This is a genomic window from Clostridium sp. CS001 (assembly GCF_020443565.1).
In the GTDB taxonomy this organism is placed as follows: domain Bacteria; phylum Bacillota; class Clostridia; order Clostridiales; family Clostridiaceae; genus Clostridium_AD.
Genome location: NZ_JAIZZN010000011.1, coordinates 1 through 57,671 on the forward strand (window position 1 = coordinate 1; position 57,671 = coordinate 57,671).

The 57,671-nt window shown below is 30.7% G+C and carries 49 protein-coding genes and 1 riboswitch (1 of these 50 running past the window's edge); of the genes, 9 read left to right on the forward strand and 40 right to left on the reverse strand.

Annotated features, from left to right (window positions below):
* Window positions 1–192: 192 nt before the first annotated feature.
* The 11 genes from LGK97_RS09275 to LGK97_RS09325 form a co-directional block, all read right to left on the reverse strand.
* On the reverse strand, window positions 193–540 hold the full coding sequence (locus LGK97_RS09275; RefSeq protein ID WP_264175004.1) for a type II toxin-antitoxin system PemK/MazF family toxin: 348 nt from the start codon (window positions 538–540) through the stop codon (window positions 193–195).
* Window positions 500–820 carry a CopG family ribbon-helix-helix protein gene (locus LGK97_RS09280; RefSeq protein ID WP_226259484.1) on the reverse strand — a complete coding sequence of 107 codons (321 nt, stop codon included), beginning with the start codon at window positions 818–820 and terminating at the stop codon, window positions 500–502. Before LGK97_RS09280 ends, LGK97_RS09275 begins: the two co-directional genes overlap by 41 nt.
* 196 nt (window positions 821–1,016) lie before the next feature.
* Window positions 1,017–2,177: an alanine racemase gene (gene alr / locus LGK97_RS09285; RefSeq protein ID WP_226259485.1), complete on the reverse strand. Its 1,161-nt coding sequence runs from the start codon at window positions 2,175–2,177 to the stop codon at window positions 1,017–1,019.
* A 54-nt stretch (window positions 2,178–2,231) separates the two neighbouring features.
* Window positions 2,232–2,846 (reverse strand): germination lipoprotein GerS-related protein, encoded by a 615-nt coding sequence (locus tag LGK97_RS09290; protein WP_226259486.1) that lies wholly within the window; start codon window positions 2,844–2,846, stop codon window positions 2,232–2,234.
* 121 nt (window positions 2,847–2,967) lie between these two features.
* On the reverse strand, window positions 2,968–3,366 hold the full coding sequence (gene acpS, locus LGK97_RS09295) for a holo-ACP synthase (RefSeq protein ID WP_226259487.1): 399 nt from the start codon (window positions 3,364–3,366) through the stop codon (window positions 2,968–2,970).
* Between the two features lie 222 nt (window positions 3,367–3,588).
* Window positions 3,589–3,942: a DUF6514 family protein gene (locus tag LGK97_RS09300; protein ID WP_226259488.1), complete on the reverse strand. Its 354-nt coding sequence runs from the start codon at window positions 3,940–3,942 to the stop codon at window positions 3,589–3,591.
* Between the two features lie 276 nt (window positions 3,943–4,218).
* Window positions 4,219–5,460 carry a hypothetical protein gene (locus tag LGK97_RS09305; RefSeq protein WP_226259489.1) on the reverse strand — a complete coding sequence of 414 codons (1,242 nt, stop codon included), beginning with the start codon at window positions 5,458–5,460 and terminating at the stop codon, window positions 4,219–4,221.
* Window positions 5,461–5,462: 2 nt separating this feature from the next.
* The gene (locus LGK97_RS09310) at window positions 5,463–6,587 is read right to left on the reverse strand and encodes a DUF58 domain-containing protein (RefSeq protein WP_226259490.1); all 1,125 of its coding nucleotides are present in this window, start codon (window positions 6,585–6,587) and stop codon (window positions 5,463–5,465) included.
* A gap of 10 nt (window positions 6,588–6,597) precedes the next feature.
* Window positions 6,598–7,545: an AAA family ATPase gene (locus LGK97_RS09315; RefSeq protein WP_226259491.1), complete on the reverse strand. Its 948-nt coding sequence runs from the start codon at window positions 7,543–7,545 to the stop codon at window positions 6,598–6,600.
* Window positions 7,546–7,760: 215 nt separating this feature from the next.
* Window positions 7,761–8,219 (reverse strand): COG2426 family protein, encoded by a 459-nt coding sequence (locus tag LGK97_RS09320; protein WP_226259492.1) that lies wholly within the window; start codon window positions 8,217–8,219, stop codon window positions 7,761–7,763.
* Between the two features lie 128 nt (window positions 8,220–8,347).
* Window positions 8,348–9,238 (reverse strand): DegV family protein, encoded by an 891-nt coding sequence (locus LGK97_RS09325; RefSeq protein WP_226259493.1) that lies wholly within the window; start codon window positions 9,236–9,238, stop codon window positions 8,348–8,350.
* 408 nt (window positions 9,239–9,646) lie between these two features.
* Here LGK97_RS09325 and LGK97_RS09330 point away from each other — a divergent pair, with 408 nt between their 5' ends.
* A complete protein-coding gene (locus LGK97_RS09330) occupies window positions 9,647–10,999 on the forward strand; it encodes an FAD-dependent oxidoreductase (protein WP_226259494.1) in 1,353 nt (450 codons plus the stop codon).
* Window positions 11,000–11,077: 78 nt separating this feature from the next.
* Here the strand turns inward: LGK97_RS09330 and LGK97_RS09335 are convergent, their stop codons facing one another.
* From LGK97_RS09335 to yidA, 3 genes are all read right to left on the reverse strand, one after another.
* Window positions 11,078–12,061, reverse strand: coding sequence for an N-acetylmuramoyl-L-alanine amidase (locus LGK97_RS09335; protein ID WP_226259495.1), 984 nt, complete (start codon window positions 12,059–12,061; stop codon window positions 11,078–11,080).
* Between the two features lie 73 nt (window positions 12,062–12,134).
* A complete protein-coding gene (locus tag LGK97_RS09340; protein ID WP_226259496.1) occupies window positions 12,135–12,812 on the reverse strand; it encodes a hypothetical protein in 678 nt (225 codons plus the stop codon).
* A 355-nt stretch (window positions 12,813–13,167) separates the two neighbouring features.
* Window positions 13,168–14,016 carry a sugar-phosphatase gene (gene yidA / locus LGK97_RS09345; protein ID WP_226259497.1) on the reverse strand — a complete coding sequence of 283 codons (849 nt, stop codon included), beginning with the start codon at window positions 14,014–14,016 and terminating at the stop codon, window positions 13,168–13,170.
* 342 nt (window positions 14,017–14,358) lie between these two features.
* On the opposite strand from yidA, the gene LGK97_RS09350 reads away from it, so the two are divergent.
* Entirely contained in the window at window positions 14,359–16,149 is a 1,791-nt protein-coding gene (locus LGK97_RS09350) for a diguanylate cyclase (RefSeq protein WP_226259498.1), read from the forward strand.
* A gap of 496 nt (window positions 16,150–16,645) precedes the next feature.
* Here LGK97_RS09350 and LGK97_RS09355 read toward each other — a convergent pair whose 3' ends face one another.
* Window positions 16,646–16,810 carry a hypothetical protein gene (locus LGK97_RS09355; RefSeq protein WP_226259499.1) on the reverse strand — a complete coding sequence of 55 codons (165 nt, stop codon included), beginning with the start codon at window positions 16,808–16,810 and terminating at the stop codon, window positions 16,646–16,648.
* 337 nt (window positions 16,811–17,147) lie between these two features.
* The gene (gene cmk / locus LGK97_RS09360) at window positions 17,148–17,762 is read right to left on the reverse strand and encodes a (d)CMP kinase (RefSeq protein WP_226259500.1); all 615 of its coding nucleotides are present in this window, start codon (window positions 17,760–17,762) and stop codon (window positions 17,148–17,150) included.
* 137 nt (window positions 17,763–17,899) lie between these two features.
* On the opposite strand from cmk, the gene LGK97_RS09365 reads away from it, so the two are divergent.
* The 4 genes from LGK97_RS09365 (at window position 17,900) to LGK97_RS09380 (ending at window position 22,667) form a co-directional block, all read left to right on the forward strand.
* On the forward strand, window positions 17,900–18,439 hold the full coding sequence (locus LGK97_RS09365; RefSeq protein ID WP_226259501.1) for a ferritin-like domain-containing protein: 540 nt from the start codon (window positions 17,900–17,902) through the stop codon (window positions 18,437–18,439).
* Between the two features lie 341 nt (window positions 18,440–18,780).
* Entirely contained in the window at window positions 18,781–20,277 is a 1,497-nt protein-coding gene (locus tag LGK97_RS09370; protein WP_226259502.1) for a leucyl aminopeptidase, read from the forward strand.
* A 217-nt stretch (window positions 20,278–20,494) separates the two neighbouring features.
* Complete coding sequence (locus LGK97_RS09375) at window positions 20,495–22,318, forward strand: MutS family DNA mismatch repair protein (RefSeq protein ID WP_226259503.1); 1,824 nt, start codon at window positions 20,495–20,497, stop codon at window positions 22,316–22,318.
* Window positions 22,319–22,523: 205 nt separating this feature from the next.
* Window positions 22,524–22,667 carry a hypothetical protein gene (locus LGK97_RS09380; protein WP_226259504.1) on the forward strand — a complete coding sequence of 48 codons (144 nt, stop codon included), beginning with the start codon at window positions 22,524–22,526 and terminating at the stop codon, window positions 22,665–22,667.
* A gap of 75 nt (window positions 22,668–22,742) precedes the next feature.
* Here the strand turns inward: LGK97_RS09380 and galE are convergent, their stop codons facing one another.
* The 4 genes from galE to LGK97_RS09400 form a co-directional block, all read right to left on the reverse strand.
* Window positions 22,743–23,729 (reverse strand): UDP-glucose 4-epimerase GalE, encoded by a 987-nt coding sequence (gene galE / locus LGK97_RS09385; RefSeq protein WP_226259505.1) that lies wholly within the window; start codon window positions 23,727–23,729, stop codon window positions 22,743–22,745.
* A gap of 139 nt (window positions 23,730–23,868) precedes the next feature.
* On the reverse strand, window positions 23,869–24,591 hold the full coding sequence (locus LGK97_RS09390) for a hypothetical protein (RefSeq protein ID WP_226259506.1): 723 nt from the start codon (window positions 24,589–24,591) through the stop codon (window positions 23,869–23,871).
* Window positions 24,592–24,760: 169 nt separating this feature from the next.
* Window positions 24,761–25,801, reverse strand: a complete 1,041-nt coding sequence (locus LGK97_RS09395; RefSeq protein ID WP_226259507.1) for an LCP family protein — start codon at window positions 25,799–25,801, stop codon at window positions 24,761–24,763.
* 203 nt (window positions 25,802–26,004) lie between these two features.
* Window positions 26,005–26,496, reverse strand: coding sequence for a VanZ family protein (locus LGK97_RS09400; RefSeq protein ID WP_226259508.1), 492 nt, complete (start codon window positions 26,494–26,496; stop codon window positions 26,005–26,007).
* 321 nt (window positions 26,497–26,817) lie between these two features.
* On the opposite strand from LGK97_RS09400, the gene LGK97_RS09405 reads away from it, so the two are divergent.
* Both LGK97_RS09405 and LGK97_RS09410 read left to right on the forward strand, forming a co-directional pair.
* A complete protein-coding gene (locus LGK97_RS09405) occupies window positions 26,818–26,955 on the forward strand; it encodes a hypothetical protein (protein WP_226259509.1) in 138 nt (45 codons plus the stop codon).
* A gap of 266 nt (window positions 26,956–27,221) precedes the next feature.
* Window positions 27,222–29,240, forward strand: coding sequence for a right-handed parallel beta-helix repeat-containing protein (locus LGK97_RS09410; RefSeq protein ID WP_226259510.1), 2,019 nt, complete (start codon window positions 27,222–27,224; stop codon window positions 29,238–29,240).
* A 1,002-nt stretch (window positions 29,241–30,242) separates the two neighbouring features.
* On the opposite strand, the gene LGK97_RS09415 is transcribed toward LGK97_RS09410, so the two are convergent.
* From LGK97_RS09415 to LGK97_RS09500, 18 genes are all read right to left on the reverse strand, one after another.
* Window positions 30,243–31,661, reverse strand: coding sequence for a polysaccharide biosynthesis tyrosine autokinase (locus LGK97_RS09415; protein ID WP_226259511.1), 1,419 nt, complete (start codon window positions 31,659–31,661; stop codon window positions 30,243–30,245).
* A 1,056-nt stretch (window positions 31,662–32,717) separates the two neighbouring features.
* Window positions 32,718–34,274, reverse strand: a complete 1,557-nt coding sequence (murJ, locus tag LGK97_RS09420; RefSeq protein WP_226259512.1) for a murein biosynthesis integral membrane protein MurJ — start codon at window positions 34,272–34,274, stop codon at window positions 32,718–32,720.
* Window positions 34,275–34,345: 71 nt separating this feature from the next.
* Window positions 34,346–35,341, reverse strand: coding sequence for a polysaccharide deacetylase family protein (locus LGK97_RS09425; protein ID WP_226259513.1), 996 nt, complete (start codon window positions 35,339–35,341; stop codon window positions 34,346–34,348).
* Window positions 35,342–35,486: 145 nt separating this feature from the next.
* Complete coding sequence (locus LGK97_RS09430; RefSeq protein WP_226259514.1) at window positions 35,487–36,599, reverse strand: glycosyltransferase; 1,113 nt, start codon at window positions 36,597–36,599, stop codon at window positions 35,487–35,489.
* Between the two features lie 25 nt (window positions 36,600–36,624).
* Complete coding sequence (locus LGK97_RS09435) at window positions 36,625–37,734, reverse strand: glycosyltransferase family 4 protein (RefSeq protein ID WP_226259515.1); 1,110 nt, start codon at window positions 37,732–37,734, stop codon at window positions 36,625–36,627.
* A 43-nt stretch (window positions 37,735–37,777) separates the two neighbouring features.
* Window positions 37,778–39,007 carry a hypothetical protein gene (locus tag LGK97_RS09440; protein ID WP_226259516.1) on the reverse strand — a complete coding sequence of 410 codons (1,230 nt, stop codon included), beginning with the start codon at window positions 39,005–39,007 and terminating at the stop codon, window positions 37,778–37,780.
* A 99-nt stretch (window positions 39,008–39,106) separates the two neighbouring features.
* A complete protein-coding gene (locus LGK97_RS09445) occupies window positions 39,107–40,216 on the reverse strand; it encodes a glycosyltransferase (protein WP_226259517.1) in 1,110 nt (369 codons plus the stop codon).
* Window positions 40,213–41,421, reverse strand: coding sequence for a Coenzyme F420 hydrogenase/dehydrogenase, beta subunit C-terminal domain (locus tag LGK97_RS09450; RefSeq protein ID WP_226259518.1), 1,209 nt, complete (start codon window positions 41,419–41,421; stop codon window positions 40,213–40,215). Before LGK97_RS09450 ends, LGK97_RS09445 begins: the two co-directional genes overlap by 4 nt.
* Entirely contained in the window at window positions 41,396–42,535 is a 1,140-nt protein-coding gene (locus LGK97_RS09455; RefSeq protein WP_226259519.1) for a polysaccharide pyruvyl transferase family protein, read from the reverse strand. The genes LGK97_RS09450 and LGK97_RS09455 overlap by 26 nt, the downstream gene beginning before the upstream one ends.
* A 1,041-nt stretch (window positions 42,536–43,576) precedes the next feature.
* The gene (locus tag LGK97_RS09460) at window positions 43,577–44,827 is read right to left on the reverse strand and encodes a glycosyltransferase family 4 protein (RefSeq protein WP_226259520.1); all 1,251 of its coding nucleotides are present in this window, start codon (window positions 44,825–44,827) and stop codon (window positions 43,577–43,579) included.
* Window positions 44,828–44,939: 112 nt separating this feature from the next.
* On the reverse strand, window positions 44,940–45,869 hold the full coding sequence (gene fcl / locus LGK97_RS09465; protein WP_226259521.1) for a GDP-L-fucose synthase: 930 nt from the start codon (window positions 45,867–45,869) through the stop codon (window positions 44,940–44,942).
* An 84-nt stretch (window positions 45,870–45,953) separates the two neighbouring features.
* Entirely contained in the window at window positions 45,954–47,036 is a 1,083-nt protein-coding gene (gene gmd / locus LGK97_RS09470) for a GDP-mannose 4,6-dehydratase (RefSeq protein WP_226259522.1), read from the reverse strand.
* Between the two features lie 20 nt (window positions 47,037–47,056).
* Entirely contained in the window at window positions 47,057–48,106 is a 1,050-nt protein-coding gene (locus tag LGK97_RS09475) for a mannose-1-phosphate guanylyltransferase (RefSeq protein WP_226259523.1), read from the reverse strand.
* Between the two features lie 37 nt (window positions 48,107–48,143).
* Window positions 48,144–49,088, reverse strand: a complete 945-nt coding sequence (locus LGK97_RS09480) for an NAD-dependent epimerase/dehydratase family protein (RefSeq protein ID WP_226259524.1) — start codon at window positions 49,086–49,088, stop codon at window positions 48,144–48,146.
* 522 nt (window positions 49,089–49,610) lie between these two features.
* The gene (locus LGK97_RS09485; protein ID WP_413228428.1) at window positions 49,611–50,279 is read right to left on the reverse strand and encodes a sugar transferase; all 669 of its coding nucleotides are present in this window, start codon (window positions 50,277–50,279) and stop codon (window positions 49,611–49,613) included.
* 250 nt (window positions 50,280–50,529) lie between these two features.
* On the reverse strand, window positions 50,530–51,360 hold the full coding sequence (locus LGK97_RS09490) for a class I mannose-6-phosphate isomerase (RefSeq protein WP_226259525.1): 831 nt from the start codon (window positions 51,358–51,360) through the stop codon (window positions 50,530–50,532).
* A 112-nt stretch (window positions 51,361–51,472) separates the two neighbouring features.
* Window positions 51,473–51,555: riboswitch (cyclic di-GMP riboswitch) on the reverse strand.
* A 1,135-nt stretch (window positions 51,556–52,690) separates the two neighbouring features.
* Window positions 52,691–53,476 (reverse strand): tyrosine-protein phosphatase, encoded by a 786-nt coding sequence (locus LGK97_RS09495; protein ID WP_226259526.1) that lies wholly within the window; start codon window positions 53,474–53,476, stop codon window positions 52,691–52,693.
* 31 nt (window positions 53,477–53,507) lie between these two features.
* Window positions 53,508–54,344, reverse strand: coding sequence for a YihY/virulence factor BrkB family protein (locus LGK97_RS09500; RefSeq protein WP_226259527.1), 837 nt, complete (start codon window positions 54,342–54,344; stop codon window positions 53,508–53,510).
* 219 nt (window positions 54,345–54,563) lie between these two features.
* On the opposite strand from LGK97_RS09500, the gene LGK97_RS09505 reads away from it, so the two are divergent.
* Complete coding sequence (locus tag LGK97_RS09505) at window positions 54,564–55,340, forward strand: nitrilase-related carbon-nitrogen hydrolase (protein WP_226259528.1); 777 nt, start codon at window positions 54,564–54,566, stop codon at window positions 55,338–55,340.
* A gap of 216 nt (window positions 55,341–55,556) precedes the next feature.
* Here LGK97_RS09505 and LGK97_RS09510 read toward each other — a convergent pair whose 3' ends face one another.
* Window positions 55,557–55,826 (reverse strand): DUF1294 domain-containing protein, encoded by a 270-nt coding sequence (locus tag LGK97_RS09510; RefSeq protein WP_226259529.1) that lies wholly within the window; start codon window positions 55,824–55,826, stop codon window positions 55,557–55,559.
* 732 nt (window positions 55,827–56,558) lie between these two features.
* Window positions 56,559–57,671, reverse strand: partial view of an AAA family ATPase gene (locus LGK97_RS09515; protein ID WP_226259530.1) — the 3' end only. 2,505 nt of this gene lie beyond the right edge of the window; 1,113 of the gene's 3,618 nt are visible here — the last part of the coding sequence; the start codon falls outside the window, past its right edge; it ends in the stop codon at window positions 56,559–56,561.

Consider the following 57,671-nt stretch of genomic DNA (forward strand, 5'->3'; position numbering starts at 1 on the left):
ATGTAGTTTCTGTTCGTCAGACCAGAGTTTTGCCGCCGACTTCCTTCAGATTCCACGTCACCATGGACACCCTTGTCTTAAGCTATGCACTTGGCACTATTAACCCGTGCTGGGGACTTTCACCCTTTAGATTGCGCCCATGCTGGGCGCACAATAAAATAAGAGATAAGGGCACTAGTGCCCTTATCTCTGTTATAAACCTACACTAATTAAAAGTGCAGTATCTACCTTCTTCATATCATTATCAGTCATATGACCAATCTTTTCCTTTAACCTTTTCTTATCTAGTGTTCTTATCTGTTCAAGCAAAACTACAGAATCTTTATTTAACCCATACTCTTCTGAAGAAATCTCCACATGAGTAGGTAGTTTTGCCTTGTTTATCTGTGACGTAATTGCTGCAATTATAATAGTGGGGCTATACTTATTACCAATATCATTTTGAATTATAATTACTGGCCTAATCCCACCTTGCTCTGAGCCTACAACAGGACTCAGATCAGCATAAAATATATCTCCTCTTTTCACTATTATTGTCATTAGGCAAATCACTCTCCGAAAGCTTAACTTCATATTCGTTAAAATCTTTACTATCAATTTCAAAACCTATGCCAGCTATTTCCAAATTTAGCTCGGCCATGTCTAAATAACCTTGTTTCATTTCATCTATATCATTAATTCTTTTCTTTTCCTCTATATATAATACTATAGCTTCCCTAATAAATTCACTTCTTTTTTTACAATCTTTTTCAAGTGCCTTATTAAATTCAATGTAGAGTGTTTCTGAGAGGTTTACTACTAATTTCTTTGAAGTTGACATAAAAAATTTAATACCTCCTATTTACTTAAGTAACAATATGTATAGATTTTTTATAACTCTACTTAAGCAACAATATGTATAAAGCAATTATAATTCAACCGCTGTCAATCTGTCAAAGAAATTATCCGTATTTTCGCCCTTTTACACCAAGCATTCTTACACATAACTGGGTTATTCTACATATAACCCAGTTATGTTACACATAGTTTCTTACTTTTACGACTTTACCTTCTTTAATATAAACCCTTGGAACTCTTTTGCTAATCATGCAGACTACTTCATAGCTTATGGTTCCTATAAGTCCCGCAATGGTGTCTGCGGTAAATTTCTTTTCTCCATCTTCCCCCATTAGTATAACCTCATCCCCAATATTTACTCCATCAATATCCGTAACATCAATCATACATTGATCCATACAAATACTACCAATTACTGGAGCAAACTTACCCTTGACTATAACCTTTGCCTTATTAAATAAAAGCCTGGTATATCCATCAGCATATCCAACTGGAAGTGTAGCTATAACACTTTCTCTCTCTGTTTTAAACCTTCGTCCATAGCCTACATATTCTCCTATAGGCAAAGTTTTAAGGTGCACCACATTTGTTTTTAAAGTCATTACAGGTTTTAACTTTATACTTTCCTTATTTACCTCCTCAGATGGATAATATCCATAAAGTATTATTCCTGGACGTACTGCCTCATAATGAGCCTCAGGCAAGTCCATAATAGCAGCACTATTTGCAGTATGTCTCATTTTTATGTTCACTTTCTTTGCTTTTAACTTTTCACAAAAGTCATTGTACTTTTTCATTTGTCCAAAAGTATAAGTCTTATCCTTTTCATCTGCAGATGAAAAGTGAGAAAACATCCCTTCTACAACAATGTTAGGTAGATTATAAATATTGCATACTTCTTCTACACTTTCATCACTTGGTAGATATCCAATCCTAGCCATACCTGTATCTACAACTATGTGAATCTTAGCAATCTTATTTTTCTTTTGAGCAATTTTTGACAATTCTTTTGCAAATTCATAGGAATATACAGCTTGTTCTATGTCATATCTCAATAAATCGTTTATTAAATTTGGTGGCGTAAATCCTAAAACCATTATCGGGCATTCAAGGCCCGACCGCCTAAGTTCCATTGCTTCACTTATTACAGCCACTGCTAATCTGTCTGCTCCATTTTCTAGAAGCACCGGTGCTACATCTACCGCTCCATGCCCATAGGCATCTGCCTTAACAACCGCTATGATATTTTCACTTTTAGATACCCGTCTTATTTCCCTCATATTATGAGCTAATTTATCTAAATCAATCTCTGCCCATACAGGTCTTAAATGCCTAAACATCGCCATCACCTCATCTGTTATTTAAAATACATTCATACGCTTATGTCTATATCTTTATGGTACTGAAAACTCTGATTCTTCTATTTTTACATTAGGAAGAAAATTAGTATATATTACCTCAATCTTTTCTTTTCCCTTAGTATCGTAAATAACTAATTTTTCTGGTATCATTTTTTTAGTATTAACATAAAGCAACGCATTGTTAATATTCTTATTGTTACCTGGTATGAATAAATCAATTACTGTGTACTGAACATCATTGATGTTTTTCGTAACGTATTTGATTTCCTCATTTGTATATAATAATCCTATGTACTCGCCAATAAAACATAGTTTTAGCACTTCATCAAAATCCTTGCTTTGGATATAACTTGTTCCATTGTTTTTGTTATTAATATAAATTCTGTCATCAGTTTTATAAATAAATACCCTATCTTTGTTTAATTCTAATTTGTATCCGCCTCCCCTCAAATATGATTGTGTAGCCTTATAGTTAATTGTCTGCTTATCATTCTTAACAACCATATCCATTTCCGTTGTATAGCTTTCCATACTTTTCAAAAAGGTTGTGATGTCATTGGTATCCTTTGGTTTTCTACCACAAGAAGTTAAAATTATGGAGTTTAAAAGTAACAAAAGACTTAAAAGTACTAGTAATCTTCTTTTCATTGTTGTCCCCCTAATATTTCTAGAGTACTTGTTCCTAACAAATCATTTCACTACTAATACTATTACTTAGCCTTTCATACTATTACAAAAATATCTATTAAGAAAAAAGTAGTCTTTCTTACTACTCTTTAACCTCTTCATTTCCTATCTTTGACTCAAGTATTGCATAAGCCACTGCACTATCTTCACCATGAGATATGCTAAGATGAATATTATATTGTCCTTCTTTTTTAGCAATTAACTTTGCCTTTCCTTTTAAAATTACTATTGGTTTTCCAAGAGTTGTTCTGTCAATTTCTATATTTTTAAAATTAAAGCCCCTAAAGCCTGTTCCTAAGGCTTTAGCCACAGCCTCTTTTGCTGCAAATCTCCCAGCAACATATTCTGCTCTTAAATTCCTGCTTTTAAGATATTCAAGTTCAGTAGTTGTAAAAATCTTTTCTAGAAACCTCTCATTACTTTCCATAGCACTCTTTATTCTCCGTATTTCAACAATATCAATACCTACGCCAAGAATCAAAACTTACACCTCCACTTGTTAATACATGTTTACAAATTTCAACTTTTACATTTATAAAACATTAGTTTTAACTTTACCACTAAAACTTAATAATAATCATAATAACATAGTTATTATGATTATTATAATACTATTGATATTTCATAGTATATCAACTTGAATTTTCTGTCATATAACAAAAAGAGGAGAAATCTCCTCAAATCCTAAAAATAATTCGCAATATTAACAAGTTGCTATGTTTTTTAAAGCCTCATCAAAATCTATAATATATTCATCAATGTATTCACCTAATATGTCAATCATGTGGATAGGTGATACTGTATTATCGTACAACATCTTTATAAGATTTTTAACTTTATATCTTTGTGGGCTTATGTTTTGCACACAATCTCTTTCTATGCACACCACCATATCATCAATAATGTCCTGCCTTTCAACCTCAATACCATAAGCTTGTACAATAGTAGGATCATCATAGGCCGACATCCAAATGTCACTTCTTACTAATCTATAAAAATAATTATGTCGTACATCAACTTCTGTTACTTTCTTAGATAAATTCTCTATAACTACCATATTTGTTTCCCCCTATACTATGTTATACAAGTATAGTAACACCACTTTTCAGAAAATTGTGTCATTTCATGCAGTGGTTAAAAAAGTATAATTTCTTTTAAGTGACAACTTCAACCTTTTGTAGCCATATTTTTATAATTATTAAAGTATAATCAGTAGTTCTAATGTATCAAAGCTAGCCTTTCTTGTCGAAATTATAATAATTTTATCTTAAAGTTTTTTTAAATAAGATGAAACTTTTTTTAAAATCCAGTAATCCCCCTTAATTTTTTTTCCTTACAGTTGTTTTTTAACATTATTATGCCCCTTCTTAACCTGTTCCACCTGCATCTGAGTCATATCATGAGTAGAAAACTTAGCCTCGTTATATATTTGTGTCATCTCTTCTAAATTCTCAAAATTATCCACACTAATTTTAGTCACATTCTTTAGTTGAGTAGCAGTCATGTATGGCTTATAAATATCTACTTCCTCAGTTATCTTCTCAAAACCTTTATATGTAGAGAGTATCTTATCCCTATTGCTTCCCCCAGCATAAAAAACCTTTCCAAATAAGTCCCGTACCCAGTGTTTTTTGCTACCTTTCCTGGTAATCTTCTCCTTCTCTTCAACAAATCCATTATATATTTTTGCTTCACTTTTAAACCTTGATATAAACTTATATATGATGTATAAAATCACAAGTAAAATCATAATTTTAAAAGCTAAAATTATTACTGGCGCCACTTCAATTCCTTTATATTCCTTTAAAATAGGTTCTTCGGTAAATTTCTTATCAATTACACTTTCACCTATATTAAAAACTTTACGTTTTATTATAAGCTCCTTTAGCCTATCTGAAATTGCCCCAAGTGGCCCTCCAAAGATTTTTACAAGAATGTTTGTTATTATTAAAAGTATAAAACTTGCTAGCTTCATAAGTAAACTTAGCAATCCAGCAACGATCTTCCCAGCATAATCTAGTGATAAGGTAAGAACTGCAACGACTATAACTATATTTGTAACTATAGAGTTTTTACCCTTAACGTCATATACATATCTTCGAGATTCTCTCATAAGTATGATAATCATAGTTATATATAGAATATGAAACTTATAAATATTATTTACAAATTCAATACCCAAGGTAAATGAAATAATCCAAGCTAGTAATAAAACTATCATAGATTTATTTATATCTTCCTTATATTTAGAATATTCTATGGGGCTTTTATCCATGGAATAAGTCACTAAAGTCATGAATAAGAGAAAGATTGTATTTATAATTAGGTTTTGACCTTTGAAAAACATAAAAGAAGGCACTATAGAAAATCCAAATGGCACTATTACTATAATTATATTTTTTAACTCTCTGCTACTAAGATACTGTACTAAAAAAACAGCACTTAAGGTAACTAAAAACAGTTTATAATCTACTGAATTCTTAAATAACCACTTACTTAAAGTTGACCAAATTATAAAAGAAATAGTAACAAAGCTTATACTATATATACTCTTGATTTTTCTATACCAGCTCATCACTAAGCCTCCCCTTTATAATCAATCTTTTCAATACCAGAAATGCATGGAACAGTAGCATTTAACGAAACATCTATGATTTTAAGTAAAATGCCACGTCTTTTCAGTTTGGATAAAATATTAGCACTTTCTTCGTCTAGATATGGCGTAATAATTACATAGGTAGAATTTCTATTAAATTCTGAAATCTTACTTGTTAAATACTCGCTTAGCTTAACTGTAACACTATAGCTCATCCTTGCACTAAGTTCCATTATCCTCCTAAGAGCATTGATGTCTGGGTATACCTCGGCAGGAATCTTTGTTTCAACACCAATTAATTGGGAGTTTGTCCACATTCCTGATGGAACCCCTTGCTTAATTGCAATGGCTGCAATAGATGCTGCCACTTTAATTGCATTTTCTATAAGTGCCGGTTGAATATTACCCCAATATGGCTCACCACATTGGATGTTTACAATCATTGTAAGTTCCCTATCTGAAGTAAAATCATATTCTTTTACCATTAATTTATTCATTTTCAAACTGGATTTCCAATGAATATCCTTCATTCTATCCTCTACATTATACTCTCTTATGCCTTTAATATATAATGGATCTTGGTGAATCCACCTTTTAACATAGTTATCTCCTTGGAAATTAGTGTTTGCAAACTGAAAGTCTTCTATGCTCATAAGTCTTGGATAAACTAAAAGCTCTAAGAAATCTTCTGTGGCAATGGTCTCTGCTGAAAACCCAAATAAATCTCCTACTGTAACATTAATATCTCTTAAAATATATGCGCCTCTTCGTCTACATTTTAATTTGTAAACTCTTCTTTTTCTCTCATACCAGCCTATTGTGTACTTGCTTAAATGCCATAAATCAGTTCCTTCTTTAAACTGATTATTATCCGATACAAATTCTATATCTATTGGCATCTTTTCACTAAGCGTCAAAAATGATATGGGCAATCTTTTATTATTCTCAATTGTTGTAGTTAGCATAAATTCTTCATCTGGCATAATTCTATCTTTATCAATACTTCTAGTAATCTTCAGGTTATCAAAGCCTCTTTTTCTTGTAAATTCACCTATGAAAAATATAATAGTTAGTATTGCTAGTATCAAGGCAAACCGTATGAACATAGCTCTCCCCCTATAACTTTTCGAGTGGTGCTTTAATAGTAGTTATAATTTCTTCAATAAGTGCTTTGCTCTTAACTCCTGAGCTTAGTTCATTTTTAAGCATTAATCTATGGCTTAATATAGGTATAGCAAGTTCCTTAATATCCTCTGGAATAACATAGTCTCTCCCACGTATAGCGGCTAGCGCTTGACTTCCCTTCATCATGTTTAGAGTAGCTCTTGGACTACACCCAAGTTCTATCTCCCTATGACCTCTTGTAGCATTCACTATGGATATTATGTAATCTTTTATTTCTTCACTAACATGCACCAGGGTATAATTATTTTGAACATATTCTATCTCTTCCATTGTAACTACAGCTTGAAGATCATTCATTGGGTCCTTTGTCATAAATCTATTCATCATGGTCTTTTCCTCGGAAGTGTCCGGATATCCCATGGAAAGCTTCATAAAAAATCTATCCAGTTGTGCTTCTGGCAATGGAAAGGTTCCAAATTGTTCCACTGGATTTTGAGTAGCTATTACGAAAAAGGGTTTTTCAAGTTTTATAGTATTACCCTCTACAGTAATTTGCCTCTCCTCCATGCACTCTAAAAGTGCAGATTGTGTTCTAGGTGTAGCTCTGTTAATTTCATCTGCTAAAACAAATTGACTTAAAAGCGGTCCTTTTCTAAACTCAAAATCTTGGTTTTTTTGGTTGTAATAATATATCCCCGTTAAATCTGAAGGCAGTAAATCTGGTGTAAACTGTATCCTCTTAAAACTACAATTCATAGAACTTGAAAGACTCTTTGCAAGCTTAGTTTTACCAAGGCCAGGAACGTCCTCTATAAGTACATGCCCAGAACATATAAAACACACAATTATCTTATCCATAGTGTCTTCTTTACCTACTATAACTGTACCAACATTTCCCTTGACCTTCTGTCTAAATTCTTCAAATTTCTTTATGTCCATTTATTAACCCCCCATTAACCTATGTATTCATTCTTAATTATTCATTAAATATATTTATAAATATATTTATAAATATATCATATTTAGTGATTATTTTAAACATAATTGTTATTATAAATTTCTAATTGTTACTATATTTAACAACATAATTAACCTAAGGCAAATCCTTTCCTCCTTTTAAAAAAACCCCTTACTACAATGTAAGAGGTGTAAAGTTATAACATATGCAAAAATGCTGGAAAAGCTATAGTTAATCCTGTAATGATAAGTCCGCATATGAATGAGCCTACTACTGCACACATAACAGATCTTTTAAAATCTAACTTTAAAAAAGCAGCTATAGCAGTCCCAGTCCAAACTCCTGTGGTAGGAAGCGGTATTGCAATAAAAGTTATAAGTGCTATTTCTTCAAACTTTTCAAACTTAGCTTTATTCTTATTTATTTTTCTGTCAATTAGATTATATAATCCACTAAATAATTTATATTTACCTAGCCAATCAAATATTTTATTAAAACATATTAATATAAAAGGAACTGGTAGCAGACTTCCAACAAAAGTTAATAAAAAAACTACCACTGGATTAATCCCATATGTATGTATTCCAAGTGGTATGGACACTTTCTGTTCAAAAAGAGGTACTGCTGCCAGCAATAATACTTTTAACCAATTCATAACGATTCTCCTTACTTGCAAAATTCCATTTAAATTTATTACTTGCAATACTATTATAGGCAATGTACCTCCATACTTTCAAGTCATATTATAAGTTAAAGATAAAATTTAATTATATATTCATAACTTTAAATATCAATTACATGATGTTGTCTGGCTTCGCCAATAAAAAATACTGCCATAGCTCCAGGGCCACTAAATCTTCCAACTACAGGTCCAATAAAGTGAATGATTACTTCTTTAACTGTAACCTTTTCAAGTATTTCTTGTTTAAGTTTTACAGCCTCCTCATAACAATCTGCATGACAAATAGCTATTGTTTGATTTTCAGGGTTTGTAATCTTCTCCTTTAGGATCTCCGCAAGCTTAGTTAGTGATTTCTTTCGTCCTCTAACCTTCAGTAGTGGTATTACCTTCCCTTCATGGTTCAAGGTAAGTATAGGCTTTATATGCAGTACTAAGCCTAATGTAGCTGCTACATTAGATATTCTTCCACCTCTTTTTAAAAAGTTTAAATCCTCCACAGTAATATAAGTATTTAAATTTTGTATTAAATTTTGTATTTCGGAAACAATCTCCTGGGCACTAGCGCCTTCCTTCTTCATTTCCACTGCTTTCATAACCATAAGACCTTGACCAAGAGATGCTGTTAACACATCAATAATATATATACGAGTGCTAGGGAATTCTTCGAGAGTAGCAACCTTACCAATGTTAGCACTATTATAAGTACCACTAAGTCCAGAGGAAACTCCAATATAAACTATATCCTTATTTTGTTCTGCAGCTGACTTAAAAATCTTATAAAAGCTTTCAGAATTTGCTTGTGAAGTGTTCGGTAGCGCTCCATTTCTAAGGTCATCAAAAAACTTCTTTTGACTTACAGTCTGTCCCAAATCATCTAAGAACTCTTCACCATTATAACTAAATGGTAACTTGGCAAAAGGAATGTTGTTCTCATAAATATATTCCTTTGGCAAATCACAACAAGAATCGGTCATTATAACAAAATCTTTCATTTGCATTCCTCCTATTTTTCCATATTTATTTATTTATTTATTTATTTATTTATTTATTTATTTATTTATTTATTTATTTATTTATTTATTTATGTTTATTAATATTAATCTTATTTTAACACCATCGAAGACGTAAAATACACCTTCTTATTATAAATCTCTAATAATATTTTAAGTTTCTACTAATAAAGTAATATCCCCTTAATAATTCCTCTAATTTTAAGGTATTACGTTAGGCAATGCCTTAAAACTATAGCATAAAAAGCACCTCCTGTAAAACAAATTAAAATATCTTTAGGTGTTCTTACACATATAGGATACTTTGCTATTGCTTTCTAAATACTCATATACTATAATTCTAATAATAACTATTATTCTTAGATAATAATTAGAGGGGTGATCATATTAATGAATAACTTAGATGTAAAAGAAGATGAAATGCTCAAAGGTAAAAGGTGGAAGTGCGTAGTTTGTGGCGAAGAATTTACCGGATCAAATCCGCCTGAAATGTGCCCTGCTTGTGGTGCAGTTGCAGATCAATTTATTCAAGTATCAGAAAGCAAAGTAACCTTTAACTCTGACAAAAAGGAAAGGTTTATAATCATTGGTAATGGTGCTGCCGGATATTATGCTGCAGGTGCTATTAGAAAGAGAAACAGTGAATGTTACATAGAGATAATCTCAGAGGAACGCTACTTAACATATTACAGACCTTCAATTTCTGATGCAATCGGCAAAGACATTAAAGAGGATTCCTTCTACTTATCTCCAAAGGAGTGGTACGTAGATAATAACATAACCCTTACCTTAGGAGTGCAAGTTCAAGCCTTAAACCCTAATGAAAAACAAGTATTGTTTAATGATGGTAGTGCTATAGGTTATGACAAGTTAATCTTAGCTAATGGAAGCAAGAACTTTATGATTCCTGTAGAGGGCGTAGATAAACCCGGAGTATTTTCTTTAAGAGATATAGAAGATTTAAAGGCTATCAACACTAAACTTATAAATTCTAAAAATGTAGTCATTGTAGGTGGAGGACTTTTAGGACTTGAAGCTGCATATGAAATTAGCAAAGCTGGTCTACATGTTTCCGTGGTGGAATTTAATAACTCTCTTCTAAATAGACAATTAGATGGTGAAAGTAGCTTATTACTTAAAACTGCAGTTGAAAACCAAAATATCGAAGTTATACTAGGCGACTCAGTTAAATCTATTAATGGCCGCTCTTGTGTTGAATCAGTTAATTTACAGAGTGGAAAAGTAATAGATTCAGACTTAGTTCTATTTTCAACAGGTATATCCCCAAACAAAAGCATAGCTGATAATACCGACATATTAACTAATAGAGGGATACTAATCAATGAGAACATGGAAACTAATATTAAAGACATATATGCCTGTGGAGACGTTGCAGAATTTAAGGGTATGGTATATGGCAATTGGGCTACTGCAGTGCAAATGGGTAAAGCTGCAGGTACAAATGCAGTAGGCCATAGCCAAGAACTACTACCTTCAATAGGAGTTATTTCTTTCAACTCCATGGGCTTAACTCTATTGTCTGTAGGTGAAATTCCTAAAGAATCATCAAAAACTATTATTTTAAAAGATGAGGAAAACAAGATATACAAGAAATTATTCTTCACTAAAGACATATTGGTTGGTGGTATCTTAATAGGAGACACCAAATCTTCTGCTAAACTAATAATGGCGATAAAAGGAGCAAAAACCCTAAACCAAGTACTGGGTGAGGGTTTAATATAGGTAGAGAGTATAAAACTTCTTCTGCGTGCCTTGCAACAGAACTGGAAGGTATTAATTTTATTAAGAAATTAATACCTTCTATTCCATTAATGCTTTATGAATACCCTCTGACAGCGACTTTGCTAACTTATCTTGGTAATCACTGGATGATAATAGCTTGTCCTCTGAAACGTTTGATTGGAAACCCATTTCTACTAAAATAACAGGAACCTTAGACCAATTAAAGCCTGTCATATCATCCCTTTCAGAAACTCCCCTATTTTTCATACCAATGTCATCAATTAATTTGTTAAGGACTGCTGTTCCATATTTTTTACTTACATTATATATGTTTCCTGTGTATTTATTATTTGCAGGCACTAGCATAGATGCTCCATTTACAGATGAACTATCACTTGAGTCAGCATGAATTCTTATAACTAAATCTGCATTAGCTTTATTTCCAATCTCTGCTCTTGCAATATTTCCAAGCATTTGTTTGTTTTCTGTTTTAGTCATTATTACTGTATAACCCTTTTCTTGTAGCAGACTCCTTAGCCTAATTGCTACCTCCATATTGACCAAGTACTCAGGTGTTTTTGTATTAATGCCCTGTGCTCCACCTGGCTCTTTTACTTTCATTATAGTGGACCCTGGCGCTTGTTGCTCTTTTACTAGACTTGTAACACTTGCATGACCTGGATCTATAACAATAGTTGTTTCTGAAGGTTTTTTAGAAACCTTTTTATATTCCTCAGTTTTAATTTGAGGCTCTTCTTTATCTTGAACTTTCACTTCTGTTTTAACTTCTTTTGAAGCTTCAAATTTTACCTCAGTCTTTACCTTAGGTGCTGGTTTTTCTTGTGGCTTAACTATGTTTTCTTCTTTTTCTTTTATTTCCTGATTTTCTTTTGCTAGTGCTTGCTCTTTATCAATATTACTGGTGTTTTTAATTTCTTCATTGATTTTTATAGCCTGAAGGGATCTTTCGCTTGTTTTCATTGAATAAGTTACCCTATATAACATTGCACCTAAAATAGATAAACACATTAAAGTTAATAAAAACTTTTTCATTTTTCGCATCTTAAGTCTCCTCATATGATGTGATTATAAATAGTATTCACAGTCTCTTCTTCCTTGTTTGATTATTTTATAATCATGCAGTTTTAACATTTTTTCTTTTTGAGTAGGCCAAAATTATACCTAAGGCAAGGGATAAAAATGCAGCTGCCAGTACTCTGTATTCACCTGGTAGTAGGAATGTTAATGTATGTGCTGGTATCCAAAATATTGGAATAGTTTTAAAAAGAACAAAACTCACAAACCCATACCAATCTATTTTATTAGTTACTGCTTTAAGCTTGACCTTTTTAATCTTACTAAGCTTTCCTTCTCCTAAATCTATGAAGGTATCCGTAAGTCTATGTAATGCCATGAAAGTAGGCCCAAATATTAAATTCATAAAAGAGCTTGTAAAAAATGCAAATAATAATTTACCTGAAAAAGTATCTACAGAAGCATTAGGCAATAAACCCTTATTCATTGCTCCTCTTACCCCACCTGCAAATAATTCAAAGGCTATAACAAACCCCATTCCTAAAAAACCCCAAACTAAAAATTTATATGTAATTCCTACAGGTTTCTTGTAATCTCCAGTTGCAATTCTAAGTGCTAGTATTTCTCCCATAGTGGCTAAGATTGCAACCTTTATGAACCCTAGCATATAAGGATGTGCCTTATTAGCTGCGGTATAAATTGCGTTACTTGATGGATACGCCAATAAAAAAGCAATTACTAGTAATGTTCCAATCCATATTAAATCCTTTTTTTTCACTATAATTCCCCCTTTGTAACAATTATAAATTGTTAAATACCCACCCATTATATCAGAATCTTAAAATAGTTTACAGATTTTTTTCAATGGTTTCAATATTCTAAAAAATAGCATTAATATTACAGAATCAAAGTGATAGTTTAAAACTTTGTTAGTATTGCTACACAAAAAAGTTAGTAAAATTAAATTTTACTAACTTTTTTATATTTCTATATTGTCTAAGAGGGGAGTGATTGGATATCCAGTATTAACTTTTTTCTTTTACTTGGGGGATAAAGATTGTTAATACTGGTTGTACTAAAGCTTTCTATGAACTTAGTATATACTTATTATAGTTACTTGTCAATATTTATTGTTAATTAATATTTATTCTTTTATACTCTTTCATAAATCCTTCTTCACCATTTAAAACAAACTTATTAATAACATGGGCAACACCATTTTGCTCATTGGTTTTAGTAATAAAATTTGCAACCCTTTTAAGTTCTGGAAATGCATTTCCCATTGCAACACCTAATCCAGCATACTTAACCATATGTATATCATTGCCAGCATCACCTATACATATAACTTCCTCTTGTTTAATGTTAAGTTCTTGTGCGAGAGCTTCAACTCCAGCTCCCTTGTTAACTGATTTATGTAGAAACTCTAAGAAAAAAGGTGCACTTCTAACTACTGTATATTTACTAAGCAATGTTTCCGGAATCTTTTTAATTACTTCATCTATAATCTTTGGATCATCTATAAACATAACCTTTAGTATGTTTGTATCCTTAGGTACATCTTCTACAGCAATTATCTCACTATGAATCAGATTTATTTCTGACTCTAGTCTAGTGTATTTGCTATCTTTAGGTGAAATTACTGTATTCTCAGTTAATGCATGTATATTGACTTTTAACTCTATACTCAACTCATACAATTCTTCATAATCTTTCAAATCCAATGTAGTTTTGGATATTATTTTGTTTCCCCCAGAGCTTTGAACTATCGCCCCATTAAATGCTACTACATAATCATCCTCTGAAACTAAGTTAAGGTCTTCTAAATATCTTTTAAATCCAACTAGAGGCCTTCCTGATGCTAATACAACTTTTACCCCATTTTCTCTTGCCTTTTGTATTGCTTCATAGTTCTCCGGTGAAATCTCTCTCTCTTCATTCAACAATGTTCCATCCATATCTATTGCTACTAACTTATACATTAACTACCTCCGTATATCTACATTTCTTAAATATCAATCTATACTATATCATACAATTTTATAAGAAATACATTTCATACTTTGTAAACTTTGCGTGAATTTATCGTCAAACACTATATCAATATATTATAATAGTGTTTAATGTAGATTATCATTGGGTTTTTAATTATGGAAACTACATATAATATTTTTACGTGAATTTTGTAGTCATAAGCACATAACAACAGTTTTTATGAATTTTAAGACTTAATAACGTTAAGTTGATGAAATATTAATGACATCCTTACCATTTTAATGTAATATAAATACTATATTTTTATATAAAAGGAGATTACAAATAAGATGCTAAAAAAAGAAAAGCCATTAATTATTGCTCTATCTACTATTATCTTTACAGCATTATTATATGTTATTTTCACCTTAAATAAATTGAGCACATATACCACGCCTTCAAATATTGTTTCTGAGAAAGGTGTGTTAGCTCTTGAAGCTTTTTACTTTGGTGTGTTGCTTATGATTGCCTTATATCACCTCTATTTATATACTTTCAATCCAAGTGATAATTCTAATCTTTATTTTTGCGCGCTTTGCATTGTTGTATCTTTTAGGGTCTTAATCCTCAGTAACACTTATTTTTTACCTTTTAATAATAGCTTAAGTTATAATCTTCTTTTGAAGTTGGAATACTTAACTTTCTATGCCTGCGTTTACCTCTCATTAAGTTATATAACTGTAGTTTTTAATGATTATTGTTCAAAGAAAACCATAAAAACCTTTCAATTTATCTCAAGTTTATTTATGGCTATTACTATATTTATTCCTTTAGTGCTTGCATCAAAAATCTTTATGGTATTTCAAATATTGACTTTAGCAATTATTATGTATGCAACCTTTGTTATTTTAAAGGTCTTTCATAATAAAAAACACGCTCATTTAATTACTAAACTCCTTTACTTCTTAGCTATACTACTAAGCTTAACGTCAATATTGCACAATATAGGTATAAATAAATTATACAATTACTCCTTGTTAGGATTCTTTATTTTCACGCTTTTAAATACTTTTACATTAGCAATGAGTCAATCTAAAGTTTATGAAAAAATTGAAAAGTTATCTAAGGAGAAAGAACAATATCTTTTAGCAGAAAAACTTAGCGAAGTTACCTTTCTTTTAAATTCTACTTTAAACCTACAAGAAGTTTTAGATAAATTATTAAAAGGTTTAAAAGAATTAGTGCCTTATGATAGCGCCTCATTTTTCATGGAAGAAAACGGTATCCTTAATATTGTAAAAGCAACTGGTTTCAAAAACATGGGTGAAGTATCTAAAGTTTCTATCAATAAAAAACATGATTCTTTATTTAAAGAAATATATGAAACTAACATCCCATTAACTGTTTCAAATGTTAAAAATGATCCTCGTTTTACACATTATATGAGTCAATCAACCATTGAAAGTTGGATGGGCATACCAATAATCTTTAAATCAAAAATTATCGGCATATTAACACTTGATTCAACTAAAGAGAACATTTATACTAAGTATCACTCTAACATAGGATTGTCCTTTGCCTACCACGCAGGAATCGCTATAGAAAATGCTACTTTATATGGTAAGACTAAAGAACTAGCTAGTATAGATCCTTTGACTAACTTATATAATAGGCGTAGTTTTTTTGAAATTGCAAATATAAACTTTGATAAATCAAAAGCATTATTGCAAACTATTTCTGCTATTATGATTGATATTGATGATTTCAAAAAAATAAATGACAAATTAGGTCACCATATCGGCGACTTAGTATTAACACGTCTTTCTAAAGTTTGTTCTGAAAACTTAAGTAAAAAGGATATTTTAGGCCGTTTTGGTGGCGAAGAATTTGTCGTCTTACTACCTGATACTACCTTTGAAGAAGCTCAAGTAATAGCAGAAAACTTAAGATATGCAATAGAAAATAACCCTGTAGTTATTAGGCAATCAGATTCAATACCAATAACCTCAAGTCTTGGCGTTGCTTCCATTACTCCGGTAGAACAAGATTTAGATTCCTTGTTTGTGGCGGCAGATAAAGCAATGTATCAGGCTAAGGCATTGGGCAAAAACAAAGTTATGGCAATAAATTTAGACACGTAAGGGCTGTATAAGATTTCTCCTGCATGATTTGCAAAAGAGCTGGAAGTTGGAAATTCCATTAAGGAATTCTAATCTTTTGAAAATATAAAATTCTCTAGCGCTCACATTCGCCGTCCTGGCTCAGTTCGCTACCCTGCCGTCCTGGCAGGGTTACAAGAATTTTATATTTTCAAAAGAAGAATTTCTAAATGCAATTTCAACAACTTCTGCGCTTCTATTGCAAATCCTTCCGCAGAAATCTTATAATTTTTAGTGGTCGTAAATTTGATGTTGGAAAGAGGATGTGAATACAATTAACCTTAACAGAATATGAATTTTGTGTTTTGTTTCAAAAGGGTGGTTGTATAGATATTGTAGAAATGTTTTCTAATATGATGGATTTAATTATCATAGAAAATAATGAAAAGAATAAATAAACTTCTTCTAACAAAAAACTGCCATGATTAATTACCATAGCAGTTGAGATAATGCCCTTAATATTATTAAAAACTAAAGACTATATTTTTTTCTTTTGACACCTCTTACACACCATAATTTTTTCACCACTACCTGTAACTAGTTCATATAGTAACTTTATTCTTTCCGCCTTACATACAGGACAAGTTCCCCTTCCTCTAGATGGAAGCTTCCACAGACATTTACCACGATATTGTTTCCCCATATTAAATCCCCCTTTTGATATCTAGTGTTTATTTTTTTATAATCAATACTAATAATATTAATTACAAAGGGAATTTATGATTATTTTTTATTGTAGAATTATTATTCTCAGACCACCCAACCTCTAAGTAGCATTAAATAAGATATGTATAAAATCTTCCCGCAGTGACTTGCAATAAGAAACGACAAAACAATTGAAATTTGATTTAGAAATTCTTCTTTTGCGAATATAAAATCCTCGTAAGCCTGCCAAGGACGGCAGGCTAGCGAACCCGAAGCAGGACGCTGAGTGTGAGCGCTAGAGGATTTTATATAAGCAAAAGATTAGAATTTCTTAATCAAATTCCTAGTTTTGAGTTCTTTTGCAAGGCACGTAGGGAAGATTTCATACTTCTTAATTTCTCTATAGCTCTCTTTATTACTTCCTCTGTATTCATGTGAGAAGTATCTATAACTAAATCATAATTACTCTCATCATTTATATCAACCTTATAAATATCCTTAAATCTACTAACCTCTAGCCTTCTTCTTTCAATTATATTCTCTTTAGCTTCATTCCTTGAAGCGTATTTCTCTGATTTACCCCTATCATCTTTCATGGCGCGGTCTACTGCAACCTCTAGGTCTACCTTTAAATAAATCTTAAAGGAATCCGGTATAAAGTTCCACGCAAGTCTAGCATCAAAAATAAAGTTGTTTTCTTTCTTTCCAATTTCCAATGTTCTATTGTCAACTTCATGATCTAAGTTATTATCTAGCATATACTGATTGTATTCTGTTATAGAGATGCCCTTTTCTATTGCTAAACTTCTTTGAAGCTCACCTACGCTAAAATAAGTATAATCCAAAGTCTCACTTATAGCCTTTGCAACAGTGCTCTTGCCTGAATATAAGTCTCCTGTTATAGTTATTTTCAATTCAAAATCATCCCCTATATTAGAATTTATTACCATGAATAACTCATCCGCCTATAGTACTAATTATACTTTAAAAACATACATTTTGGTACTATTAGCATGTCACAACTATTATGGTCTATTCATATTATACATAGTGATTATTTAATTTAATCGCCATAAGGAGGTAAGCTATGTACCAAAATCAATATATGATGTGTAATATGAATCTATTGGAAAAATCCTTAGAAGGAATTAAAGCAGCAGCTTCTGGTGAAAGAGAAGATGAATTATTCTATGATTACTTAATAAGTGTCGCTCCTACAGAAGATGAAAAAGTCATTATTGCCTCAATAAGAGATGATGAACGTGGACATAATAAAATGTTTAGACAAATATATAAAAGCATCACTGGTGTGACTCTACCCCCTAGTTCAGATTCAGACGGAGAATTTACCAAACCTATCTCTTATATTGAAGGCATTAAAAAAGCGCTATTTGGAGAACTTTCCGCTGTAGAAAAATACAGACAAATCAGAATGGGACTTCCAACTACAATGTATAGAGATATACTCTTCAACATCATAACCGACGAAATAAAGCACAGCGCAAAATATAATTACTTATTCACGCTAAACAGCCATAACATGCATATGGATATGCAAAGAACAATGCCCACCTCCATAAATGCAGACAAATTTTATCCACATAATTGGACGGATTATATAAAGTAATTATGAGATTTCCCCTAAATGATTTCTAAGAAGAAACAAAACTATTAAAACTTAATCTATAATCCAAGATACTCTCTATTACCCACCCCTCCAAACTGCATATATAAAATTAGTATGAGATTTCTCCGAGGTGACTTGCAATAAGAAACGATAAAACTAGAACTTTTATTTAGAAATTCTAGTTTTAAGTTCTTATTGCAAGGCACGCAGGAGAAATCTCATGCTGCTTTAAACACTCATTGACAGAATTAGGATTTAGGGCTACAATTTAATTAAATGTTATGTAATAACCATTATCGTTTTATATTAGTTTTTACAAATCGAAAAGGACGGTGACTAGTATGATATTTCAATGCAAAAGTATAAACTTTTACAACAATGAAGCTGAAACAAAACTTGTTACATATTTTGAGGGTTCAAGCCCAGATAACTTAAATTTGGTTTTAGACAATGATATGATTAATAAAATTAAATTTGTTTTAGATAGTGAAGATTTTAAAGGCAAGCAAGGCGAGGTTCAAAACATTAATTTATTTAGAACTGAATGTCCTAAGAACATAATGTTAGTAGGCATTGGCAAAAAAGAAGACTTCAATTTAGATAAATTAAGAAAATCTATAGGAAAAGCAACAAAAGAGGCTGCAAAACTAAAATCTAAATCCATTGATTTAAACATAGAAAATTTACTTAGTGTAATGAGTTTAGATGAAACTATGCGAACTATATCTGAGGCAGCAGTGATGTCTAGTTATAAGTTTGATAAGTATAAGTCAGATAAAAAAGCTTCAACATTAGAAGAATTCAACATAATATACACAGATGAAAATCAATTAAAGGATATTAATAAGGGAATTAATGAGGGCTCAATCCTTGGACAAGCTAACTTATTAGCTAGAACCTTAGTTAATGAACCTTCTAATGTACTTGGACCTATTGAACTGGCAGAGCAGGCAAAAAAGGCTGGCGATGAAAGTGGTTTTGAAGTAGAGATATTTGATGAAGTTTCTATAAAGGAACTAAACATGCAAGCATTTCTTGCGGTAGCTAGAGCTTCTGTTAAACCACCAAGACTTATTGTAATGAGGTACAACGGAAATCCCGAAAAGAAAGAAGAAATATTAGGACTTGTTGGTAAGGGTCTTACTTATGACAGTGGTGGATTATCTATAAAGCCTACTAACTCAATGGTTTCCATGAAATCTGATATGGGTGGTGCTGCGGCTGTAATTGGTGCTATGACTGCCATAACAAAACTAAAAGCAAAAGTTAATGTGGTAGCGGTAGTTGCTGCTTGTGAAAATATGATTGATGGTGATGGTTACAGACCAGGTGACATAATTGGCTCTATGGGTGGTAAAACTATAGAAGTACTTAACACTGACGCAGAAGGAAGATTAACTCTTGCAGATGCAGTGCACTATATAATTGAAAAAGAGCATGCAACTAAAGTAGTAGATATTGCTACATTAACTGGTGCAGTGCTTTCAGCTTTAGGTACTACAGCTACAGGAGTAGTTTCAAACAATGATTTCTTTTATACAAGACTGGAACAGGCATCAAAAATATGTGATGAAAAGATTTGGAGATTACCTGCCTTTGATGAATATAAAGAATTAATAAAGTCTGATGTAGCTGACCTTAAAAATATAGGTGGTCCAAACGCTGGAAGTATAACTGCTGGACTATTTATTGGTGAATTTGTTAAGGAAAAGCCTTGGCTACACCTTGATATAGCTGGAACTTCTTGGGCTGACAAAGATGTTGATTATTGCTCTAAGGGTGGAACCGGTGTTGGTGCTAGACTTCTGTATCACTTAGTTAAGCAACTAGAAAATTAGAAGATTATAGACATTTAAAATAAAGCTATCAAAACACCTCTCAGGTATTTTGATAGCTTTATTTGGATATATTTACTATATCTCTAATTGCGATTGTTCCCTTTAGTATGATATCATATATCTAATAAAGATAACTAAAACAATACTTTTTCCATGTTATATATTTTCTAAATAATTAATAATTGTTTAGCACCCATGAAATCAATAGGAGGAAAGCATGAAAACTGAAGAAACACTTTATATTAATCGAAAAAAGCATTTTGAGAGTCTACTAAAAAGCCAAAATCAAACCATAAGTTTTATAAGTTTATTAAGATTTGTAATCTTCGTAAGTGGCGTAGGCTTTACAATCTTTTTCTATTTAAATGATGCTTATTATTTAAGCCTTGCTGTATTAGGTACAGCATCTATAGCCTTTACACTTTTTGCAATTAGACACAGAAAGGTAAAGCATAACAAAATTCGTTGTGCTATTTTATGCGATATTAATGAAAACTCAATAAGGCGAGTTAATAATAATTGGAAGGACTTCTCGGATAGTGGTGAAGATTTCATTGATGAAGACCATAATTACTCAAAAGATCTAGATATATTTGGTGAGAACTCTCTTTTTCAATGGATAAATACCGGCATAACCTATATTGGAAGGAAAAGACTTAAAGATTCCTTATCCTCACCTAAGTATACTGCGCAGGAAATATACAAGAGACAAGAAGCTATAAAAGAACTCTCAAATAATATTAGCTGGACGCAGAGATTTGCAGCAGAAGCAATACTTAGTGAAAATAAAAATCATAACCCTGATGAGTTGTTTAAATGGACGGAGGAGAAAAATGAGTTTTTTCTAAAACCCTTGGTAATAACTGTTATAAGGACATTGCCAGTAATAACCATACTCCTTCTTATATCATCTTTTATTTTTCCACAGGTATCTTATAAAATCGGTCTTTTAGGTATTGTGTTACATATAATACTCCTTGCGGCTGGGTATAAAGAGATAGCTAATAATTTAGATACTATATATAAATATAAAGATAGCATTCTTGTATACAATAATCTTCTTATGCATATAGAAAAGAAGAACTTCAAATCAGAGTATTTGATAAAGTTAAAAGAAAAACTTTTAAATAATGAAAAACTCACAGCTTCTTTTCAGATTAAGAAATTAGCAAATTTAGTAACACTAATATCTGATAGGAAAAATATTTACTATCTACCCATAAATATCCTTGGACTCTGGGATTATCAATGTTTAATTAATCTACAACGTTTTAAGAAAGCTAGTGGTGCTTCTTTAAAGCCTTGGCTAGAAGTTATTGGGGAAATGGAATCATTAAACAGTCTATCAACTATTGCCTATGAGAATAGTGATTGGACAATGCCAATATTTGAAACCTCTTCTCCTATTTTTAAAACTAAGCATATAGGCCACCCACTCCTTGGAAATAGTAGAGTATATAATGATATTCTCATAGAAAAATCACAAAATGTTATTTTAATAACTGGTTCTAATATGTCAGGGAAAAGCACACTGCTTAGAACTTGCGGTATTAACTTGGTTTTAGCTTATGCAGGGGCACCAGTGTGTGCTGAAAGTTTTAACTGCTCTATTATGGATATTTATACATGCATGAGGACAAGTGATAATTTAGAAAAAAACATTTCTTCCTTCTATGCAGAACTTTTAAGAATAAAAAAACTTGTAACTGCCACAAAAGACAAGGCTCCGCTTTTCTTCTTATTAGATGAAATATTTAAAGGAACAAACTCCATAGATAGGCATACGGGTGCCAAGGTTTTAGTAACCAAACTAAGCACTGAGAATGCGCTAGGCTTTGTATCTACACATGATTTAGAACTAGGTGACATAGAAAATAGTAATAGCAAAGTTAGAAATTATCATCTTAAAGAATATTATAAGGATGATAAATTATACTTTGACTATAAACTTAGACCAGGGGTGTCTACTACTAGAAATGCATTATACTTAATGAAAATGGCAGGACTTGAGATCCCGCCAGATATTGAAACTCCAGAATAAATCTATGGTTTTGTGTTCCTTTTTAGATTTTTTATAAATTAAAATTTTATTTTTTTTGATTTTTTGCAAATAAATCTTTACATTTATTTATGATTAACAATTTAACCATGTATATATCTTAGCAATTTCCCTGTGTTTCAATAGTCTTTAAATTTTACTTTTGGACAAAATAATATTATAGAATTACGATGAAAGGAGAAATGTTATGAAGCTTAATTTAATTTTAAAAAATTTTATTATATTAATTGCAATAACTGTTTCTCTAAAAGGTTCTTTTTATGTTGATTCTACAAAAGGAGAAGGAGATTATAAAGATACTTACGGTGTTCAATTAGTTTTAGCCAACTAAGAAATATATTACAAAAAAATTAAAAAAAGTTGCACCGGCTTTCCTGTGAAAGCCTGTACAACTTTTTTTAAACTTTTATTTATTGTAACCCTCGGGATGATTTTTGTGCCATTTCCAAGCTGTTTCAATAATATTTTCTAAAGAATTATATTTTGGTTCCCATCCAAGAACTTCACGAGCTTTGTCACTAGAAGCTATTAACACTGCAGGATCACCAGCACGCCTTGTGGTAACTTCTGCTTTAATTTCATGTCCTGTAACTCTTCTTGTTACATCTATTACTTCCTTAACAGAAAAGCCTTTTCCATTTCCTAAATTACAAATTATACTGTCATTACCTTGTCTAAGTCTTTGCACTGCCAGTAAATGAGCATTTGCTAGGTCTGTTACATGGATATAATCCCTAACGCAGGTACCATCTTCTGTATTATAGTCATCTCCAAATACCATAATCTTTTCCCTTTGACCTAGTGCAACCTGAAGGATGAGAGGAATTAAATGAGATTCTGGTCTGTGGTCTTCTCCTATATTTCCGCTTATATGAGCACCAGCTGCATTAAAATATCTTAAAGCCGTATATTTTATGCCATAAGCATTGTCACACCATTTTAAAATCTTCTCAACTGCAAGTTTGGATTCTCCGTAAGGATTCGTAGGAAAAGTTTTATCTTCTTCAAGTATAGGTATATTATCTGGCTCGCCGTAAGTTGCTGCTGTGGATGAAAATACTATATATTTAACATTGTGATTTCTCATAGCCTTGAGTAAATTTATAGTAGAACCAATATTATTTTCAAAATACTTTAAAGGCTCAGTAACACTTTCTCCTACCAGTGAGTCTGCTGCAAAATCTATAACTGCATCTATAGTATTCTCAGTGAAAATATTATTAAGTATATCATCATCTCTTAAATCTCCACAGTAAAGTTTCCCGCCCAGTAATGAATCCTTATGCCCTGTTTGCAAATTATCTAAAACAACTACCTGTTCTCCTTTTTCTAAAAGCTCAGCTACCATATGACTTCCAATATAACCTGCTCCACCACATACTAAAATAGCCATTATTAAATCCCCCTAAAAATTATTATGAAATATAACAATTACATATATAACATTATTTTAACACAAATATATCAATATGCAAAAACGCAAAAACCTACCAAAGTACATAATTTCGTACTTTGGTAGGTTTATCTTATTTTTATTTATGTTTGTGTTGGTGATTTTTATGTAATACCTTTTGTATCTCTTTTTCTTGTTTCTTTGTTATAGTGCCATTATCAACAAGCACTTTCATTGAATTAATCTTAGTATCCTTCATTTTTTTCATGTGTTTTTCTCTTTCTTCCTTTGTCATATCTTTCATTTTTTTATATTCTTCTTTTCTTTGTGTTTCTACTGCCATTATAACTTCTTCTACCTTGTTTTTTTGCTCAATTGTTATCACTTTATTATCTACAAGAGTAGTTAAGCCCTTTTGCAATTCCTCTTTTCTAATCTCTGCCTTTTTAATATACATTTTTTCATGAAGCATACCAGCCTTTTCCTTAGTTAAAATGCCCTCAGTTACTAACGCATTAAACAATCCGCCTTTTTCTTTTTTGCATTTCTTGCCACTCTCACATTTTTTATCTGATTTTTCAGCTAAATATTTTAATACCTTTTCACCTTCATCTCTTGTAATAATGTTTGCTTCTACGCTCTCTTTAATTACAAGTTCAAATGTCCCCTTCATTTCTGCCTGTGCTGATTCCTCTATCTTTTTCTTGTCCATAGAATCTTTGAAATTAATACTTGTAACTGGTTTTACTGCTAAATTGTTTTCTTTATTTGCTGCAGCAAAACTAATATTGGTTCCGGAAAATGTTAAGCCCGCGCATAACATTCCACTTAATACTTTCATTCTTAAAGATATATTTTTCATTTGTAATCTCCTTTTAATGAATTTTTCACCTATTAATTTACTTACCCATTAATCTTTTTCACATACTTATTATTACCCTAGTGCTGTGGTTTATATTCTAAATTTTGAATTTGTAATTTAAATTAAAAAACTTGCCACTTGAGTGGCACCACATCTAGTATTATATTTTTTAAAATAGTGGATCTTTAGATACAGGCTTTATGTCTTCATAAATAAATTTATGAAGCTGCTCTGTAGTAGTCTCCGTATCGGCAAACAAATACCACACTCCATCCATGATCTTACCCTGGCAGAATCCATCCAATGGAAATCTCTGCTGCTCTAATGTCATTTTCTTTGCAGTAATCACATTTATACCGAGCTTTACAATGTCCATACTTTTCATGCTTGTTTCAGTAAACGGCAAAAGATTAGAAACAGCAGATGGAACTTCTGTTACTTTTAGCGATTGCATCTTTGTAAGCATTGCTGTTAACACAGTTCTTTGCCTTTCTGTTCTCACAAAATCTCCACCCTCAGTATAACGTATTCTTGAATATGCAACTGCTTGCAGTCCGTTTAAGTTTTGGCTTCCGGCCTTTGTAACTGTAGGTACTAATTTCCCCTCAATTTTAGCAACTTCGTTCATATAACCATTTATCAAACTTATTTCCTCCTCAGTTATGTCAATAGTTACTCCACCAATAGCATCAATTAGTTTTTCGCAATTAAAGAAATCAACAGCCACGTAATCCCTAATGTTTAAATTAAAATTTTCATTAATAGTCCTTATAGCAAGCTGTGGTCCACCGTAAGCGTAGGCATGGTTGATTTTTGTTTCACCATGATCCTTTATTTTCACATAGGTATCTCTCATAATGGAGGATATTTTAATCTTATTATGTTTTTCATCTATAGAAAGTATCATTATACAATCCGAGCGACTTGGTTCATTCTTGTCCCTTCTATCTAAACCAAAAAAAGCGATATTAATTATATCCTTGTTTTCTAATTCCACCTCATTAATTTCTACAAGCTCTTCACTATCTACTAAAGGTAATTTATTCACTTTTAAAGGTAGCCTAGGTTTAATCCCCAAATACTCATCAGTTTTTGATATGTTTACAGTTTCTATTTTGCTAAATTGATAAAAGGTGTAACTAAATGATCCAATAAAAGTTAGTATAATAATGATTACTGTACTTAAAATAAGTTTTGTGCTTAGTTTCATTTTTTATACTCTCACCTCCGTTATTGCTAATATATATCAACGCAAATCATAATACCCTTATCCATATTATGCCAAACATGATGTTTCTTATACTTCTTTTTAGTAGTTATGGATAAAAAAAATACCGAGTAAATAGTTATTAAAACTATCTACTCGGTATTTCTCATTTATAATTCCCAATTTAATTTTTATAAAAATTTACTTTAAAAATATCTTTCTGTCTTGAGATATCTTTTTCTACTTCTTATTTTGAAACTAAATATTAACATTCCTAAAACTCCACCGCTAAAATCAATTATAATATCAAAAACATTTGAAGTTCGACCTGGTATATATCCTTGAATAAATTCATCTGCTACTGAAAAAAATAAAAGAAGAAATAGCACTAAAAATATCTGCGTACTTTTACATAACTTAAGCTGTCTTGCTACAGAACAAATCAATATGCTAAGAATTAAGTATTGAAAAAAGTGTGCATTCTTTCTTACATAATAGTTTGCATTACTAAATTTAATACTAGCTCTCTCCATAGTAGCTGGTGAAATATTTATAAACCTACTTATTACCTTCACAATCTCTTTACTGCTCTTTTGGGATACTTCTCCTTGCCTAGTTCCATTATAAAAAATTACTGCAAGCCATGCAACACAGAGTAACCCTATAATTATTGTTTTTCCTTTTAAAAAATTTTTCATAAATTTCTCCTATGCTTTTCTTTGCTATTTTTAAAATATAAGACTAATGTTATTATACTTCTATTTTAATTATAACCCTAGAGTTATGATTTATATCTCATCTGCCATGTGTATATACTTCCATATGTGTTGACTTATGTAATATATATACTTATAATTTATATATACAAGGAATATACTCAAACTTAGTCCTTTATTTAATTTCTATTCGTACCATAGTTTAAATTAATACATTAAACATTATATTTGCTTATAAACCTTTATTTCTAGGTTTACATATGAATCTGACCTTAGTTACCTATAAAGAGGGAGATGTACTCTATGATAAAATTTTTACTAATTGCAATCATTATAATTATAAGTTACTTTATGCTTTTAGGTTTAATGAAAGCATCTGGTAAAAAGACACCCCCTATGCCTGATATACAAGATAATAAAACTGAAAATAATAATTTATAATGTAAAATTAATTGTACTCATTTTCCGATTATATTAAAACAATTCTTAACTCCTATATAATTTACTTATGTTTATTCCTCTTCTATTATTATCATTTAACTTACTTTCATTTCATAATTCATATATTTTTATCAAGTATAGTTTCAATAACTTAATCATGATCTTCTAATATGCAAATAATTTATTGAACTCAAATTTAGCCTAAACTAATCCCGTTTTTAATATATTATTATAAGACAAATTCAAAACTAGGAGCTTGATTATTTATGAAAGTCCACTTCAAAGAAAAATTTGCTAACTTTTTCATATTTATTTTAATAGTAACACTGCTTAGCTCATCAATTTATATATTTTATAAATCTAATTCTACCATTAGTTTTTATGTGTCAACTTACGGTGCTGATACTAGCAACGGAAGTAAATCTCACCCTTTCAAAACCTTGGAAGCAGCAAATGATGCCATAATAAAGATTATGCAAAATAAAGCAACACATAAAAATATAACTGTTTTTCTCCGTGGGGGGAACTATTTTATAAGTAAAAGCTTTACCCTAGAAAAAATCGATTGCAAAAACGAAGAATTATCCATAAACTACAAAGCTTATAAAAATGAAAAAGTGTTTTTTATTGGAGGTTACAACCTAGAAGGCACTGATTTCAAACCCCTTAATGATAAAAATATACTTGCTAATTTTGTAGATAAACAAGTAGCTAAAAATATTCTCGTTGCCGATTTGTCCAAATATCCTACAAATTTTAATAGTAGTAAAGATAATATAAATAATGCTCCTGAGTTGTTTTGTAATAATAATCCAATGACCATAGCTCGATATCCAAATGATGAATTTGTTTCTACAGGGCAAATTATTAAGAAGACCAATGACCCTATAATTTCTTTTAAATATAATGGATATGAACCTTTACTTTGGAATAAAGATAAAAGCATATGGATGAATGGTTATTGGTTTCATAATTGGAGCGATTCTACTATTAAAGTTTCAACTATTGATGTCTTTAATAGAATTATCACCTCTACTGATAAGTTACCTTATGGAATAAAAGAAGATCAGAGATTTTATTTTTTTAATATATTAGAAGAACTTGATAAGGCAGGAGAATATTATATAGATTATGAAAAGAAGCTTTTATACTTTCTTCCGGATGCCCCTATTGAAAATTCAAAAATACAATTATCAGAGCTTACTGAACCTTTTATAAGAATGAAGGATGTATCAAATATAACTATTGAAGGTATTATCTTCGAAAATAGCAGAGGTACTTCCATTGTAATTGAAGATGGAAGAAATAATAAAATTAAAAATTGTGTAATAAGAAATATTTCACAAAATGCTATCTCTATAAATGGTGGAATAAACAACGGAGTGGAAAACTGTAAAATTTATAATACTGGAACAGGTGGTCTAGTTGTTAATGGAGGGAATAGGGACACTCTTACTTCCTGTAATAACTATGCCTTAAATAATGAAATATATAATTATTCAAGAATAAAGAAAACCTATAGCGCAGCGATTGATATTTCTGGAGTTGGCGTAAGCGCTTCTCACAACAGTATTCACGATGCCCCCCATACAGCAATTTTATTTTCTGGTAATGATCATTTGCTAGAGTATAATGAAATATATAATGTAGCAAATGAAACAGATGATGTTGGAGCTATATATGCCGGCAGAGATTGGACATTTAGAGGAAACATAATAAGATATAATTATTTGCATAACATTGATAATAATATTGGTGATTTTAATGTGTCTGGGGTCTATTTAGATGATTGCATGAGTAGTGCATTAATTTATGGAAATGTATTTTGTAAAGTTAAAAATCCAATTCTCATCGGGGGTGGAAGGGATAATATTATAGTAAACAATATTATTGTGGATTGCAAGAATTCTATTGACTTTGATGAAAGAGGATTAGCTCAGAATTTAGATGAAGATCAATTGTACACAAACTTAAAGAAAGTTCCATATAAAAGTAAGATTTGGACTAATAAATATCCTGAACTTAAAGACTTACTAAAGGATGGCAATCCTGGAATTCCCATTAATAATATCATTAGGAATAATATACTTTATCAAACTAAGATGCCATCAATTTGTGACTCTGTTATTAAGTACGGCAATGCTAAAAATAATATTTACTATGATGTAAATCCTGGGTTCATAAATTTGTCTGAAATGGACTTTAGATTGAGTAAAAACTCTATAATATTTAAAGAAATTAAAGATTTTAAAAATATTCCTTTTGAGAATATTGGAAAAAAATGATGTAGTTAGTTGTATACTTTTATAATTGATATAATAACTCTAGCTTATTCTCTTCACATTTCCTATTAAATGCTTTATTCAGCTGAAAAATTAGCGCATTTTAAACAGGACTTTATCTTCATAAATATGTTTAAGGAGTTGATCTAAAGTTACACTTATATCTCCAACCTAATACCATACACTTCCCATTATTTTTTCAGTGCATTAGCCATCCGCTGTGGGTTTCTCTCAGTATACCGTAGAAGTTTGAAACTATCTTACCCCTAATAACTGCATATTTGTGAGCATAACTAAAATCACTGTCCTTTGTCTTTCAGTTCTTACAAAATCTCCACCAACAGTATACCATATTCTCAAATAAGGATTTGAGTCCGGTTTTGTAACATTCTAAATATTCATTTATCTAGAATATAAGTGCTAAACCTTACTTTAAACAGGATTTGAAAAGGTATTGATTCAACCCATCAATACCTTTTAATTTTGGTATACAAACTAAAAAGTTACTTCTAGAATACCCTACAAAGATATTTCAACTAAGTCAAAGGCATTATATGCCTCCTCCTCGCCTAAGAACGGTACATGACTAAAGCTTCTTATATCGCCCTCAAGTATACAGGCTACAGAATTTTTCTTATTAAGAAGATTAAAGATATGAGAAATGGCATCATGCCCACTATAGCCCTTTCTGAATCAGAAGGATATTTTGTCGGCTTCGGTTTCTGAAATAGGATCAAATGCTAGTAAATTGCGAACCTGCATTTCCCTATCTATCATTGTTGGAATACTAAAAGGTCCTTTTTCTACTTTTCCTCATTTTTCAATATATACTTGTTTTAAAGCTTGCATTTGTAGTTTTTAGAGTTCAGTTTATTTATTGATATCATTTTATCTAATATCTTAACCCAAGTTACTTCATACCTTCACACCGATGCTAAACTATCACCATCCCAATAGTTTTTATTGTTTGTCTAGATATTTAGAGTTTTCTTTTATTTTTAGTAACTAAATATTTATATCATTCGGCTTCTCGTTATTATTTCGTTTTTTTCTTTTATCTTTATTTTTTAATTTACATCTCTTCTCTTTATCATTAGAATAGTAATCATATCCATAGCCTATAAATGACCTCTTGTCTACTTTATTTAATACAGTTCCAATTATTGTAGCATTAATGTTTAATAGTAGTTGTTTTGATTTTCTACAAATTTCTATTTTTGATTCCTCAGAACTTATTACTAATATTACTCCAATTTTCTCAGTAACCAAGGTAAGAGCATCTGTAAATGCAATTAGTGGCGGAGTATCTAGAAATACGTAATCATACTTCTTTTCCATATCCTTAATAAAATCCTTCATTTTCAGAGATGATAATAACTCCGATGGGTTGTAATTAGCTATTCCAGCAGTTAGTACATCAAGATTATCGTCAATTCTTATTAAAACTTCCTCCACTTTTCTTCCCTGTAAAACTACATCCACTAGACCATTTTCATTATTAGTAATATTAAAGTGTCTATGTACACAAGGTCTCCTAAGATCACAATCAATAAGTAAAATCCTTTTTCCTGTTTGTGCTATGGTGGAAGCAATATTTGTGGAAACTAAAGTTTTACCATCTTTAGGGACTGAGCTACAAATCATTAGGGTCTTTACGCCTCTATTTATCATTGAAAACAACAAATTCGTTCGTATGGATTTAAAGGCTTCTGTAACTAAAGACTCAGGATCCTTTTTTACAATAAGATTGACCATTTTATTTTGTTTTGGAATTAACCCTATCACCGGTAGGTTTAAATATCTTTGTACATCATCCTCATTTTTAATTGTGCTATTTAAATATTCAATTAATAAAACTACTCCAAATGATAACATTAAACCTATCAAAAATCCCATAGCGATATTTAATTTCTTATTAGGAGTTATAGGAGTCACAGGAACTAATGCCTTGTCCATTATTTTTGTACTTCCTGAAGGTAATAATTTTTGGGACTCTTCAACAAATGATTTAGTTAAGGCATTTGCTCTTTCTGCAGCTATTTCTGGAGTTTCGCCCTTGTAAGCTATATTTATTATCTGAGTATCCGCTTCAGGTGTGATATATGCATTTGACATAAATTCTTCTGCAAGCAACCCTAGATTTAACCTTTCAGCAGCATTTTCAGCTACCACCCTTGACTTTGCAATTTGAATATAGGTCTTTATTAAATCCTGATACATTATTACTTCACTTTGGGTAATCTTATCTGTACTATCTTTCCCAACAATGATTGTACATTTAGCCTCATATAACGGCTTAATTCCGTAAAAACTTAAAATTCCAACAGCTAGTGTTAACGAAATTGTTATTAATAACATAAGAATAATCCTCTTTCTGATTATATTAAAAAGATCCTTCAGTTCTATATAGTTTTCTTCTTTCATAATATTCCTCCATCTAATTGTAATTTTATTACACATATGTATTGTATTGTTTACAGGCTTTTTTGTCAAGCTTAGTTTTATATAAGTTTATTATTTGAACCAAAATATATTGCTTTCTAAATTTCAATTATTTTGTTTTAATTATTATACTTTATGCATTGAGCCAGTTATATACCAAAATAACGTTCCAGTTTTTGATACTTCAGGAGATTATAAATTCACTTTAGAGGATCAAGTTTTACATATATTATAGAATATAACATTTGCATCTCGCTTCGCATCTCTCATTTTCACTCAATTCATCACTTTAGTTGTTCATGAACCGTAGATGTAATTTCAATGTCTTGCTGAGTTTGAAATTTTCTAGATAAGTTGTAGTGCGTCAAAATATAGCTTTATGAAACTGAATTTCTAAGTAAAATTATAACTATAATACTAATAATTATTTAGTGATTAATTACTTTTTTAATAAGCATAAAATAAGCTCCTAATGACTTGACATCATCAGGAGCTTATTTTATGCTTATTATTAAAACTAGAGAAATGAAAAGGAAGAACCCCAAACCGTCCAAAGCAAAAATTCTTTCCTTAAAATAAGAGCGATAGCTCTTACAACTACTTATTTTGATAAGATTATTTTCACAATTATGCAAATGCTTTAAATAAGTTTCTTTTGAAAATAAGATAAATATTTTGATGAACATATTAGAACGCTTAATATAGGGAGTTTGGCATGTCCATTTTGTGGAACTAAGCATGCACTAATACTAAATCAGCTATAAAAATTAAGATAGTATATTCTCAAATAATTTTTTTTAATATCTTTGCAGATACGCCCTGACTAAACAATTTTAAGGTACATCATTAACAAAAATGGAACCTGCCGCGATAATTGCCCCGTCTTAAATCTTAACACCTTTTAAGAATATGAACATTATCCATAATATATCCACTTCCAAACTCTAATATAGCACCCTCACCTACATAAATATATGCACCTTTTCGGCTAGAAAATAACTGAGCGATTATGAAAATCAATATCGTATAATCATAACCTTATCCTAAGTTTATTATGGTCTTAATCTTTCTTTTGGTGATCCCTACAATAATTTTATACTCTTTAACATTTAAAAGACTCAGCATAATAAAATATACACCCGCTCCAATAGAAATTGAACAGATAAGAATTATTGAATTACCCTTAAAATTTGTACCTAAATAGGCTAATGATTTGCTAACCACATATATTGCTAATCCCATTATAATAGAAGAAACTATAATTCTAGAACCACTATCCAAAATTTCTTTTTCATTAATCCCACCGAGCTTTCTTCTCAAATTTATTATAAGTAAAGTCGAACTTACTATGGCAGCAGATACATTCGAAATTGCGAGACCGCCAATGCCCATTATTGGCACCATAATAATATTCATACCTATGCAGGTACATAGCCCCAATATGCCATTAATCATAGGAGTTTTTGTGTCCTTTAAGGCATAGAATGATCTATTGCACACATCTCTTATACCATAAAATACCATACCGAAAACAAGATACAATAGTGGTATGGATGTCATACTAACTGCACTATTATCAAATGCACCATGCTTGAAAATAACACTTATAACCGTAGATCGCAAAATCATAAGTCCTACAGCAGATGGTATCATAATCAGATTTATATTATTTATGGCTTTTGAAATATGTGCTTTAAATGATTCAAAATCCTTACTCGTTCCATCTATAGATAAAGTAGGATATATCACAGTAATAATTGGCAATGCAAAAGTACCATATACAAGAGTACTTATTTTTATGGCAAAATCCATGGAGACAATACTTCCATCCGGAAGACCAGAAGCCATTATCCTATCTACAAGTGTATTTATCTGATTCACTCCAGTGCCAATAAGTACCGGTATAATTAACGTAAGCATCTTCTTTATTCTTGAATCATTAATATTAATTTTAAATCTATACTTGTACCCATTCTTTAAAAGGCAAGGTATTTGAATAAATATTTGAAGCCCAAACCCAATTAAGGTCACGATTACAAGACCATATATTCCGGATTTAGCACCTAATAAATTATAAATGATTATTGGTATACTTACAACAAACCCAGTCAAAGTCGATGCTGTAAATTTATTCAGTGTATGTAACATTGAAATGTACCCTGCAGTGGTACTCATAAATAAAATATTAAGCACACTTAGTCGTGTAAGTTCAACAGTAAGATTATACTTTTCACCTATAAACTTTGGAGCTATTATATGTACAATGCTTGGTGCATATATCCATCCAAAGATAAAGATCACTATAGACATTATAAATAGTAAGTTAATTATAGAGTTGGCAAACTCATACATATCTTTCCGTCCACCGTTCTTATAACTTTCGCTCAAAGCAGGTATAAATGTAGTAGCAATTGCCGCCCCAATAACACCAAATAATAAATCTGGTATAGTCATTGACATTGTGTATGCATCTGTACTTAATGTAGCCCCAAAAGTTGATGCAATAGTAGCATCTCGTAATAGTCCAAATATTTTACTGATAATTGTTATTACAATTACTATTCCGGTTGATTTAATTAAATTTTTCTGAGTCATGATTCCTCCTCTTTGAACTCCTTAAATTGCTGTACTTCAATCAATGTACCGCATACACAAAATTAAAATTATTACTTATGCTTGCTTCTCCTTACGAATTTAGTTCCAAATATAGCTCTACATAGGCTAGAACTTGTATATACCTTAAATAAATTGGGTTTAACTTCTCCATTCATCCTTGGAATTTTCAGCTTATTTGTAATTGTTGATATTGCGCCCCTTTCAGTATATAAAGCATATTCGTATCCCAATTTTACTAACTCATTATTCAATTCTGGCGAATAGTTCTCAAAATTACCATAAGGTAGTATAAAGGTATCTACATTAATTTTTAAGTTATCATCTATCAAAGCCTTCGATTCCGCTAGCTCCCAATGTAACCAATCTCCTCTTGATAATTCTAATAAAGGATGCGACATTGTATGACATGCAAATCTTACATTTTTATTTAACTGAATATTTTTTAGTATTTCCCATGAAATAAAATCTTCATCTGGTATTCTCATATACTTAATTAGTTCTTTAATACTCTCGTCACTTAAATACTTGATTCTATCGAAAACATCATTAAAAGAAATAGCCCTTCTTAACTCTTTAAATTCAAACCAATCGCCTATAAGATATAACATTTTTTCATGATCTAAATAAAATTTGTGACCTGCTATTCTCATTAATTTAGAAATGAGATAGTTCCTTTCATCACTCTCTATAAGACCAGGAATTATTCCAAGTGTAAATGGTATATCGAACTCTTTTAATATTGGATATCCATATTTGTAAAATGACTGTTTTGCATCATCTACAGTAACTGCTACTGTTCTATTAGGTATATTACAATTATTATAAACCATATTAAACATATGATCTAAAGGCACAACATTACAATTTTCTTTTAAATATTTAATATTTTTTCTTATATTAACTTCATCAAACTTCCCATGATTATTTGGATACATATGCAAATATAATAATGTACAATTATTTTTAAAAACCTTATTTAAAATTGATTCAAATGTTAAGATAAATGAAGATGTACATGTAATCACTTCTTTAATATAACTATTCATAAAATCTCCCTTGCTTTATATAAAATTTTAATAACATAAGTATTGGACTGATAAAATTCTCCAGGTTAATAATTCCTTACTAGTGACATTGTAAATGTTAAATTATTTCATTTTATTTTTTCTCAAAGTATTTAAAATTTTAATTCTATGTTTGTTCATTTATTAAATTAAAGAATTCCTTCCATCCAGAATCATATTTTGGAGAGAAATTTTCATATATTTTTTTTATACTTATCATATCTTCGAGTTTATCCACCCAATCACTAACCTTGTTCATATTAGCAAAAAAAACTCCATCATATCCATATAGAACTTCACGAGCATAAGATTTGTTAATTGATAAAATCGGTAAGCCAATTTGAGCTGCTTCTAATAATGGTAGTCCGAAAGACTCTAATAAACTTGGGAATATTAAAGCATCAGCCTTATAATACATTTCAAATACTTCTTCATTTGTTAATGAACCAACAAAATTAAAATAATCTTCAAATGAATTTTCTTTTACAAACTCAAAGGATGTTGAATCATTATCTAAAGTTACTACAATTTCTATTTTATTACACAATATACTATTCCTATTTTCAATTTCTTTAATTAAATTTACTAAAAGAATATGATTTTTATATTTATAATCAAATGCAGGATAAAATAATACATACTTATCCTTTTTTTTAAACGAATATTTTTCTTTTAACTTACACTGAGGTAAATCAGGTTTATAAATTTGTATATTAATTTTTTTGAATAACCTATGTTTTTTCATTTCATCTTTCATCCAATTCGTTTGGACGATAAAGATATCTTTATTTTTCCTTGCAGATGCCCTTATAAATAATGGATATATGTATCTATATATCCACATTCTAGATTCTGTCTTTTTGAAAAAACTCCATTTAATACTATTATCAAAAGGTATTCCCTGGTGATAATATATTATTTGTCTTATATTTTTTATTTTCTTCTTATAAAAAAGACCATTGTTTTGGAGCGAAATATATAATATTGGTTCTATATGTTGTTTAGTTATCCATGTATTTAATCCAAATGTTTCCCAATAGAATCTTTTTAACCAACCTTTATAATTCATATTTATGGTAAAAATATTGTTGAGAGACTCTTTTTTATAATTATTTGGAACGAAAATGAATATGGGTATCTTGGTATTATTGTATTTGCTGGCATTTTTAATAAATTGATCTAAAATAGTTCTTGCTCCACCTTTTGTTGCAAATGTTGAGTTTACAATAATTGCTTTCATATTTCCTCCTACATTACATTGGATTTTATAGTTTAACTATCTTTTCAAAATTTTTTTTAGAATGACTGAATGTCCATCTTTCAATTATCTCTCCAGATCTTTTTCCCATTTTCTTGTAATCATTTTCAAAAATCATTCTTATTTTATTACTTAAATCAATTTCATTGCCCTTTTTAAATGTATATCCATTCACACCTTCATGAATTAAATCTAAACTACATCCACAAATATCTGAAACTATAACTGGTAGATCTGCAGCCATTGCTTCATTAACCACCAATCCCCACGGTTCAACGTCAGAAGGAAGTATTAGCAAATCGCCTAAATTATATCTAATAAATAACTCTTCCTGATCAGATGTAAAACCCATTACATCTACTTTTATATTTTTAATTTTTGCTAATTCTAATAAATTGTATTTTTCAACCCCATCTCCAAGTATTACCACCCTATAATGTTCTTTTCTATCTAACAATGATATAGCCTTAATGATTAAATCTACTCTTTTTATGCTAATTAGCCTACCACTATACACGATTACCCTTTCATTATTATCTATACAATTTTTTAGCCTATATTTAACCTTTTCATTTTCTATCATTTTATGTACTTTTATAACTGAACCATCAACTGATAAAAATTGATTATATACTTTATAATCTTTAACATTATATATTTCAATAAAATATTTCTTACTTACTTCCCCATTTGCAAAATAATAGTCAAATCCTTTTATTATATTTCTTTTAAAAAACTGTAACAAGTTAAATTTCTTTATTCTTATTTTATCAACACTTACCCCATCAAATAGTAAAACAGACTTTTTATTATATCGCTTGCATAATAACATTAATATAATATAGGAAGGCATCTCGTATCCACCAATTAGTATAGTGTCGTTATGATGAATAATATCTAATAAGCCTTTATTCAAAAATCCATACTTACCAAAACTTAATATTTTTTTTAAATATATTTCTTTCACATTATTAATCGGCGGCACATTCCAATTCCTATCTTCATAACCTGAATTTGTATAATATACATTTATGTTGTATTGATTATTTTGTGCAAATTCTTCAATTTGTAATTTTCTATAAGGCGCTCTTATATTTGTTACAATAGCTATATTCATTATAATTTCTCCTCAAAATGTATTATTTGTTTATTAAGTTATATCAATCATAATTGTTCACTTTATAATTATATTTATCAGTCAGCTTATTTTTGTCTACTTGTCCTTCATCTATAAAATTGTTTCTAAAAAAAGGCAATATTGATAAATACATTATGATTGGTGTAAAAAAGAATTTTTCTGATAAACAACTAAGAAAAATTAGCAATGGAAATACAATAAACTGTGTATACGAAAACTTCATTCTAAAAGCTAATAAAAAAATACCAAAAAACATTGGAAATGCATATAATAAACCATACATACTAGACAATGAAGTAACTGAATTTTCTGATCCCCCTATATTATATTTAAAGTAATTTGTATACCCTACACCCAGCGGATATTTTAATAAAATATCTAAATCTTCTTTTGTATTTGTGAGACGACTTTCATAAGAAATATAGGAGTTATTTCCTTGTTTGAATTTGTTGAAATAATCATCCATATTTTTATATACACATGTATTTATTAATATTAAAATTAAAAACATTACAAATACTTTTTTCATTTGAATTTTCTTGCCAATTCTTATATTAAATAATAAAATAATAAACAAAGTAAATAGCCCTGTTGTAGAAAATGTACTAATTATACCAGCTATATATACCAGAATTCTAATCATAGATTTTTTATTTTTATTTATTTCAAAATAAAGTGCTAAATTTAAAAAAAATTGATAAGCTCCTGGCTCCCAGAATATAGAGCTATTTTTACTAAAATCATCATACATTAAGAAGATATGTTCGCACCTAAATGAATGTATAATCGCATATTTATAATACTGATCTATTGAACCATATTTTATTTCTGGAAGTAAATAAACAAAAGATGAATAAAATATACCAACGAAATAAAATATCAACGATATAATACACAATATATATATTATTTTTGTGTATGATTCCTTAAATTCATTAAACTTTACTATTATGCAAAATAAATAAACAGTTAATAGTTTTATAAAAACACCTATATAATTATTTATATAAACTTCATTATTAATAATAATGTTTATTATTAATACTATTAATAAATAAAATAGATAAATGGTAGGGACAATAGTTATATGTTTATATTTTTTTTCGATAATAGTGATACTCAATACTATCAACAAAAATATTATGGAAGCTGCGCTATAATAACGTTCATATATTATTTCACCTGAAGAAATAATTAATAATAAGGATATACTTAAAACTGCAAATTTGTGGGAATAATACATCTTTTTCATATAATCTCCTTGCTATTAAGTCTATATTTTTAATACTTAACATTCTGCATTCAAATAAACAAATAAATATAATCTATCTACTACGAAAATATCCTTTTCTTAATAATCTTTCATAATATAATTAATAATCATTTTCACTCTTATATTCCAGCAATAATTACCGGCCTTAGCTCTATTTATATTAAATTGATTATAAATTTCTTTAGGTGTAATATTTAGGCTCTCAATTAATGCATCAGAAATTAAATTTATATTACTGTCCACAAATATTGCATTATGTAGATATTCATTATACCCAGGAAACTTTGTACTAATAATAATTCTACCTGTAGCTAAGTAGTCAAAAAACTTACTTGGAAAGTTATTTTTATTCTGTGGCATGTCCATATTCCTTGGATTTAATAATATGTTAGCTTTATTCAATTGCTCAATATACATATTAAAGGGCACATATCCTATATATTCAAAATTAGAATATTTTTTATCATATTCATATACTCTACTGGCTAGTGTTCCTTTTCCAGAAATTACAAAATGTATATTATATTTGTGAATTTTATCAAAAACATCTAGTAATTTATCGATTCCAGTAACATACTCAAGCACTCCACCATAATAACAGACTAATTTATTGCCCACCCGAGGCTCAGTTATGCTATTATATACATACGAATCCACGGCTCCTTCAAATAAAAGACAATTTCCTACTCTATCTTTTAGCTCCGCAGATAATACTATAATTTTTTTAAACTTATTCATAAAAAGCCAATTTAATTTTTGATACATCCTTCTAATCAAATTTTTAATCTCTTTAGGCTCAGTAAAATCTGCAATAATAACAGCACTTCTTTTTTTTAATAATTTTGATAAAAATGAAACTATCCAAAATATATAATTCATATTATAAACAATAATTATATCTGACGACTTAATAGCGTTTAATAATGATAATACTACTCTTATACACTGGAATAAGTGTTTGCATTTAAAGAAAATTTGATAATTGTCTTCTTCTTCAATACTCTTTAAAATTATGTTTTTTTCTTCTTCACTTGTAGAATAACTTAAATATGAAAAGTAATTAACTGTATAATCACCTACATTTTTTGTTATATTATAGATAAATCGATTTGCTGCTGAAGAATTATATGTGACTTGTTCTTCAATTTTTTCTGGAATTGTAGCAGAACAAACAAGAATTTTTTTCATATCCTATCCCTCTGTTTCTTAATTGGTATTAAAAAAATTAATAGTTTTATTAATAAGTTTTTTAAATACAAAGTAATTTTTACTTTTCTTTTTAAATTTTCATAAAATTTATTTACATTATCTTCATATTTATTTTTTGCAAAATCATCAAAGAAGTCTCTTCTATTAGATAGATTGTAGTTATAGTCATTTCGTTCATGAAAAACATAGTTGTATTCTTTTTCTGTTATAACATATAATTGAATTCTATTTTTTAATTCATATATCATATGCTCGCCTTTAGTAGTATTACATATTGCTAAAGAAATTCCTCTATGATCATTCTTAACTTCCTTTTTTTTCATGTGCTCCCAATAGTCCGCTAAGGTAATATCAGAATGATGCGTATTATTTGCATATTGACATCTCATACAACTTTGTCTTAATGAAATAGCATTTTCAAATGCCGAATAATAGAAATCGCTACAGATATGGAACCGTTTTACTTTACTACTGCTAAATCCTACCTCAAAGTTCTGCAGTCTACCCCATCCCAATCTTTTGGATCTAAAATCAACATATTTAATTTTCGACTTATATGTAGACTCTAAATAATTCAAGTGCTTAAGGAATAATTCCTGTGGCGGTCGTCCATGGCAGATAAAATCGCATGTTATTAGATTACCATATTCAGCACCCAAGTACTTCTTTAAACCACTCACGTAACAAGGAGTACCAGAAAATAGTACGTTCCTACCATTCAACAAATCTTTCTTTACCCCGTTATAAGTATCAAGTAATTCTGCTTCAACATATTTCGATTTCCTCTGTAAATCAAACGAACATACATCACTTGATGAATATCGCACCTTTTTTGTCTCTTTGTCAAAAACCACACCATATACGTTTCCGCCATATTCCAAAATAACTTTGGCAATTTCAGAGTAGATTCCACCCGATGAACTGTTGTAACGAATAGTAGCATCTTTTGTCCACCCTGCATATGCGCTTTTAATCTGATATTGACTACTATATATACTTGGATTTATAGCTATACAAACATCCTCGCATAGATTGCAGTTGATACATTCCAGCTTATTTACCGAAGGCACAAAAAAACCTTCATTATCCTGTTCCATTTTTATACACCTTTCAGGGCAAATATTATAGCATGCGCTACAACCATAGCAACGTCCTTTTTTAACTACTTCGATCAATTTCTTCATTTTTCTCCTCAATTCTAAGCGCATTTGTTAAATACTCTAATGAATTATTTATTAATTCATTTAAACTGTGTTTTATCTTCCTATAATCCATTTTCATCAGTCGCAAATCGATCTCCTTTGAGGATTTAATCTGACGGTCTTCTATCCCAATGCTGCTAAGTAGATCCAATACTCTTGAATTAGTTGAAGAATGTGGAACTGATATAAACAATTTTTCGAAAATTATTGAGAATGCCGTTCCATGAAAAGAATTTGTTAATACCATGTTAGCTCCATTTATAAGACTTATAAACTCTGATGGGCCTATATTATAATATACTTCATCATAGTATTTTACTCTTTTCATTCCATCTACAGAGATTAGTAGTATTTTATAATTGGTAAGTTCTTTTAGTTTTAATATACATTCATTAAGTAAATCATTCTTTTCCAATGCATAAACTACTATATAATCTTTTGAAGGTAATAACTCCCTATTACTATAATTTAACCATTCCTCTTTTGATATTAACAATGTTGGATCTATAACTTGTTTTATTTCTGTGTTTACTATTCTCCCCAATATATTAACTCCACTTTTTTCTCTGACCGATATTGCTTTGAAATCCATTAAAAGTTCTTTAACTTCCTTCTGTAATTCTTTGGGGAAAGTATTTGTCCCAAAGCTTGGAGCGTAAGATATTTTTATTCCCCTCGATGCGGATGAAAATCCAAGATAAAAAGCCTTGTCTATAAACTTATCTTTAATTGGTCTCCAAATTTGATCGCTTCCACAAATATATATATCATACTTAAACTTTTCTTTATTTAATTCTGAAAATGATTTATATATTTTTTTAGTAACTGGTAAATAATTTTCATAAAAATATTTAAACCTCTCTATTTTTGTACTAAGATCTTTATAATAAAACAACCTAATTATATTTTTTATCACTGACCTCAAGTTAGCGTTTTTTTCAAAAATACTTGTGTGACTTTTGAAATCATCCTCTAACCTGTAGTTTATAATTTCACATTTATATCCCATTTTTTCTAATACTAATGTTAATGCTTTAGCTTGTAAAATTGCACCATAATTTATTGGACAATGAAATGTAACAATCCCAATATTCATAATTCCTCCTTCATATAATTGATTATTTCATTTGCTAAGAAGTTCAATTTCCAATTGCTTTTCAATACTTACTCCACCCATTAAACAAAATGGTAATAGTGGTATAATATTAGCAATAACAATTGCTGAGGCATCTCGAATAACTATAATAATACAATAAGCTAATAGAACATTAATAATTGAATCTGAAGTTTGAGCTTATTTGTACCATTTGTAATAACTGCAATTATATTCTATAATATTACTAGAAAATCTGATATTGCAATACTAATTATCAAATGTAGTGGTACTATATGAAAACCGCCTCCCATCCATATTATTACTATATACCTTGATAAAATTATAATGACCAACTCTGCTAACAAAGCAAATATAAGCAATTTATATAGCTTATATTGTACATTTAATATCCAATGAAATTCTTTTTTAGCATATTTTTGTATAATAGCTGACCAAATAGGACTTAACACTAATATCAAACCAATAAGGGGCAAATTAATAGCTAACACATGAACTATTGATATAGTGACTAAATTTGTTGCATTATCTTTTGGTGTAGATACAATCATATGTTTCAATAACAGAATATTAGATATTAAAGCTAAAAGATTTGGAATAAAAGTCTTATGTAGCCATAGTAATGGTTGTTACGGATGTTACTACTTACAAAACAAACTGAACCATTGCAACAATTAGTAAAATTTGAATGCATTTCTGTAAAATAATCTTGCTTATAATATTTTCTGATACATTTAGAACTTTGTTCCATGAAATTATCAAATGATGAAATAATAAAAAATATCACAATATTGCATAGTAAACCAATAGAAATATATGCTGACGAGATGCATTTCTATACCGCCTCTTCTTTTTTTCAACAATTACCTTACAAAGATAATTACGCAATCCATTACCAATTCCTAAATCAGATAAAACATCTAAAAATTTTATTATAAACCCTGGAATAACATTACTTAATATCAATTCATTTTCATATTTAATTTTTTTTAAACTCGCCTTATTCTATTACCTTCTCCATGCTTACCCCAATATACCATGAATTGACTGTTTATATTTTAAAACAGATAGTTCCTTTTTCAGGTTTTCTTCTAGATAAACTCTTCCAAGGACTCCTTTATCTTTTATTGTTTTTCTATTTTTAATAATACTATACAACAATTTATGCAGTTCTTCATAATCGCCAGGTTCACAGCAAACTCCACATTTAGTACTTTCTATAATTAGCCTAACTTCAGAGTGCTCTTCTAAAATGCCAAGTACGGCTTTCCCTGCTGCCATAATTCCATAAACCTTACTAGGCACAGAAATCCCCTTTATCCCCTTCGCATTGGACACAATATGTACATCTGCTACATTCAAAGAATAAATTAAATCCTCTTTTCTTTGATAGGGTATAAACCTTACGTTGCTTAGCCCATTTAAATCAACATAATCAATCAACGTCTGTTTTACAGAACCGTCTCCCACAAAAGCAAACACCACATCACATCTATCCTTAAATTTCCCAATAACCTTAATGATATTTTCAAGGTCATAATAAAGACCGATATTACCCGAGTACATAAACACAAACTTATCTGATAACTTATATTTCTCTTTAAATTCTAATACTTCCGGGTGATTATCTTCAAGCGGATAAATCTGCTTCTCATCAATCCAATTATTTATTACCACGCTTTTAGGCATATTTCTTCCTTTAAATCTTTTATTAAGAGTATCTTGCATATCTCTACCTACTACAATTACTGTATCAGATGCCCTACAGCTGAACTTATCCAGAGCTCTTACAAAATTTAAAAGTAATTTATTCTTTGCATAACCTATAACTTCAGTTTGTTCTGGATTAAAATCCTGAATGTTATAAACTAATCTAGCACTTTTAATAAATTTACCTAAAACACCAAGTATGCCACCCAATATCGGAGGTTGTGAAATACTGAACACTAAGTCTTGTTTTCCTACTACAAGTGTAGCAAATAAAGCATTGAAAAAATATGCTATTATGTTCCTTTCTCTACTTAGTTTATTTTTCTTGTCAAACTCTGGTACCCTAACTCTAACTACATTTATATCTTGGTACTTTTCCTTATAAACACGGTGGTTTTTATAGTTTTCACCTACTTTTCCTTCATAACTAGGAACTACACATATAACAGTTATATTAAAGTCAGCCTGCAACCCTTCGCATAGCTCAGTTAATATCTGACCTGTGGAAGCTAAATCCGGATAAAAATAATGAGCATAAATTAATATATTCTTTTTATTTTGCAAATTCACTCACTCCTTTATTCAAAGTTAAAATTCTTATATATTAATTTAATGATTTTCATATTTTACTGATGTTCTGATTTTATATCTCATCATTTTCCCTAATTCAAACTAACTACTTATAATTTTTCTTGAACCACTCATAAGATATCTTAACCCCATCTTCTAATTCAACCCTATACCTCCATCCAGTATCCTCAAATTTACTGACATCCAATAACTTCCTCATCGTCCCATCCGCCTTCTCACTATTAAAGCTAATCTCTCCCTCAAACCCCACAACCCCCTTAACCATCTCTGCTAACTCTTTTATCGAGATTTCCTTCCCTGTCCCAACATTAACATGCTCTTCCCCATCATAATTCTCCATCAAAAACACACAAGCATCCGCCATGTCGTCCACGTATAGAAACTCTCTAAGCGGCTTACCACTACCCCAAACTTCTACAACTGAGTCATTATTCATCTTAGCCTCATGAAATTTCCTAATAAGTGCCGGCATAACATGTGAATTATTCAAATCAAAATTATCATTAGTTCCATAAAGATTAGTGGGCATACAGCTTATAAAATTATCTCCATATTGTCTTTTAAAGAATTGACACATTTTTAGACCTGCTATTTTAGCTAAAGCATAAGCTTCATTAGTTGGCTCTAAATATCCTGAAAGTAAATACTCTTCTTTAATTGGTTGAGCACACATTTTGGGATATATACATGAGCTTCCTAAAAATAATAATTTTTCAACCTTAAAATCATGTGCTGCCTTTATAACATTATTTTGTATTTCTAAATTCTCATATATAAAATCAGCTGGGTATGTATTGTTAGCGTGTATACCGCCAACTTTAGCTGCTGCTAGAAATACATACTCCGGTTTTTCCTTTTCAAAAAAATTTCTAACCTGTTGTTGATTAGTTAAATCTAATTCGTTATGTGTTTTTCCTATTATATTGGTATATCCTTTAACTTCAAGATTTCGGACTATAGCACAGCCCACAAGACCTCTATGTCCAGCTACATAAATTTTACTGCCCTTGTTCACAACCCCACATCCTTATTTTGTTATAGCAGCTTTCTGCCACCTAGTAGTAGGAACCTTCAGCTACTTAGTTGTAGCCGCTTTCGGCTATTTGGTAGTAGCCGCTTCTGCTTGTGTAATAAAATCTTCCGAACTAATTCCTGCAATCTCCATCATATCCCCATCTACCATCATTTTTACTAAGCCTTTAAAATCTACTTTTCTTTCCCACTTTAATTCTTTTTCAGCTTTAGAAGAATCTCCCCAAAGTAGCTCTACCTCTGCTGGTCTAAAGTATCTTGGGTTAATATCCACTAATTCTCTTCCAGTTTCTCTGTGGTATCCTTTTTCAGAGGCTCCAGTGCCTTGCCACACTATATCAATGCCAACTTCTTTAAATGCTAATTCCACAAATTCTCTAACAGTATGAGTTTCATTTGTTGCAATAACATAGTCTTGTGGCTTATGTTGTTGCATCAATAGCCACATAGCTTCAACATAATCACCTGCAAAGCCCCAATCTCTTTTTGCATCCATATTGCCAAGAGATAACTTTTCCTGTTTTCCTGCCATAATGCTTGCCACTGCCCTTGTTATTTTTCTTGTAACAAATGTTTCTCCTCGCCTAGGAGATTCGTGGTTAAATAATATACCGTTACAAGCAAACAAATCATAGGCCTCTCTGTAATTTACAGTTATCCAATAAGAATATAACTTTGCTACTCCATAAGGGCTCTTTGGATAAAAAGGTGTACTTTCGCTCTGTGGTGCACTACCAGGAAGACCTCCGAAAAGTTCTGAAGTTGAAGCCTGATAAAACTTACATTTAAGCCCACTTTCTTTTATGGCATCCAATAACCTTAGTGTACCTATACCATCTGTTTCTGCAGTATATTCTGGTACTTCAAATGAAACCTGAACATGACTTTGAGCTCCTAGATTATATATTTCATCTGGTTTGATTTTTTCTATTAATCTATTCAAATTACTTGAATCCGTTAAGTCTCCATGATGAAGGAATAATCTTTTATTTCCTATCTCAGGATTTTCAAACAAATGGTCTATTCGTTTTGTATTAAAACTACTTGCTCTTCTTATAATCCCATGTACTTCATAACCTTTCTCTAATAATAATTCTGTTAGGTAAGACCCATCTTGTCCTGTTATTCCAGTTATTAATGCCTTTTTCATTTAAACTACACCCCTTAATATTAACTAATTCTATCTTTAAGCTCTCTTATACTCTCCATTTCACCCTTTTTTCCAACAAATATCATGTCGTCACTTTCCACCACAAATATATCCTCAAGCCCCGATATAACTATAGGTTTTCCATTACTAATAATAATGTTATTTTTACAATCAAAATTCCTTACTTGCCCCATGCAAACATTATTATCGCAATCTTTCTTACTATATCTCTCTATAGACCCCCAGCTACCCACATCGTCCCATCCAAAGTCGCCTGGAACAACATAGATATTTTTTGCTTTTTCCATTATCCCAAAATCTACAGATACACTATCAACATTTTTATATTTTTCTTCTAGTACCCTATGGTAATCTTCTTCGCAGGTAGCGGCTATTTCGCTTAACACTTCAAAAGTATTTATCAAATACTGTCTTGTAAGTCTTAATATATTAGCTGCCTTCCAAATAAACATTCCACCATTCCACAAGTAGTTTCCATCTTCCAAATATTCTTTTGCTTTATGCAAATTCGGTTTTTCAACAAACTTCTTTACATGCCGTATCTCATATCCGTTTATTACACAATTCATGTGACTGTAGTTTATATATCCATAGCCAGTTTCCGGCCTATCTGGTTTCATTCCTATTGTAACTATTGCATCCTTATTCTTATCTACAAATTCATCAGCAGAACTTAGTACTTCTAAGAAACTTTCTTCATCATTAATGAGGTGATCTGAAGGTAATACTGCTATGGTAGCATCTCCATATATTTTATTAATATGAAAGGCTGAAAGTGCTATACAGGGTGCCGTATTCTTACCTACTGGCTCCATGATAATGTTTCTATGTGGTAAGTTAGGTAACTGCTCTCTAACAAGATCCACATATCTCTTGCCTGTCACTATAAATATTCTCTCTATAGGAATAAGCTTTTGTAGCCTTTTCACGCTTATTTGAATCATTGTATCTTCGCTAAGTAACTTTAGAAATTGTTTTGGCTTTTCTTCCGTAGACAAGGGCCAAAATCTTGTGCCTTTTCCACCTGCCATTATCAATGCACATAGCATACATTACCCTCCTTTATCAAAATCAGTTTATTTCCACCTAAGCTGTAGCCTCTATATTTGCCTTTGATAATTCCATATAGTACTGCATTGTTTCCACAATGCCGTCCGCTATCGCATACTCTGCTTCCCAACCTAACTCTTCCTTAGCCCTTTTATTATCCAAATAACTATGAAGTATATCTCCTTTTCTTGCTTCTTTATATAACACATCTACTTTGCTTTTGGCAGCACATTTCATAACTTTAAATAGTTCATTAACTGTGATTGGCCTACCTGTGCTTATATTCAATAGTTCATTATCACCTTTGCATAGTGCAAGCATATTAGCCTTAACTATATCTTTAACGTAGATAAAATCTCTTGTTTGCTTACCATCTCCAAATATAAAAGCAGTCTCATTGTTTAGTAACTTATCTACAAATATTGAAACCACGCCACCCTCACCTTTAGGATCTTGCCTTATACCATAGACATTGGAATATCTAAATATAGTGTATTTAAGACCATATATCAGTGCATAAGTTTTTATATAATGCTCTGGAGTATGTTTTGAAATCCCATAAAAGGATATTGGATTAGATAGATGATCTTCATCCACCGGAAGATACTTTGGATCTCCATATACTGCTGCTGAGGATGGATATATTATTTTTCTTATTCCAAACTCTCTGCAACATTCTAATATATTAATAGTTCCAACTATGTTGCTCTCTGCATCAAAAGCTGGCTTTTCAAATGAAGTTTGCACATCTATTTGTGCTGCATGATGTATTACTACTTCTGGGCGCTCCACTTCAAAAATCAACTTCAATTTATCCACTTCTTTTATATCACATTTATAGAATCTAGCTTCCGTATTTATATTTTTTCTACTTCCACTAGATAAATTATCTATTATACATACATCATGATTTAAATCAATTAACTCATCCACTATATGTGAAGCTATAAATCCTGCTCCCCCTGTCACTAATACTCTCATCTATGATTACTCCTCTACTAATTAATCAAATTTAAATTCCTAAATTGTGTAGCGAAATTCAGAATTTAATATTGTAAATTTCCAACTAATCTTACAAGTTACAACCTCTGATTCTCTTATATATCATTTTATATCTTATTTTACATTTTGTGTAATATCCTGTGTTTCATTATATAACCTTAGAAATTTATTTACAAGTTTAAAATCACCCAATTTAGTGCATTAATAACCATATACTCCACTTTGCATCAAATCCCTTATTCTTTTACCATATTAAGTATTTTATTTAAATAAATGTAATATCCTTGCGATAACTTTATTTACTTAATATATCTCTTTAAAGTGCTGCATTCGAGCCCTTCATTATTCTGCACCTGTCAACCTAATATGCTTTTACTTTCAAAAAAATGAAAAGATAGAATTTACATTCCAGTAAACTCTATCTCTACTTTACGATATAACTTCTATTTCTCTTTTACACGAATCCCTACAATAATAGTTTATTTTATAATAGCTAAAACATTACCTTGCCCCTTCATCCCCAAACAGCACTCCAACAGTTTTGAAAATCAGCCCAATATCTATTAATGTGGTTCTTTCTTCTATATACTGAACATCCATCTCCATCCATTCCTCAAAACTAACATCGCTTCTACCCCTAACCTGCCAGTAACAAGTTAACCCTGGTTTTGCAACTAATCTTTGTTTTTGAAAAGAGCTAAATTGTGCTACTTCTTTGGGCAGACTTGGCCTTGGTCCAACTAAGGACATTTCGCCCTTTAGTATGTTAAAAAGCTGAGGTAATTCATCTATACTTGTCTTTCTTATAAATTTTCCTACCTTAGTTACTCTCGGATCTTCTTTCATTTTGAACATAGGTCCTGACATTTCATTTTGACCTTGAAGCTTCTCTAGCAGATACTCTGCATTTGTACACATAGATCTAAATTTATACATCATGAATCCCCTACCGTCCTGTCCAATTCTCTCCTGAGTAAAAAATACAGGTCCTTTTGAACCTAGCTTAATCCAAATTGCCACTACAATCATAACCGGGGCTAGTAATAAAATTCCCCATAAGGCCCCTATAATATCGATTATTCTTTTGATTATAAAATATCCCACATTTTTCTCATATTCACTTACAATCTCTAACTGTGTCATTCCCGAATTTCTTTCCAAGCTTTGCACTTAAACTCCTCCCTTCATTTTGAAATATGAAATCCCTCTTTCCTTCCTAATCACTTATTATCACTTCATAACTTAATCTAAAATTTATACAAATTCAAAAACTTCATTTTGTTTTTGTTATTAATATTTTGATTTATACCTTTCACTTTTACTGTTATCTTACATCTTATCCAATTAAATTGATTTTAGTACATATAAATGGTAATTTTATTACAAACTGTTATTTAACCGATTTTTTCTATAAATCTCACTATACACTGGATTTAATTAATTCCATATTCCCTTCAAATGTATACTCTGTTCCTTTTGATATATATATCGTTTCTTCTTCCTTCAATTGCATTTTTTCATTGTTAGCAATTATTACCCCTTCACCATGTATTACAATATAGCTATGGAGGCGCTCATTGACTTTATCCTCATAATTCTTATCAACAATAATTTTTTCCACTTTGAAATAAGGTGTCTCTAACTTATGAAACTTATGGATTTTCCCACCTTTACTTTCACTTTCGTAATCTATAACATCTAAGGATTTCTCAATATGCACCTCTCGCCCTCTTCCCCAGTCATAGAGTCTATAAGTGATATTGCTATTTTGTTGTACCTCAATAAGCTTTACCCCTGCCTCTATGGCATGAACAGTACCTGCTGGTATATATATAAAGTCTCCTTTTTTAATATTAATTCGCTCTAAATACTCAACCAATTTACCTTCTTTTATGATTGTTCTTAACTTTTCTTTATTTAGCCCCTTCTTTATTCCCAGTACTAAAGTTGCCCCTTCCTCTGCTTCTAAGATATACCAACACTCAGTTTTTCCATTAGTTTTTTCAACTCTATTAGCATAATCATCATTTGGATGAACTTGCACAGATAAAGCACCTTGTGATTTTATAATCTTATTTAAGATTGGGAAATTAAAACCATCCTCTAAAACTGCTGCCAATTCCTGCCCTTTATAAATTCCTTCTTCTATTTTAGATTTCCCCTCTTCATTACATGAAAGTACCCATTTTTCCCATCCCCATATCTTTTCAATTAAACATGGTTCTAATTTTAAAATGGACCCATCAAACATCTTAACTCCCCCAGTTCTTCAGTTTTTTAGAGAAAATAAACCACTGCTATTCCTTGAAAACTCCACAATAAAATTACGGACGAAATAAAACTCCACTATTATAGATTCTTCTATAAGAATGGAGTGGTTTCACTATTCGCTCAACATATTCAAAGTGACCATTTCAGAATATGTTTCATTGCTTCCAATAACTTTATTACATTTATTTAGCCTACAAATATTATTATATTTTATATGGTAAATTTTTACTATTAGAATATTAATCTAAATTACTACTGATTTTTTTAATATATTGCATAATTTTAATATTAAGCTTTCATTACTTCGCTAATATGTCATTAATTTATCCTTTTATAAATTAATTTCTCATTATTTAGTGAAAATAACTATATGGGTAATTTGATTGCAACCGATTATATATAACCCTTCATAAGATTCTAATTTAACAACAAAAAAATTATGATTATAGTAATAATCATAATTAGAGAAAGTTTGAAATTCCTAGTTAGTTTCTTTCTTATGTTTGCTGTGATTTTAATGCAGCTTAGCTTTTTTGTTAGTCTTAAAGTTTTAAACGGAGACTTTTATAAAAGCACACTTAGCAAAAGTGACTACTTCCACTTAATAAGAAAGGATATAGATTTCGGTTTTAAAAACCTAAGTATGATAACCTCTATCTCAGAGGAAACATTTACTAGCTCAGTAAGTGATGCTGCTATTATAGACCTTTCCAATAGAAATATATGTATCGCTGAGTCCTATATGAAATATGATAAGCGCTATATTGTTAATCTATATATTTGCTACATTATTTATGATGACTTTATTGGTATTTTTGAATGGGAGGAGCCCCAGAGGAGTGTTCTTATGGATAGGTTCAAGCCTTATACCGGCATCTATAATAACACTTGTTCCTTATATTTTAGCCTTGTATTATAAAATCCCAAATAGATTCTCTATCTAAAAAAGATTTCCAGACCGCATCAAGATAATACCTTGAATCTCTATTTCACGGCAAAAAACCCACCAAAATATTATTTCAGTCCACCCGATACCCTTACAAATATTAGGAACAAGTTGGACAACTTTTGTTTGCTATTCTGAAGAATTATAAACTTGCTGATGAAATCTGCGGGACAACGGGACAAGTGCTGCAGGAGATAGTTATTCAATAAGAAAAGCACAATTTGCATATGGAATTTATACTATGGTTTCGGCTTTATTTAAAGGGATTATTCGAAACACTGTATGGCTTGGTCATGCAGGACTCAAAATATGATTTAGCAATTTAATTAGCCATAAAGTTTCTAACTTACAGTTTAACGGGTATTTATGTTTTATTATATGAATAATCCTTGAATAACTGAAATATGCTTTTCTTTTTCATTAATTTTTGCACATTAACTTCAATATCTTCATCTAAAAGTAACAGTTCTAAATTTCTAGATATTTTTTTCTCTATTTCACTATCTATTGTCTTTGCTGCTTTAAATCCACCTATAAGACCTGGGCATCTTCTATTTATAGAATGAGCATCTGAGGCTATGAAGTTTGCTAGACCTTCTTTCACCAATAGCTTAGCACAACTTTGAACCTTTTTTCCAAATATACCTTCTAAGCTTCCCGTATTAATTTGAAAATTACAGCCCTCTGCAATAAAATCATTTATATTAGTTGGTACTTCATATATATATTTATATCTTTCTGGGTGTGCAATTATCGGTTTAATATCAAGAAGCCTTAGTTCATAAATTAAATCCAAAGCGTCCCTCGGCAACTTATCCATGGGAAATTCAATAAGCATGTAGCTTGTTCCGTTTATCCCCCTTAGCTTGCCTTCCTTACATAACTTCAAAGAATGTTTATCTAGCATTACCTCTTGTCCTAAAAGCATTTCTACATTTATGCCAGCTAATGCAGCAGCAATTTTTAATTCCTTATACAGGTCAAAAACCTCTTCATAGTGATTTTCGTATATGCCCTTTATATAATGTGGAGTAGCTACTATGGTTTTAGTGCCTCTATCTTGTGCTAATTTTAGCATTTCAATGCTCATTTTCATGTTCTTTGATCCATCATCTATTCCTGGAAGTATATGACTATGAATATCAATCATCCTTACACCTTCTTATCACATTTTATAAACTTTAGTGCTTCTTACCCTTACCCTTTTCTTTCCCTTCCCTTTGAAACGCCCCCTGAGCATTTATTTCTCCCCCTACGAGTATTATTATGGAGGTTATATAAAGCCATAACATAAGTACTATTACTGCTCCAATCCCACCATACACACTTGAATAATTGTTGAAGTTATTCACATAATATGCAAATCCTAAAGAAGCTACTAACCAACCTAGGGTTGTAAAGATGGCTCCGGGTACTACCTCTTTCCAATTTAGTCTCCTGCAAGGAGTAAAATGATATAATGCTGCAAATATAAATATCATCCCTCCTAGAATCACTACATATCTTAGTATATCAAAGCCCAATATAAAACTACTAGATACATCAAAGCGTGCTTGAATAACTCCACCTATGGTTTGCCCAAATACTATCAATGCCACTACTCCTATAATAGCAAGTGCAAGACCCATCATAAATAACATAGAAATACTAAGGGTTTTCCAGTAAGGCCTAGTTTCTTTTTCATCATAGGCTTTGTTTAGGCCTCTAATTATGGATCTAAACCCACTGGACCCAGTCCAAACTAATCCCATTATACTTAATGGTAGTAAATTTCCACTTTTTGAATCAAATACTTGTATAACCGTAGTATAAATTAGATCAAAAGAATCCTTGGGCATTATCTGACTTAAGTATATTAGCACATCCTTACTTTGCAAGTCACTATACCCTAACATACTAAGTAAAAGAAGTAAAAACGGAAAAAATGATAGCAATAAATAATAAGTAACTTGTGCTGCTAAGGCATCAATCTCATCATCAATAACCCTTGCTATAAGTTGTTTTAGACTAATTAACATAAAATCACCACCTACTGTACTTATTTTAATAAAATATTAAAATATAACGTTCATTATATAATATATATTATACACCTACATAATTCCATATTTAAGCCTATAATTCCTCTTTATATTAGCCTATCCACTTAAGTCCGTATATAGTTACTTTAAGTCCTACCTCTGATATAATATGTATTATAAGCCCATTTTATTAATAATTAAAAGGAGTTTTGATCTATGAGATTAGCACTAGCTCAATTAAACATTGCTTTTGAAGATAAACTTGCAAATAAAGAAACTGTCCTACAATTCATAAAACATGCATCTTCTGATAAGGTTGATATAATACTTTTCCCCGAAATGACTTTAACAGGATTTTCTATGAATACTTCTCTTATAGGTGAAACTAATAAAGAAACTACAGAATTCTTCAAAGAAATCAGTACTAAATTTGATATTATCATCGGTTTTGGATATGTAGATGGTACCTCTAACAGTAAAAATAAATATTCTATAGTGTCCCCTCATCAGGACGAACTTATAAATTATAGTAAAATTCATCTCTTTTCCTTTGCCTTCGAAAATGAATTTTATGAAAGTGGAAATGAGCTTAGCTTTTTAAATACCTTGGATTTTACTATTTGCCCTTTAATCTGCTACGACTTGCGCTTTCCAGAAATATTTCAAATAGCTTCAAAAACTGCAAACTTAATTACCGTTGCCGCTAACTGGCCTGTAGAGCGCCGTGATCACTGGATTACTTTGCTTCGTGCAAGAGCCATAGAAAATCAATGCTTTATCGCAGGCATAAACCGTGTCGGAGAAGGTAATGGGCTAAGCTATAGTGGTGACTCCATGATTATAGATCCACTTGGAAACATAATCAGTAACTTATATATGGAAGAAGGCCTTGTTATAGCTGATATCTCCCCTACAGATGTAACTGCAGTTAGAGAAAGCTTTAGGCTTAAAGAAGATAGAAAAGAAACCTTGTATTACAATATGGGTTTATAATTGTACTATTCCTTAGAACATAGGAATAGTACAATATATTTTCAGATAATTTTAAATTTATCCACAATTAAAAAGAAGTTATCCACCAAAAGGGGATAACTTCTTATATTTATGCACAGAAGTAGCTATATATTTCTGATAATAATGAATTTTTATAAGCCTTTTTCGCTCTATATAGAATAATTATGCACAGGTTGAAGTCTTAATTTATTTGAATCATAACATTTTATAAATATATTTGAAAAATATAAATACTTCTACTATAAGTATAAGTGGTATCCCTATGACAAATTTATTATGCTTAGTTTTATGCCTAAATAAACGCATACCCATAAATATACCCAAAGCACCATAAGCAACTGCTATAGCAAAAAGAGTATTCTCTGGCGTCCTCCATTTGCCTCTTCGTGATTTCTTTTTATCTGAATACATCACAAAAATGCCCAATAAATTGATAAACAAAAGATAATACAAAAAAAACTTCATGCTTTCTCCTTCCTTCATACCTTTCTTAAAATTCCCAACCTTAAAGGCGTAGCCTAACGGCTAAAACATTTTTGGATGGCTTAGTAACAATTCTTTTATTAATATATAGCTACGCTAATGTATTCAAAGAGTTGTCTCAGTTTTTCAAAATAGATTCTCTATCTTTACCCATATCAAAGACGCAGCCTATCGGCTAAAACCCTTTTGGACTTACTTAGGTATAAATCCTTATTAATATATATCTACACCAACATATTCAAAGAATTGTCTCAGATTTTCAAAAGTAGTTTTCATACCTTTATTCATACCAAAGACACAGCCTATCGGCTAAAACCTTTTCAAGTGCCCTCCTGCAATTCCGAATAGGACAACACACTTTATCCTACAATACCCCCCCCCACACATCACCCCCAAATATAGATACATATAATTGTATGAAATTTCTCCGAAGTGACTTGCAATAAGAAGCAACGATGCTGTTAAATTTGATTTAGAAATTCTTCTTTTGCGAGTGTAAAATTCTCGTGACCCTGCCAGGATGCATAACAATTAATAATTGTTATGTCCCCCAGAGACCTACCCAGAGGTGGGTAGCGAACCCGAGACAGGACGTCGAGTGTGAGCGCCAGAGAATTTTACATGAGCAAAAGATTAGAATTTCTTAATCAAATTTCCAGCTTCCAGCTCTTATGCAAGGCACGTAGGAGAAATTTCATACCCTATCCTGTACCTTTAACTATATTCTAATTTAACCTTGCTTCCTCCTTGTCCTTGTTCTGCCGGAGTTACTATCAGCTTTATTGGAACCCTATTCTTAAGCTCCTCCACATGACTTATTATTCCCACAGACAACGTACTAGAATGAAGCTTCTCTAGTGAGTTCATTACTATGTCTAAAAGTTCTGTATCTAAAGTTCCAAAACCCTCATCTAAAAAGAAGAACTCAAGTGGTGCGCTTCCTTTCATTTGAATTTGCGAAGATAATGCTAGTGCAAGACATAGTGACGTTAAGAAGGTTTCTCCACCTGATAGGGTGTTAGTTTCACGTCTTCTACCTCCATTAAAATCATCCCTCATTACAAAAGCTCCCTCAGAATCAAGTTCTAGGGCATAACGTCCTCTAGTTATATCCTTCAACCTCTTTGAAGCCTCCATGGATATATACTTTAGCTGCTTCATGGCTACATACTCCACAAACTTATTTCCTTGAATTAAGGTGTCAAGTTCCCTTAAAAGACTAAGTTTATGATCTATTTCTCGTCTTTTTATAACAAGCGCTTTAATTTCTTCTATCTTTCTTCCCATGTCCTCTAAGCTGAGAGTTTGAGCACCTATAGCTTTACTTTTTTCCTCTAAGATATTTTGCACTATTTCTCTTTGTTTTTTCAAGCCTTCAAAGAAAACAGGGTCTATTTCTTTTCCCTTAAGAAGTTTTTCTACTCTTTGCAAGTTATCTAAGACGCTACGCACAGCTTCTTCATACTTCTTTATTTCTTCTTCTATTATAATCATTACTTCTTTACTAATTAAATAACTATAAGCAGTTTCACTATCTTCAAAGAAATTCTCTTTAAGTGATAGATTTAATCTTTCTTCGCCTTGCTCTAGCAGAGTTATTAGCATTTCACCTTTCTTTTCCTGAGTAATTTTCTGAGTTTCTAGTCCTTGCTTTTCTATATTTTCTTTTTCTAAAAGTTCTCTTAATCTAGCTTCCCTCAAAGTTATTTCTTTAATTTCATCTCTTGTTTTCTGTATTTCAACTTTTGGAGAAAACTCTTTAGAGTTAGCAAACTCTAAAGAGGTCGTAAATCCACAAAGCTCCATAGCTTGACTAGTAAGGCCTTC

Excerpts from the sequence above, each read along its gene's own strand:
- LGK97_RS09275 (WP_264175004.1), bottom strand. The coding sequence starts at position 540 with ATGACAATAATAGTGAAAAGAGGAGATATATTTTATGCTGATCTGAGT.
- LGK97_RS09280 (WP_226259484.1), bottom strand. The coding sequence starts at position 820 with ATGTCAACTTCAAAGAAATTAGTAGTAAACCTCTCAGAAACACTCTAC.
- alr (WP_226259485.1), bottom strand. The coding sequence starts at position 2,177 with ATGTTTAGGCATTTAAGACCTGTATGGGCAGAGATTGATTTAGATAAA.
- LGK97_RS09290 (WP_226259486.1), bottom strand. The coding sequence starts at position 2,846 with ATGAAAAGAAGATTACTAGTACTTTTAAGTCTTTTGTTACTTTTAAAC.
- LGK97_RS09300 (WP_226259488.1), bottom strand. The coding sequence starts at position 3,942 with ATGGTAGTTATAGAGAATTTATCTAAGAAAGTAACAGAAGTTGATGTA.
- LGK97_RS09305 (WP_226259489.1), bottom strand. The coding sequence starts at position 5,460 with ATGAGCTGGTATAGAAAAATCAAGAGTATATATAGTATAAGCTTTGTT.
- LGK97_RS09310 (WP_226259490.1), bottom strand. The coding sequence starts at position 6,587 with ATGTTCATACGGTTTGCCTTGATACTAGCAATACTAACTATTATATTT.
- LGK97_RS09315 (WP_226259491.1), bottom strand. The coding sequence starts at position 7,545 with ATGGACATAAAGAAATTTGAAGAATTTAGACAGAAGGTCAAGGGAAAT.
- LGK97_RS09320 (WP_226259492.1), bottom strand. The coding sequence starts at position 8,219 with ATGAATTGGTTAAAAGTATTATTGCTGGCAGCAGTACCTCTTTTTGAA.
- LGK97_RS09325 (WP_226259493.1), bottom strand. The coding sequence starts at position 9,238 with ATGAAAGATTTTGTTATAATGACCGATTCTTGTTGTGATTTGCCAAAG.
- LGK97_RS09330 (WP_226259494.1), top strand. The coding sequence starts at position 9,647 with ATGAATAACTTAGATGTAAAAGAAGATGAAATGCTCAAAGGTAAAAGG.
- LGK97_RS09335 (WP_226259495.1), bottom strand. The coding sequence starts at position 12,061 with ATGCGAAAAATGAAAAAGTTTTTATTAACTTTAATGTGTTTATCTATT.
- yidA (WP_226259497.1), bottom strand. The coding sequence starts at position 14,016 with ATGTATAAGTTAGTAGCAATAGATATGGATGGAACATTGTTGAATGAA.
- LGK97_RS09350 (WP_226259498.1), top strand. The coding sequence starts at position 14,359 with ATGCTAAAAAAAGAAAAGCCATTAATTATTGCTCTATCTACTATTATC.
- LGK97_RS09355 (WP_226259499.1), bottom strand. The coding sequence starts at position 16,810 with ATGGGGAAACAATATCGTGGTAAATGTCTGTGGAAGCTTCCATCTAGA.
- cmk (WP_226259500.1), bottom strand. The coding sequence starts at position 17,762 with ATGGTAATAAATTCTAATATAGGGGATGATTTTGAATTGAAAATAACT.
- LGK97_RS09365 (WP_226259501.1), top strand. The coding sequence starts at position 17,900 with ATGTACCAAAATCAATATATGATGTGTAATATGAATCTATTGGAAAAA.
- LGK97_RS09370 (WP_226259502.1), top strand. The coding sequence starts at position 18,781 with ATGATATTTCAATGCAAAAGTATAAACTTTTACAACAATGAAGCTGAA.
- LGK97_RS09375 (WP_226259503.1), top strand. The coding sequence starts at position 20,495 with ATGAAAACTGAAGAAACACTTTATATTAATCGAAAAAAGCATTTTGAG.
- LGK97_RS09380 (WP_226259504.1), top strand. The coding sequence starts at position 22,524 with ATGAAGCTTAATTTAATTTTAAAAAATTTTATTATATTAATTGCAATA.
- galE (WP_226259505.1), bottom strand. The coding sequence starts at position 23,729 with ATGGCTATTTTAGTATGTGGTGGAGCAGGTTATATTGGAAGTCATATG.
- LGK97_RS09390 (WP_226259506.1), bottom strand. The coding sequence starts at position 24,591 with ATGAAAAATATATCTTTAAGAATGAAAGTATTAAGTGGAATGTTATGC.
- LGK97_RS09395 (WP_226259507.1), bottom strand. The coding sequence starts at position 25,801 with ATGAAACTAAGCACAAAACTTATTTTAAGTACAGTAATCATTATTATA.
- LGK97_RS09400 (WP_226259508.1), bottom strand. The coding sequence starts at position 26,496 with ATGAAAAATTTTTTAAAAGGAAAAACAATAATTATAGGGTTACTCTGT.
- LGK97_RS09405 (WP_226259509.1), top strand. The coding sequence starts at position 26,818 with ATGATAAAATTTTTACTAATTGCAATCATTATAATTATAAGTTACTTT.
- LGK97_RS09410 (WP_226259510.1), top strand. The coding sequence starts at position 27,222 with ATGAAAGTCCACTTCAAAGAAAAATTTGCTAACTTTTTCATATTTATT.
- LGK97_RS09415 (WP_226259511.1), bottom strand. The coding sequence starts at position 31,661 with ATGAAAGAAGAAAACTATATAGAACTGAAGGATCTTTTTAATATAATC.
- murJ (WP_226259512.1), bottom strand. The coding sequence starts at position 34,274 with ATGACTCAGAAAAATTTAATTAAATCAACCGGAATAGTAATTGTAATA.
- LGK97_RS09425 (WP_226259513.1), bottom strand. The coding sequence starts at position 35,341 with ATGAATAGTTATATTAAAGAAGTGATTACATGTACATCTTCATTTATC.
- LGK97_RS09430 (WP_226259514.1), bottom strand. The coding sequence starts at position 36,599 with ATGAAAGCAATTATTGTAAACTCAACATTTGCAACAAAAGGTGGAGCA.
- LGK97_RS09435 (WP_226259515.1), bottom strand. The coding sequence starts at position 37,734 with ATGAATATAGCTATTGTAACAAATATAAGAGCGCCTTATAGAAAATTA.
- LGK97_RS09440 (WP_226259516.1), bottom strand. The coding sequence starts at position 39,007 with ATGAAAAAGATGTATTATTCCCACAAATTTGCAGTTTTAAGTATATCC.
- LGK97_RS09445 (WP_226259517.1), bottom strand. The coding sequence starts at position 40,216 with ATGAAAAAAATTCTTGTTTGTTCTGCTACAATTCCAGAAAAAATTGAA.
- LGK97_RS09450 (WP_226259518.1), bottom strand. The coding sequence starts at position 41,421 with ATGAAGAAATTGATCGAAGTAGTTAAAAAAGGACGTTGCTATGGTTGT.
- LGK97_RS09455 (WP_226259519.1), bottom strand. The coding sequence starts at position 42,535 with ATGAATATTGGGATTGTTACATTTCATTGTCCAATAAATTATGGTGCA.
- gmd (WP_226259522.1), bottom strand. The coding sequence starts at position 47,036 with ATGAAAAAGGCATTAATAACTGGAATAACAGGACAAGATGGGTCTTAC.
- LGK97_RS09475 (WP_226259523.1), bottom strand. The coding sequence starts at position 48,106 with ATGCTATGTGCATTGATAATGGCAGGTGGAAAAGGCACAAGATTTTGG.
- LGK97_RS09480 (WP_226259524.1), bottom strand. The coding sequence starts at position 49,088 with ATGAGAGTATTAGTGACAGGGGGAGCAGGATTTATAGCTTCACATATA.
- LGK97_RS09490 (WP_226259525.1), bottom strand. The coding sequence starts at position 51,360 with ATGTTTGATGGGTCCATTTTAAAATTAGAACCATGTTTAATTGAAAAG.
- LGK97_RS09495 (WP_226259526.1), bottom strand. The coding sequence starts at position 53,476 with ATGATTGATATTCATAGTCATATACTTCCAGGAATAGATGATGGATCA.
- LGK97_RS09500 (WP_226259527.1), bottom strand. The coding sequence starts at position 54,344 with ATGTTAATTAGTCTAAAACAACTTATAGCAAGGGTTATTGATGATGAG.
- LGK97_RS09505 (WP_226259528.1), top strand. The coding sequence starts at position 54,564 with ATGAGATTAGCACTAGCTCAATTAAACATTGCTTTTGAAGATAAACTT.
- LGK97_RS09510 (WP_226259529.1), bottom strand. The coding sequence starts at position 55,826 with ATGAAGTTTTTTTTGTATTATCTTTTGTTTATCAATTTATTGGGCATT.